Source organism: Curtobacterium sp. MCPF17_003 (assembly GCF_003224385.1).
Taxonomy (GTDB): domain Bacteria; phylum Actinomycetota; class Actinomycetes; order Actinomycetales; family Microbacteriaceae; genus Curtobacterium; species Curtobacterium flaccumfaciens.
Genome location: NZ_QKLC01000018.1, coordinates 1 through 56,013 on the forward strand (window position 1 = coordinate 1; position 56,013 = coordinate 56,013).

Consider the following 56,013-nt stretch of genomic DNA (forward strand, 5'->3'; position numbering starts at 1 on the left):
GGGTGGGCCTCCGAAGCGGGTGCGAACGGTCCGGGAACCGTCGACGAGCAGGACCGTGGGGGTCTGCAGGACGCTGAAGCGGCTCGCCAGTCCGGGGTGCTCGGCGAGGTCGATCTCCAGCCGGGTGACGCCGTCGTGCCGGGCGGCGAGGGAGTCCAGGTGCCGGGCCGTCGCGGGGCAGCGGGCGCAGGTCGGAGTGGAGAACTGGACGAGGGTGGCACGCGTGCCGAAGGCTGTCGGCGGGGCGAGGTCGGCGACCGTCCCGGCGTCGCCCGGTGCCGTCGTGGTCCGTGCGCGGCCGGTCTTCGCGCGCAGGAGCAGACCGAGCGCCGTGGCGAGTGCGAGGACTCCCACGAGCACGGCGACGGCCAGGATGTCGGTCATGCCGTGACGGTACGTGGTTCGGCAGCGTTCCGGGCCAACGTGACCGAACGTGACGGGGGCAGGTGTCGGGCCGTGGTTCGTGGCCGTGGGCCGTGGGCCGTGGGCCGTGGTTCGTGGGCCGTGGTTCGTGGGCCGTGGGCCGTGGGCCGTGGGCCGTGGGCCGTGGGCCTCGGGCCTCGGGTCTTGGGTCTTGGTCTTTGGTCTTGGGTCTCCGGTCTTGGTTCGGGTCACATCCACTGTCGGTGGACCGACCTCTGCCTCGCTTGAATAGGCATACTTTTCAAGGCAACGGGCCACGGCTTGGCGGCGCGGTACCCGTCCCGCGTGGATGTCGGCGTGCGTCCCGCACGCCGGCGAACGGAACGCGCCGCGCTCAGACGCGTCGGAGCAGCCGGGCGACGGCGCCCTGCAACAGCAACAGCAGCGCCCAGAGCAGGCCGATGCTCGGGAACACCACCGACAAGACCAGCGCGGCCGACAGCAGTCCGGCGGCGATGAGCCCCCGCGCCGAGTCGCCCAGCGGGGTGGCGAGCAACTCGGGGTTCCGTCGGAGCACGAGTTCGATGGTGGTGAGCGCCAGGCTCGTCACGACCATGCTGCCGAGGTAGAGCGCGTGGGCCACACGGTCGTCGTTCTCGCCGCTGTTGAGCAGGTTGGCGGCGAACGGCAGGAACACGATGCTGATGAGCCAGACGAAGTTCAGCTGCATGATCCGCGGGTTGTAGGACCGGACGTGCTCGAACACCTGGTGGTGGAGGATCCAGAAGCGCGAGATCAACCAGAAGGTGATGAGGAACTCGAGTAGCGCGGGCCAGTGCTGGCGGAGCAGGTCGCCGGCGCTCTCGCCCGAGGTCATCTCGCTGGCGATGTCGACCAGCGGCAGGATCAACAGCGTGATGGCGATCGCGACGGTGGCGTCGGAGAAGTTCACCAGGCGGTCGAGTCCGCGGTCCGTGCGGGCGTGCTCGGTGCGTGCGTGCTCCGTCATGGGGTGAGTGTAGGGAGTGCACGGGCCGCCGCCCTAGCATCGGGGCGTGAGCTTCGACGTGACACCCGGGCGGTACCGGCACTTCAAGGGCAACGACTACGAGGTGCTCCTCGTCGCCCGTGACGTGGAGACCGAGGAGCCGGTGGTCGTGTACCAGGCGCTCTACGGCGATCGCGGACACTGGGTGCGTTCACTCGCCGACTTCACTGCACACGTCACCCGCGACGGGTACGACGGGCCGCGGTTCGTGCCGGTCGGCAGCTGACAGCCCGAGCAACCGGTGTCGGCGCTCGCCCCTAGGCTTTCAGCGCACCGGAGACCAAGGGGGAGCGCATGCAGATCGGCGTCGACGGGCACGTGCTGCTCAGCCCGAGTGACCTGAGCACGTGGTCGACCTGCGAGTGGGCGTTCCTCCGCCGGCTCGACGCCAAGCTCGGTCGCGGGGAAGCCCTGCCGGACGTGCACGACGACATGCTCGAGCGCACCGCCCGACTGGGGGACCAGCACGAGCTCGACTACCTCGACATCCTCAAGCAGACCCGCGACGTCGTCGAGTTCGACCGCCCCGCCCCGCCGGACTACGCACGCGCCGCCGCCGAAGCACGCCAGGCCTTCGCCGACGGCGCCGACGTGCTGTACCAGCCGACGTTCCACGCAGCTCCGACGGCCGACGCCCCCGGGTTCATCGGCTTCGCGGACTTCATCATCCGCAACGACCGGGGCGAGTACGAGGTCTACGACACCAAGCTCGCCCGCCACGCCAAGATCAGCGCCCTGCTGCAGCTCGCCGCGTACGCCGAGCAGATGCAGGCGCACGGCATCCCGACCGGTCAGCAGGTGCACCTGGTGCTCGGCGACCGGACGACGACCACGCACGACCTCGCCGACATCGCGCCGGTGTACCGCACGCAGCGCGCCGAACTGCAGCGGGTCATCGCCGAGCGCATGGCCGCCGACGAGTCACTGCAGTGGGGTGACCCGCGCTACTCCTCGTGTGGCCGATGCGACGTCTGCTCAACCCAGGTCGCCGAACACCGCGACCTCGTCCTCGTCGCGGGCATGCGCCTGGACCAGCGCGCGAAGCTGATCAAGCACGAGGTGCGGACGATCGACGACCTGGCGGTCCGCACCCGGGCAGTGCCGGGCTTGTCCCGCGCGACGCAGGATCGGCTGGTGCGTCAGGCGAGCCTCCAGATCGAGACGGAAGGCGCCCGACGGAAGGGCGCCGACGGGCCGGACCAACCCGTCAAGCCGCGCTTCGAGGTCCTCGACGCCCGCGCGCTCGACGCGATCCCGGCACCCGACCCGGGCGACGTGTTCTTCGACTTCGAGGGCGACCCGCTGCACACCGAGGACGGCGTGCACTGGGGCCTCGACTACCTGTTCGGCCTGGTCGACGACCGCGCCGAGTTCACCGCGTTCTGGGCACACACGATCCGCGACGAACGCACCGCGCTCGAAGGCTTCCTCGCCTTCATCGATGAGCGCCGCCAGCGGTACCCCGGCATGCACATCTACCACTACGCGGCCTACGAGCGGACGCACCTGCTGTCGCTCGCCGCCCGGCACGGCGTGGGTGAGGACGCCGTCGACGATCTGCTGCGAGCCGGCGTCCTGGTCGACCTGTACCCGATCGTCCGCAAGGCCCTGGTCGTCGGCAGCCACAGCTACTCGATCAAGAAGCTCGAACCGCTGTACATGGGGTCGGACCTGCGCGAGAGCGACGTCACGAACGCCGCGGACAGCATCACCGCCTACGTCGACGCGATCGAGGAACTCCGGAACGGCGACGCCGCCGAGGGGCAGCGGATGCTCGACCAGGTCGCCGACTACAACGCCTACGACTGCCGCTCGACCCTGCGCCTGCGCGACTGGCTGCGTTCGCTGCGCACCGACGACCCCGACGCCGCCGACCCGGCGCTCGAGCTCGAGGTCCCACCGATCCCCGTCGAGCGCGAGCCCAATCCGGTGTACGTCGCCCTGGCTGCGCAGCTGGAGGACGTCGACGCCCTCGACCGGACGCCCGACCAGACCGCGTTGGCGCTCGCCGCAGCCGCGATCGACTACCACCGCCGCGAGGCCAAGACCTTCTGGCAGGACCACTTCGACCGCCTGCGGAACCCGGTCGACGACTGGGCCGACACGCGTGACGTCCTGGTCGTGGAGCGGGCGTCCGTCGAACGCGACTGGGACACGCTGCCGCGTGCCCGCTCGCAGTCGCGGGAACTCCGGTTGTCGGGGACCCTCGCGCCCGGCTCGCGGCTCCGGCCTGGAGGCACGCCCCACCTGGTCTACGACGACCCACTTCCGCCATCGGTCGCCTCGCCGGGCCCCGGGTCGAAGGGTGCGTCGTCGCGCGCCGTGATCGTGGACGTCCGGGACAACGGCGATGCCGTCGAGGTCCTCGTGAAAGAGGGACTTCCTGTCGGTGGCGAGCCGCACCACGAGTTCCCCGTGGCCCTCGCCCCATCGGCACCGCCCCGCGCGAAGCCCCAGCCGGAGGCGATCGCGTGGTGGGGTCAGGCCGTACTCGACGAGTTGCCGGCGATGCTGCCCGACCCTGCGCTCGACCTGCTGCGCCGGGTGCCCCCTCGTGGCCAGATCGTCCCGGTGCAGGGCGACGACACGGTGTCGGCCGTCGTGTCGACCCTGCTCGGTCTCGACCGGTCGTACCTGGCGATCCAGGGCCCTCCCGGCACGGGCAAGACCTACGTCGGCTCGAACGTCGTCGCCCGGCTCGTCCGCGAGTACGGCTGGCGCGTCGGGGTCGTCGGGCAGTCCCACGCGACGTCGGAGAACTTCCTGACCTCGGTCGTGAACGCCGGCGTCCCCGCGGACCGGGTCGTGAAGGTGCCGAAGTCCGGCGCGACCGAGGACGAGCTCGACGCCGCAGCCTGGACCCCCGTGAAGAACGGTGCCGCGGTCGCCGCGTTCCTGTCCTCGTGCGAGGCCTCGGGCACGGGCGGTGTCGTCGGGGGCACGGCGTGGACGTTCGCGAACGAGTCGACGATCGAACGCCGTTCCCTCGACCTGCTCGTGGTGGACGAGGCCGGACAGTTCTCCCTCGCCCCGACAATCGCCTCGTCGGTCGCCGCGACCCGGCTCCTGCTGCTCGGCGACCCCCAGCAGCTGCCCCAGGTGTCGCAGGGTTCGCACCCGGAGCCCGTCGACGAGTCCGCGCTCGGCTGGCTCGCCGACGGACAACACGTCCTGCCGCCCGAGTTCGGGTACTTCCTCGCCCGCACTCGCCGCATGGAGCCCGCGCTGACCGAATCCGTCTCGGCCCTGTCCTACGACGGGCAGCTGGCCTCGATGGTCTCCGGCAGGTACCTCGACGGCATCGACGCCGGGGTGCACCCCGTGCCCGTCGTGCACACGGGCAACACGACGTCCTCTGCTGAAGAGGCCGCCCGGGTCGTCGCGCTCGTCGGTGAGGTCATCGGCCGCACATGGACGGACGGTTCCGACACTCGAGCGCTGACGGACGAGGACGTCATCGTCGTTGCGCCGTACAACGCGCAGGGGGCGCTGATCCGGCAGGAGCTCGATCGCGCTGGCTACACCGGCACCCAGGTCGGCACGGTCGACCTGTTCCAGGGCCGAGAGGCCGTCGTGTCGATCGTGTCCCTGGCGGCGTCGAGTGCGGCGGACATTCCGCGCGGCCTCGACTTCCTGCTCATGCCGAATCGGTTGAACGTGGCGATCTCGCGGGCGAAGTGGGCAGCGTACCTCGTGCACTCGCCGGCGCTGACCACGGGGCTGCCCCCGTCGATCGCGGGCCTGTCCCTGTTGTCCCGCTTCATCGAGCTCGTCGAGACGCGGGGCTGAGGGCGGTCCGCTCCGCTGAGCGGTCTTTACGGCTCAGCGGAGCAGGCGCTTTCGCATCTTTTCGGCCAGTCACGCCGGAGCGGTTGCAGCGCTCTCGGCCTCGAACTTGTGTCGCAGCGTCAACAGCTCCGCAACTGCTTCGAAGAACGGCCGAGTGAGACCGCCTTGTACGCTTCGAATGTTAGTACCGTCGGGCGACTCACTCTCCGCAATCAATCCGAGCGTGACTTGATGGCCATTCTGTGGGCCGACCTTGAAGACCGCACCTGTGAACGATCGGCTTTTCATCCTCAACTGGTTGGTGGTGGTTTTTGTGAAGCCCCAAGCCTTCATGGTGGTTGCCCAAGAATCAGTGGTCGGAGCATCGAGAGGGGGCATTTCATCGAACTTCCCGTCCGATCGCTCACTTCCGTTCAGGCACGATCGGAGAACGCTCTGCTCATGAGAGATGCGCGAATAATCCGAGCTGTCCGCAAACAGCTCATTACTCGCCGCTCTGGCTCGCAACAACCAGCACGCATCCTGAAGATCTAATTCATAGAGTGAGACCCTCCACGACCCGTTCTGGCCACCCAGATTCAGACTTCTCGCCGCGGCATCGAGAATCCGATCAAGCATCAATTCGTCGCGCATGGTGTCGAAAAGGTTTTTCCGCGTTCCCCTCTCTCGATGTCGTTTTGCCCATGAAATAAGAGCACATACGACTGCCAGGCCGCCGATCGCGATACCGACCCAAAGGGTTTCCTTCAACGCCGTGAGGATTGCGGCTAGGAGGCTCAGGATTGTTGCGGCATCAAGAAGCCCAGTGGGGCTGAGGCGCTTCATGCTAATTCAGGTTCATCGGCGCCAAGAGCCTGCGCATAGTTAATCAGTTGACCGGCACTGAGACGCGCCGCATGTTCAACATCCGACGCAGCCATTTCGGAGAATCCACCAACCACCTTCGTGCCCTGCAGGTCGAAGATGGGGTAGGGCGTAGCCGCTACAGCCTCTAGTACCGCCGTTTCCGCGGTGGCCAATGCATCCGCCAAGACGGCGATTTCTGCGCAAGCATCGGCAGGCATTGCGTCAAGGAGAAGCAAGAGATCGATTCTTGACGGTGCATCATCAGTATCTGACGCGGAGATCGGAGCGGTCGCCTGCCCCATCGGCCAACGAGCGATGATCTGAGCCACGAGCTGTTCTGATCGCATATCGATCGCCTGTGGCGTCCAGGAAGTTTGCGAGGGGAACTGTCGATTCAGCGGAAGGTTTGAATCGTGGAGGATTTCTGCCTTCTCCGCCGGTCCGCGCCGGGCCAAATGTTCGTTGCTGCCGGTTATGGTCAGGTTTCCGATGACATGTGTACGGGATTCCGCGAGTTCAACGGAGACTCGGTTTGCGTCGAGCATTTCGAGCCAGTTATCTGAGAGCTCTTGGGGAAGGATGTGCTCCACCTCCAAGTCGTCCCGCCGGACATGCTCGTTGGGCGCGATTTGGTCGTTGAGCTCGCCGAGGATGTATACGATCTGCCGTGGCTGTAGCGTCCGGTAAATCGGAGTTGCTGGACCGCGCTCGCGCAGCTCAGCATCCCGCGGCCAGTACTTACCGCTGCTGCCAAGTTCTTTCAGGACCGCACCGACGAGGTCCTCGGAAGACGAGGTGGCATAGGGCAAGGAGGACAGGATCCTGTTGAGATTGTTGCTTGGGATACCCGCCACGCCTCGCCGAACGAGATAAGCCAGAACGAGGCGCAGCACTTCGGCGCCCTCTCCGGCGGAAATGCGCTTGGCGGAAACCCGAGCGAGAACCTCTAGAGCCATGGGCAAATAGGTCTGACTGCCCCAGTCTTGTAGCTCTCGCAGGACTCGTTTGAGCGACTCTTGCAACCCCGCCGATGCGGTTGCCGACGGTGAAGTGGCGACGATGAAGTTGTCTACCTCGTCGAGAAGCCTATTCAGCTCCAATCTCGTCGCAGCTGGCATTGCGAGTTCATTCTTGCGTGCACTCGCCGCGAGGTGGGCTTGGAACGGTCCGTAAAGATCTCTCTGCGTGGCTTTATTGTTCGTGCGCACTAGCTGAGCCCATAGGTACTGGGCGAGAGTGCTCTCGCCCAGTCGGTCTTCCATTGGCTTCCAGGTTTGCTCGTACACCGAGCCGGCATCAGCGGCGTCAAACTGCATGAAGCTGTGATTTCGAATCAGATCGATCGCACTGAGGCGCATACCTGAATGATTGATGGTGTTGAAGATCTGATTGATGTTGTCGTCATCCGAGGTATTGATCTCGACCAGGAGAAGGCGCAGCAGAACAGCCTTCTCCATCCGATCAAAGTCGAACGCATCTTCGTCGATTCGCAAATCGAGCTGGTGCCTGAACCATTCGTATGCCTGGCCGATCTGACCAGCCGGCTCTTGGGCATACACCGTGCGTTCAAAGTCGCTTTGATCGTTCGCGCCAGGAATGAGGCGATGAGGGTCATCCTGATTGTACTGGTTTGCAAGATATTGATTTGTATAGGTGTTCGGATCCCACGTCGGCTGCTTCGTTGCTCGTACGTCGCGTAGAACCGCAATTAAAACGAGAAGGGTCGTGAGGCGCTGTTGACCGTCGATCACCCAGTATCGAGAAACGGTCGAAGCTGGGCCAGGTGCGGGATGAAGTACGATGCTTCCTAGAAAATGGCCTTCATCTTTGGTGAGGCGACCTGATGCCACATCGTTCGAATCGTATTGCTCGACTATGTCGTCCCAGAGTTCCTTCCACTGGGGAGCCTTCCACTTGTAGTGGCGCTGGAACTGCGGAACAACGAAGACCTTCGTGCCTACTAGCAGGCGAGCGAGGTCAGTTTGATTGGTTTGCATGTCACCCCTTCCTCTTGAGCCTATCGTGAGGATCTCTCCGAGGCCACGGTCAGGTGAGCGCAGGCTCCACCCACTTCGTGGGGTAGAGAGCTGTAGGCGCTAGCGCGGTTCGGAAGCTGTGGACGCGCAGTGGATTGGCTCGGTGCGGGGTCGCCGCAGGTTGTCTCAATCGGTCGAGTTTGTGTGCGACCTCCATCGTGGTCGCGTGCATCTGGGCGCTGGAGGACCTGACCTCGACGACGGCAGTGTTGGGCAGCGACGGGCCGGACCGCACGGGGCACTGTGGGTGTCCGTGGGCATCCTCGCGCCGACCTGCTCGGCGTGCCTGGTCGAGGGTCGCCTGCGCGCTGCGCGCTGCGCTCGGCTGATCGGCTCGAGACGGCCGCGGTGGTTGACGCTGTGTTCGCTGCCCTGATCGCGACCGTCGCCGTGGCCTGGATCTCCTCGAGCACCGCCTTCACCGCGGGGCTTGCCCAGCTGCCGGTGGTGATCTCCTCGACGATCGCGCGGTCGACCGCGCCGAATTGCTTCCGGAGGATACCGGTCGCATCGAGCAGACCGATGACGGCAGCGGCGGACGGTGTTGGCTCAGCCCAGCCGGCGAGCACGTCGGCGAAGCCGGAGCGGAGCGCCGCCTCGGGACGGCCGTGCTGCTCCGGGTAGTTCGTCATCGGGAAGGTGCCGAGGGTCCGCCCCCTGCTCGACCGTGATGACGCCCCGATCGGCCAAGCTCGCGATCACCGCTTCGTGCAGGGGGCGCTTGCCGAGCCGCTGCACCCACCACTTCGCCTTGCGCGGGGTGCCCGACGCGGCGACGGTGCCGGCGGCTCGTCGAGGACCGCGTCGCCGGTAGTCGACCACGGCGACGAGACCGGATCGCAACGAGGCCGTTCCGCGGAGCGCGAGGTCGGCGAGGACCGCGCCGCGGAGGTCCAGGTTGAGCGTCTGGACGTCGGTGGACGGTCGTCCGTCCGACTCGATCAGGAGGAGGGCGAATGCCTGGGGGACCGTGGCGGTCGACCTGCCCGGCATGCTTGATTGGTATGACTATTCAAGCGTCCACCGAGTGGTGTCGGCGGCGGTGGCGTGCCGTGCCTGACGCGGAGCGGGTCAGTCGTCGCTGGTCGGGACGCCGCCCTGCATCTGCGCCCGCATCTCGGCGAGGACATCGGCGTGCAGGAAGTTCGCTTCGGCTGCACTGGTGGGGTCGACCACGATGCCGAACTCCTCGGGGAGCGCGGACACGAGCTCGGACATCGGCACCGGACGCCCCTCGGCCTCGGGCAGCCCAGCGGCGAGTTCGCCCGGGTCGGTGAAGACGGGCACGAACGGCTTGTCCCGGATCATGACGTGAACGACGCTGCCGGCCTCCGGAGCGCCCGCCGGCTTCCAGGGCACCCACGCCGCGCTGCGCAGGAAGCCCGCGGGCGAGGCTGCCATCCTGCGTCGCAGTTCGGCAGCAGCGGTCGGCGGGGCCTTGTCGACGCCTCGGCCGAAGGCTGATCCGTTCGTCTCATCGGTACTCACGCCAGCCATGCTGTCACGGTCGGCGGACACGGCGGGGCGAAGCCGCGCCTCCAGGCCGATGCCCGGTGCACGCGGACATGCGCCGGGCGTCGGAGGTGACGGTCTTAGTACGCGGCCGACTGTCCGCCGTCGATCGGGACGACCGTCGCGTTGACGTAGGACGCGTCGTCGGACAGCAGGAAGGCGACGACGGCGGCGATCTCGGGGGCCTCGCCGTAGCGCTTCGTCGGGTTGACCTGGATGAACTCCTCGGCGGCCTTGCGCGGGTTCTCCGCGTCGAGCTGCTTCATCGAGTTCTCGACCATGGGCGTCCAGATGGCTCCGGGGGCGATGGCGTTGATGCGGATGCCGTAGCGGCCGTACTCGACGGCCGAGTTGCGGGTGAGGCCGACGACGCCGTGCTTGGCTGCCGCGTACCCGGACTGGTTGCCGATGCCGCGGATGCCGCCGACGCTCGCCGTGTTCACGACCATGCCGGAGCCCTGCTCGCGCATGACCTTGAGCACCTTCTCGAGCCCGAGGAACACGCCGCGCAGGTTGATCGACACGACGCGGTCGAACTCGGCGGCGGTGAACGACTCGGTGGGGTTCTGCTTGCCCTCGATGCCGGCGTTGTTGAAGAAGCCGTCGATGCGGCCGAAGCGCTCGGTCGTGGCGGTGACGTAGGCGTCGACCTGGGCCTCGTCGGACACGTCGGCGACGGTGGTCAGGACCTGCGCGTCCGGGGTGGCCTCGAGCACGGCGGTCTTCGTCGCCTCGAGTCCCTGCTCGGAGACGTCGACGAGGGAGAGTGCAGCGTCCTCGGCGGCCAGGCGGACGGCGGTCGCGCGGCCGAGGCCGGAGCCGCCGCCGGTGATGAGGACGACGCGGTCGGCGAAGCGGGTGGTGACGGTGCTGGTTTCGGGCATGGGGGAGGCCTCCTGAGGTCTTCGACGGTGAAGGGCTCGGGGTCCGCGGTGGGGCAGCGAGTCCGATCGATGCATCTGCATCAAGATTTCTAGACTACACCTGTCGTTTAACGACGCGGTCAGCAGGTGTCCAGCACCCGCACCATCGCGCTGCCTGCCTCAGCTCGTGACGATCGAGGTCGTCGTCGCCATGGTCGCCGCCATGATCACGACCATCGTCGCGGCCTCGATCTCCTCGAGTACCGCCTTCACCGCCGGGCTCGCCCAGGAGCCCGAGGTGATCTCCTTGACCAGGTCCTTGTCGACGGCGCCGAACTGCTTGCGCAGGGTGTTCGTCGCGTCGAGCAGGCCGATGACCGCGGCGGAGAACGGCGTGGGTCCTGCGCGGCCGGCCAGCACGTCCGCGATGCCGGATCGCAGCAGCGCCTCCGGGGCTCCGTCCCGCTCCGGGTGCTTCGTGGTGGGGAAGAGGCCGAGCACCTTCCCCTGCTCGACGCTGATGACGCCGCGCTCGACGAGTCCGGCGAACACGTCGTCGCGCAGCTGGCGCTTGCCGAGTCGGCTCACCCACCACTTCGCCTTGCGCGGCGCACCGGCCGCCGCGATGGAGCCGACCACACCGTCGAGCACGGGGTTGCCCGTTACGGCGCCGTTCACGACTGCGACGAGTCCGTCCTGCAGCGAGACGGCACCGCGCAGCGCGAGGTCGGCGAGGACCGCCCCCGCGAGACCCGTGTCGAGCGTCGAACCGTCGAGAGCGTGGCGTCCGTCGGGCTCGACCTGCAGGAGCGCGAACGCCTGTGGGACCGTGAGTTGCTCAGCCATGCCCGCAGCCTGCCACGCGGGGCGGAGGTGCGCCGACCCTCCGAGCCGACACCCAGCGGCGCCGGACCGCCCGACGTCAGCAGGCGTCCAGCACCCGCACCATCGCGTCCCGCTCCGCCGGAGCCACCCACAGGTGGTACTTCGCCTTCACCGTGACCTGGTGCTCGATGTAGGTGCAGCGGAACGCCTTGTTCGCGGGGAGCCAGGTCGCCGCGTCGCCGGAGCCCTTCTGCGAGTTGGACCGGCCGTCGACGGCGAACAGGTTCACCGGGTCGTTCGCCAGCGCCTGCCGCTCGGTCTCGGTGAGCTGCTGCGCCCCGGTCCGCCAGGCGTTCTCGAGCGCGACGACGTGGTCGATCTGCACGAGGGTCGAGGTCGTGTTGCCGCGCACGAAGTCCACCGTCGCACCGGTGTACGGCGAGACGAGGGTGCCGGTGAGCACCTTGCAGCGGCCCTCGCGGGTGATGTCGGCGAGGTCGCGGGCGAGGACGTCGTTCCGGGTGTCGCACCCGTTGCGGTCGACGTCGAGCCAGGCGCTGCCGAAGTCGCCGGTGCGGTCGTAGCCGGTGCCGGCGGCCTTGCCCTTGACGGGCAGGTCGGCGAGCTGGGTGCGTGCGCGGACCGCGTCGGCGTCGGTTCCGCGGCTGACGGTCGGACTGGAGGCGGGGGTCGCCCCCGACGACGCCTGCTGCGGTCCGATGGTGGTCGTCTCCCCGGCCGTGGGACCGCCCGCCGCGGTCGTTCCCCCCTTGGTCGTGCCCGCCGCGTCGGCGTCCGGTCCGAGGACGCCGGACGCATCGAGCGCGTACCCGCCGACGGCGAGGGCCAGGACGACGAGGACGGAGGTCAGGGTGATGCGGCTGCGGCGTCGGTGGGACGTCATGCGGTGGGACTCCAGGTGGTGCAGGGCGGAACGGTGGTGCGGGTGCAGGTGCGGGCGGTGCGGATCAGGTCAGCAGGGAGCGGATGTCGTCGGCGGTCAGGTCGTCGGCGAACAGGGCGTCGTCGTCGATCATCGTGGCGAAGAGCTCGGCCTTGCGCGCGGCGAGGGCGAGGACCTTCTCCTCGATGGTGTCCTCGGCGATGAACCGTTGGACGCTGACCGACCGGGTCTGCCCGATGCGGTGCGTGCGGTCGACGGCCTGGGACTCGGCGGCGGGGTTCCACCACGGGTCGAGCACGAACACGGTGTCCGCCTCGGTCAGGGTGAGCCCGAACCCGCCGGCCTTCAACGAGATGAGGAACGCCGGGGCGGTGCCCTGCCGGAAGCGCTCGATGACTTCCGGGCGCTTGCGGGTGGATCCGTCGAGGTACTCGTAGCCGATGCCGCGGGCGTCGAGGGCGTCGGACACCATCCGCAGGAACGAGGTGAACTGGCTGAACACCAGAGCGCGACGGCCCTCTGCGGCGAGCTGTTCGAGTTCGTCGAGCAGCAGGTCGAGCTTGGCCGAGGGGATCTGAGGTGCGGAAGCGTCCGAGTCGCTCGCCGGCGTCGACACCAGCGCCGGCGACAGCGCGAGCATCCGCAGCAGCGTCAGCGACCGGAACACGATCATCCGGTTCTTCGACAGGTCGTCGATCAGGTCGAGGACCTTCAGGCGCTCCCGGTTCAGGGTGCGCTCGTACAGCTCCCGGTGCGCGGGGTCGAGCGTGACCCGGACGACCTGTTCCTGCTTCGGCGGCAGGTCGGCCGCGACGGCTTCCTTGGTGCGGCGGAGCATGAGCGGCCGGAGCCGTCGGCGCAGCCGCCCGGTGAGCTCCTGCCGGGCCTCGCCCCGGAGCTCGGGCGAAGCGAGGGGCTTCACGTAGTCGTCGCCGAACCGGGTCCAGGTGGACAGCAGCCCGGGCGCGACGATGTGGAACAGTGCCCACAGGTCGGTCAGGCCGTTCTCGAGCGGGGTCCCGGTGATCGCGAACTTCACCGGTGCCTGCAGCTCCGAGGCCACACGGTGGGTCTGGGACTGCGGGTTCTTCACGAACTGGGCCTCGTCGAGCACCAGCGCCGACCACGGCAGGTCGGTCCAGGCGCGGGCGTCGAGCCGCAGCAGCGCGTACGAGGTGACGACGACGTCCGACGCAGCTGCGGTCCGGGCGACGAGCCGCGGGTCCTTCAGCGACGTCGAGGTCACCGTCGCGACCCGCAGCGACGGCACGAACTTGGCGGCCTCGGAGGCCCAGTTGCCGACGACCGAGGTCGGTGCGACGACCAGGAACGGGGGCGCGTCGGGCTCCGCGGCGCGACGGGCGGCGACCATCGCGAGCACCTGCAGGGTCTTGCCGAGGCCCATGTCGTCGGCGAGCACCCCGCCGATGCCGTGTGTCACCAGGAACGACAGCCACGCGTACCCGGCGTGCTGGTACGGCCGTAGGTCGGCGTGCACGGTGTCCGGCACGGGGACGTCACCCGGGGGAGTCGCCCCGAGCAGCCCCGAGGCGATCGCCTGCCACCGCTCGTCGTGCGAGGTCTCGTCGGCCAGCAGGTCGAACTCCGACCACAGCCCGGCGTGCAGCGGTGTGACGGCGATCGGCTGGTCGGGCTCCCACTCGTCCAGGTCGCGGGCCTCGTCGATGAGCTCCTTGAGCCGATCGAACGCGGGGTCGGCCAGCGACAGGTACGAGTTGTCGACGAGCTTGAGCCGTCGCCGCCGACCCGCGAGCGCGGTGAGCAGCGGCGTGAAGGGGATCTGCTTGCCGTTGACGCTGACGATGATGCCGAGGTCGAACCAGTCGTGCTTGTCCGACGGCATCGTCGTGACACGGATGTGCGGCCGCCCGCTCAACCGCTCGTAGTCGAGCCGCTCGCCCTGCACGACGGTGCGGACGCCGAGCGACGGCAGCTCGGGCAGGAACTCGTTCGCGAACACCGCGACGTCGGCCCCGTCGATGGTGCCGTCCTGGAACCAGTCCAGTCCGCCACCGGGTCCGGCAGAGCGGACGGGAGGCCCAGCCTGCGTCGCGTCGTCGGCCGGCGTCGTCGCCGTGGTCGCCTCGCCGGTGCCGGCCGGATCGTCGGCGGCGCGGAGCCCGGACAGGTCGGGGAGCGGGCCGTGCAGGGACACCGGGTCCTTCCGGCCGTCGACGTGCCAGCGCCAGTGCAGGTGCACGCGGTCGTCGGTGCGCGGGGCCCGGGCCGGCTCGAAGGTCGCGGCGAGCACGAGCTCCGGCGGGGTGCGCTCGGGTAGCTCCACCGAGCCGTCGGAGCTGACCAGGCCGAGGGCACCACGCAGCCGGGGTGACCAGTCGGCCAGGAACTCGTCGACCTCGGCGGTCGGCACGGTGATCCGGGTGCCCTCGACGAGCATGCGGCGCTGGTCCTCGGGCACCGGTGCCGGGGTCGGGGCGACGGCCACCGTGAACTCGGGGCTCTCGCGGAACACGTACACGCCGTGGTCGCCGATCATCCGCGCTGCTCCGGGCACCACGGGCCGGCCGTCGAGCACGGCACTCGCGCCGATCACCACGGCGTCGTCGTGTCGGGCGACGTCGAGCAGCACCTGGGCCTGCGTGCCGAGCACCGCACCGCCCTCGCGCTTGCCAGTGACGAAGGCGATGTCGAGCGCCGCGGCCTGCTGCAGGAGCGGCCAGAGCAGGGGACTCCGGAAGTCGTCGAGGTGCAGCCAGTCGCTCTCACCCGGCAGGCCCGCGAGCTGCCCGGCACGGTGCAGGGCGGCGAGCTGCAGGAACCAGGCGTGCTGCTCGGCCCCGACGCCGAGCCGGTTCTGCGAGTAGGGGAGCGTGCCCCAGGTCAGCTGCCCGCGCACCCAGTTGCCGGCGTCGCTGCGGGTCACCGGCCGGACCCCGAGCCGCACGCTGCGGGACGGCGACGGGAGGGCGCGGCCGGCGGCACGGGCTCTCGAGGCGAGCTTGGCGGGGACCGCGTCACGCAACTCGAACTGCAGTCCCATCCGGGTGCCCTGCGGGGTCGGCGCCCGTTCGTCGTCACCGGCGAGGCGGGCGAGGTCGTGCCTCCAGTCCGAGGGCGGCGGAGCCGGCGTCTCCGGGCGTGGGCCGGCGTTCGCGGCGAGGGCGCGGGCGTTGATGGTGAGGAGCGCGGCCGCGACGTGCTTGCAGTCGCCGCCGAGCGGGCAACTGCAGGTGCTGCGGACCGGGCGGACGAAGTCGCCGCGTGCCGGGGTGGTGTCGACGCGGAGTTCGTACGGGTCGTCGGCGGTGCCGGACACGACCGCGGTGACCGTGCCGTCGTCGTCGTGCCAGGTGGCGTCGTCCACCAGGCCGGCGCGGACGACGTCGCGTGCGCGGCCGAAGGTCTGCGGCCCGACGAAGCGGATGACGTCGACGGCGTCGATCATCGGGGCAGCAGGCACGGGACCATCGTGCCAGCCACCACCGACGATCCGCGCCGCCACTCTGTGCGCCGCACATGCGACAGGACTACCGTCCAACTCGGAGCGCGACGACAGCGGTCCACGGAATCGATTGGAACCTCATGCCGGACCGACTGCGGTGGGTACGCGACTCAGCCGACCACTGGAACGGGTTGCTCGACTCCGAGGTCGTGTGCGACATCACCCGCACTGATTCGTACACCGTCGATTCCCCGGACCACTCGTTGACCGGCGGGCACTCATCCTTCGAGAGCGCGGCCGCTCAGGTGCACGGTTGGGTGCGCTGGACCGGCCGTTAGGCCGCAGAGCGCAACCTGGTTGTAGGACCACCCGCTGCTCCCTAGCGTGAGAGGGCAGGCCGGGGACCACCCGGAGGTGACCACACCGCTCTGCTCCAGGAGAGAGAGGTGTTCCCATGACCGACACGACCGAGTCGCAGTCGCCTGCCCACCTGCCTGCTCCACCACGTTCGCTCGTCGCCGTGGCCGGCCAAGACACCGACGAAGCCATCAGCTCGCTCGCTGGCATGTACGCGGGCAAGTCCTGGTACTCCCGAGCCCTCGACCAGGACTACTGGTTCAAGTACGTCGGCGTCGGTGACGAACGGCTGAGCATCCGCCGTTCCCAGATGCACGGGTACCTGCGGGGAGACGTCGCCACCGAGGGCGAGGTCGTCGTGCAGTGGCTCGAGCGCGGCGAGGCCCGCGTCGACGTCGGCCGCGACGAGGTCCGCATGCAGCCGGGCATCCCCACCATGTTCCCCGTCGAGCGCCGGTTCGAGATGGAGTACCAGGACTGGGACCAGCGCCTGGTGCACCTGCGCCGCGACCTGGTGCTCGACGTCGCCGCCGAGGACCACCTGGTCGACGGCACCATGGCGTTCGACACCACCGCGGCGCCGGACCCCGCCGCCGTCGGACTCTGGCGCACCGCCGTGTCGGGGGCGCTCCGGGCCCTCCGCGAGGAGGGCGAGGGGTCCCTCGCCTGGCACGAGGCGCAGCGCGACGTCGCCCGTGCGCTGTTCCGGATCTACCCGCTGCAGGCCGAACGGTTCCCCACCGGCTACGGCACCCGCAGCGACGGACGCCTCCGGGCCGCGGTCGAGTTCATCCAGGCGCACGCGCACGAGCCCCTGACCGTCGCCGACATCGCGCAGGCCGCGGGGCTGAGCATCCGCGGGATCCAGGAGTCGTTCCAGCGGGCGTTCGAGCGCTCGCCGATGACGTACCTGCGCGAGGTCCGGCTCGGACGGGTGCACGAGGAACTTCGGATCCTCGACCCGCAGGCGACCTCGGTGGCGGACGTCGCGCGGCGCTGGGGCTTTGCGCACATGGGGCGGTTCGCGTCGGTGTACGCGAACCGGTTCGGGGAGTACCCGCGGGAGACGTTGCGGCGCTGAGCTCTGCTCCTCCCGGCAGCGTGAGCACCCCTCGAAATGGGGGTCCCCCGGCTTGGGGTAGAACTGACAGTCTGCTCGGGGGGTGCGAGGGGCGTACCCCCTGAGGGGAGCTCCATGAGCAGTCCATCCGGTCCGACCGAGGACGACGGTCATCCCGTCTTCCTCGGGGAGACGAGCAGACGATCCGTCCTGCTCTTCGCTGCCGCGGCAGCAGTCACTGCGGCGACGCTCAGTGGCACGTCTCGGGCGTTCGGCGTCGAGCCGTCGAACCTGACGTACCCGTCGTACCCCGAGTCGACCTCGACGCGGGATCGTGCGTTCTCGGCCAGGGCGGCCGAAGAATTCGCGAACGGCAAGATCCCGGTCAGCGAGCTGACCTACGTGGCGGAGTCGACGAACGCCCTGGGCAAGCAGTACCTGCTGGCGAGCGCCGCCACGGCCTACTCCGCCCTGGGCAAGGCGTACCAGGCCGCGCTCAACAAGCCGATGACGATGGCCGAGGGGTACCGGGACTACGCGCGCCAGGAGTACCTCTACCAGGGGTACATCCAGCAGAAGCCTGGGTTCAACCAGGCGGCGTACCCCGGGACCTCGATCCACGGGTTGGGTCGGGCCGTGGACTTCAGCGGAGGTGTCAACAGCTACGGCACGCCCGAGAAGGCGTGGATGAACGCCAACGGCCCGACCTTCGGCTGGCAGCCGGTCGGCGACGGTTTCGACTCCCGTGAACCGTGGCACTTCGAGTACGACGGCTCCTACCAGCCGGAAGAACCAGCACCGCCCGTCAACGAACGACAGGAAGACACAGACATGAAGCTCATCACCAACAACGGACGCACCTGGCTCGTCGGCGAGTTCACGGCGGTCGAGATCGACACCGACTTCCTCAACGAGCTGAAGTCGGCCTACAACGTCCCGGGTTCGCTCGGCAACCTCCGCGCTGCACTCGCGGCGCAGTACGGCGAACCGGTCGCCATCCAGGCCGCCGGCAACGTCGAGGGCATCATCGCGGTCGCGAAGAAGAACCGCGCGGGCCTGGTCAGCGAGCTCAAGCGCTGACCACGGACCACTGCACGGACGAGGGGCCTGCCGGCGATCTGGCAGGCCCCTCGTCTGCGTGTGCTCGCTGGTACTCCGGGCACGTGCTCGTGCAGCGGTGTCGGATCGGTCCAGCGGCCTCAGTAGTCCCCATCGCTGACGTGAGCTCCCGAGCTCTGGCAATTCCCGCGATGGGGAGCGAGAGTCGTCACCGAATCGCAACGTGCCGACACCCGGTTGTTCACGAGCGAGCACGCGTCAGGTCCTCCCGGGCGTCGGGTGCTCAGTCGCGCAGGGGCTTACCGCCGGTCACCTCGCCCGTCGCCAACTTGCTGTGCCGCCGTGAGTACCCGAAGTACACTCCGAGCCCGATCGCGAACCAGATCGCGAACCGCACCCAGGTCTCCCACTGCAGGAACGTGACGAGCCACAGCGACGCGATGACGCCGATGATCGGGATGACGGGCATGAACGGCAGCCGGAACTGGCGGTCCAGGTCGGGCTGCCGGTAGCGCAGCACCACCACGGCCGAGCACACCACGACGAACGCGAGCAGGATGCCGATGTTCGTGAGCTCGGCGACGACACCGATGGGCAGCACCCCGGCCAGGATCGCCGACGCGATGCCGAGGATCCAGGTCACGCGGGTCGGCACGTGCCGCTTCGGGTCGGTCTTCGCGAACCACTTCGGCATCAGGCCGTCGCGACTCATCGAGAACCAGACGCGTGAGGCACCGAGCATGAACGTCACCAGCACCGTGACGATGCCGACGATGGCACCGATCGCGATGACGTTGGCGACACCGCCGAGGCCGACGGACGCGAACGCCGACGAGAAGCCCGACGCCGGGTCGATGTCGGTGTACTTCTGCATCCCGGTGAGCACGAGGGTCGCCAGGACGTACAGCACCATCGAGATGCCGAGGGACAGCAGGATCGCCTTCGGCATGTGCTTGCGGGCGTCGGTGGACTCCTCGGCCGCGGTGGACATGGCGTCGTATCCGAACACGGCGAAGAACACGGTCGCGGCACCGGTCATCACGCCGCCGAAGCCGAACGGGAAGTACGGGGAGTAGTTCGCACTGTTGATGTGGAACACGCCGAGCACGACGATGAGCACGACGAGCGCCACCTTGATGCCGACGGCGACGAACTCGAACCGGGCGGCGCTGCGGATGCCGCGCGTCAGCACGAACGCGGTGAGCAGGCACAACGCGATCGCGAAGACGTCGATCACGTGCCCGTCACCGGTGCCCGGGGCGCCGAGCATCCACGCGGGCAGGTCGATGCCGAACTGGCCGACCAGGAACCCCACGTAGCCGGAGATGCCGATCGCGACCACCGCCACGATCGCTGTGTACTCGAGCAGCAGGTCCCAGCCGATGAACCACCCGACGATCTCGCCGAGCACCGCGTAGCCGTACGTGTACGCGCTGCCGGCCTTCGGGATGAGCCCCGCGAACTCGGCGTACGACAGGGCAGCGGCGGCGCTCGCGACCCCGGCGACCAGGAAGCTGATCAGCACCGCGGGCCCGGCGACGCCGTTCGCGACGGTGCCGGCGAGGGTGAAGATGCCGGCGCCGATGATGCCGCCGATGCCGATCGCGGTGAGCTGCCACAGACCGAGGTGCCGTTTCAGGCCGTCCTCGCCCCCGGCCTCGTCATCGATCGTGTCGATGGGCTTCCGTCGGAACAGGGTGCGTGTCGTCGTCGTCACCCGCCCATGGTGCACCCGGAGGCGGTCGCGCGCACGTGCGGGCTGTGGGTGTTCGGGCGGCTGGCCGAGCGCGTGCGCGGCGGGGTTTCGCGGTGGGCGACACTTCTCGCGCCGCCGATCCCGTGAACTGTCGCTGGGCGCGAAAGGTCGGGCGCACGAAAGCAGCCCCGCGCACGCACGCGCCCGCACCGCAGGCGCCGGGCGTAGACCTGGAGCATGCGCCACCCGAAGAGGACCGAGCCCGGCCCCGGCCAGGAGTCCGTCTGGGACTACCCCCGCCCACCCGCCGTCGAGCGGGTCACCGCCCGCGTCGTCGTCCGTCTCGGCGGCACGGTCGTCGCCGACACGACCGACGCCCTCCGCGTGCTCGAGACCTCGCACCCGCCGGTCTACTACCTGCCGACGGCCGACCTGGCCGAGGGCGCGCTCGTGAAGGCGTCCGGTTCGAGCATGTGCGAGTTCAAGGGCCTGGCGCGCTACTTCGACGTCGTCGGCGGCGACGGGACGGTCGCGAGCCGTGCCGCCTGGAACTACCCGACGCCCGTGCCCGGCTACGAGTCGCTGCGGGAGCGCGTGGCGATCTACCCGTCGGCGATGGACTCGTGCGAGGTCGGCGGCGAACGGGTCCAGGCGCAGGACGGCGACTTCTACGGTGGCTGGATCACGTCGGACATCGTCGGACCGTTCAAGGGAGCCCCCGGCACGCTCGGTTGGTGACCCGGCGTCAGCGGTTGGCGTACGGCGACCAGAACGGCGGCGGGAACGCGCCCCCGGTGACGATCACGAGCACCTGCCAGACGAGCATGACGAGCCCGGCGGTCCCGATCACGATGCCGATCCACGACCACACCTGCACCGCTCGACGCCGACCGGCGATCCGGATCGCCCGCCAGCCACTCAGCACGCACACCAGCCCGAACACGGCACCGAGCAGCACGTGGCGCACGGTCGACTGCGCGGGCACGATGATGCCGAGGTAGAACGCGACCGGTCCGAGCAACACCGCGAAGGTCGCCGGAGCTGCCGGCGGTTCGTGGTCCCGAGCGACTGCTCCCATGGACCGCATGATAGCGAGTGAACCTCGCTTCGTGCACGTCCACGTCGCGCAGCGCGGGCACCGGATCGAGGGAGCGGGCACCATGGGGGCATGCGTTCTGTCTTCCGCGTCCTGCTCGGCCTGGTCCTCGTCGTCGCGGGCACGAGTCACCTCACCTTCGCGCGCAAGGAGTTCACGGCGCAGGTGCCCGACTTCGTTCCACTGGACGACGACACGACGGTGCTCGCGTCGGGAGTCGCGGAGATCACGCTCGGCTCGGCCCTGGTGCTCGCTCCGAAGCCGACCCGCCGCTTCGTCGGCTCGGTCGCGGCCGTGTTCTTCACGGTCATCTTCCCCGGCAACCTGTCGCAGTGGGTGAACCGTCGCGACGCCTTCGGTCTGGACAGTGACGAGAAGCGCTTCGTCCGCCTGTTCGGTCAGCCCGTCCTCATCGCGCTCGCCCTCTGGTCGACGCGCGGCCGGCGCTCCTGATGGGCGCGCCCGCGCGGCAGAGCGGCCCGGCAGCCGGGGCGGGTCCCGATCCGCTCGGGTCCGGTCCAGCACGTTTCGGTCGGGAGGCCCGCCACCCCCTGACAGGCCGCAGCCGCGTCGCGGACGTGGTCGCCTCCACCGCCCTGCTCGTGGTGCTCACGGTCGGCGCGTTGGCAGCGGGATGGGCGATCAGACTGATGTCGCTCGCGTTCGTGTCGTGCGCGGCCCCGGGCAACACCTGCAACGAGACGCTGGGTGACTCGGTCGTCGTCGTGGGGCCGATCGTCGTGGCGGCGGTACTGGTCGCGACGCTCGCGGTCTGCGTGCTGCGGCTCGTGCGCCGTCGGCTGACCTGGCCGGTGGTGCTCGTCGGCATGGCGGCGATCGTGGCGGTGTTCTTCGCCTCGCTGTTGCTCGTCGACAGCTCGGTCACACACGGCATCTAGGCGCTTCTTCCTCCACAGGTGGGCAGGGTCGCGTGTCTCTCCACAGAAGCCGACGTGCGCCTCGGTGGCGGTGTTCGAACCGACACGCTGGAGCCATGCCTGACACCGAGATGCTCGACCGCCTGATCCGTGAACCCGTCCGCACCGACGACGACGTCGTCCGACTCGTCGAAGCCGTCGTCGAACGACCGCTGCGCCGGCAGTGCTGGGTGCTCTTCCTCGACGACCGGGGGATGTCGATCCCGTTCCTGCTGCCGATCGCCGACCTGCCGTACTCCCCGGACGAGCACGTGGACGACTTCGCGGCCCTGATCGCGGACATCGTGGCGCAGCTCGGGGCCGTCGACGTCGTGCTCGTGTGGGAGCGTCCTGACGCCGACCGGCTCTACCCGGTGGACTGGGAGTGGGTCGACGCCTGCGCGTGCGCCCTCGACGAGCAGTCGGTCCGGCTCCGCGCACAGGTCGTCGTGCACTCCGGGGGAGCCGCGATCGTCGAGTTCGACGAGGACACGAAGGCGGTGGCCTCGTGAGCGGTCAGCCCTGGGGAGCGGTGTCCGGCACGTCCTGGCCGGTGAGCTCCTCGACGATCGCCTTCGCCTGTGGCCACGACTTCGCGTAGTGGTCCGGGTCCGAGTTGATCTGCACCGCGTGCGCCATCTGCGTCGGGCTCATCGTCTTCCAGCCGGGCACCTTCACCAGCTTCGCGTAGAACATCGACGCGGCCGTGTACGGGTCCATCCGCTGCTCGTACGTGCCCCAGGCGCCGTTGTCGCGCTGCTGGAACAGGCCTCGGCTGTCCGGGCCGGCTGCGTCGCCGTGGTCGAGGTTCACCAGGCTCGACTCCCCGATGGCGGTCATGACCCCGACGGCCTGCGTGTGCGGACCGATGCCGAGTGCCTGGGCGGCTTCGATCACGTGTGCGGCGTTGACCAGGCGGTCCTGGCAGAAGCCGCCGACGGGTCCGGCCGGCACCACCATCCCGCCGATCGTCTTCGAGGCGACGGCCGGGCACGCGGGAGTCGGGGTGGCGGCGCTCGACTTCGCGATGCCGGCGAGCGAGTTGACCGCGATCACGACGAGGAGGACCACGCCGATGCCGACCGCCACGATCCCGGCGCCGAACACCGAGGCGAGGGTGATGCCGACACGGCGCATGACGGACCTCTCGACGGGCTGGGCGGGCGGAGCAGGAAGGGCAGCACGAGCGTACGGGCGCCTCCTGGGAAGCGTGCGGCGGCCCGCCGTGATCGCACGCTCCGCGGTTCGCGGTCGGGGTTCGTTGCTCGCCGCGGGGCAGGTGCATCGCCGGCAACGAGAGACGGTTCTGGTTCACGAAGCGGGGGCTTCGCGAACCAGAACCGTCAGGATTCGTGCGTGGGTGCTCAGCTGTCGTGCGGCGGGCGCTGCACCTTCGTCGGCTCCGTCACGAGTCCGGTCGGGGCCTTCTCGGCCTGCTTCCGTCCGTGGGTGAACCAGGTCAGGACCCAGAGCAGCACGCCCAGGGCCAGCAGCGCGCCGGCGATCTGGTACTGCTGCGGGTCGCGACCGGACGAGAACGGCATGACGAGCCACAGGCACGTGACGATGCCGATGACCGGGATGATGACGCCGGCGCGGAAGTGCTTGTGGTCGACCTTGTCGCGGCGCAGCACGAGCACGGTCACGTTGACGACGGCGAACACCGTCAGCAGCAACAGCGAGGTGGTGCCACCGAGGACGACGACGATGGGGGAGTCCGGGTCGAGCGAGACCCACCCGATCAGCAGCAGCGAGATGAGCGTGGTGAAGACGATCGCGGTCGACGGGGTGCGCCGGGCGGGGGAGATGCGGGACAGGAAGCCCGGCAGCACGCCCTGCTTGCTCATGCCGTAGAGCAGGCGCGACGCCATCATCATGTTGATCAGGGCCGTGTTGGCGACGGCGAACATCGAGATGAAGGGCAGCAGGTCGGCGATCGGGAAGTCCGGCGCGGCGGTCTGCACGACGGTGACGAGCGGGGTCTCGTTGCCGGCCAGTTCACCGATCGGCACCACGGCCACGGCGCAGATCGACACGAGCACGTAGATCACGGCGGTGATGCCGAGGCCCGTGAGCATGATCTTCGGGAAGATGCGCGAGGGGTCCTTGGTCTCCTCGGCCATGTTGACCGAGTCCTCGAAGCCGACCATCGCGAAGAACGCCAGCGACGTCGCGGTGCTGATCGACAGCAGCAGGGACTTGTCCTCCGGCGTCTCGAACATCACGACCCGCGAGAAGTCCGCGTTGCCGCCCGCGATCGCCCAGAACCCGATCAGGATCACCATGACGAGACCGGACAGCTCGACGAGCGTCAGCACGACGTTCGTCTTGACGCTCTCGCTCACCCCGCGGAAGTTGATGAACATCACCGCGAGCATGAAGCCCATCGCGATGAGCATCACCACGCCGTTCGGCAGCTCGATGCCGAACCCGGCGCCGAGGTTCGCCGCGAACGCCCGCGATGCCGTCGACGCCGACGTGATCCCGGAACACATCACGATGAACGTCACGATGAAGGTGACGAAGTGGATGCCGAACGCCTTGTGCACGTAGAGGGCGGCACCGGCGGTCTGCGGGTACTTCGTCACGAGTTCGAGGTATGAGAACGCCGTCAGCAGCGCGACCGCGAACGCGATGAGGAAGGGGAGCCACGCTGCCCCGCCGACCTCGGCCGCGACCTGGCCGGTGAGCGCGTAGACACCCGTGCCGAGGATGTCGCCGACGATGAAGAGCAGCAGGAGCTTGGGACCGATGACCCGGCGGAGCTCGTGCTGCTCCTGCTGTGGGCGGTCGTTCTTGGTGGTGGCCATGCGTCACCCTTGCGCGCGAGATGCCTTTCTGTCCAGTCCCACAGGGAGGTTTCTCGCGATCGCAACACTGTCGCTCGGCGACGGATACGCTCCGGCCATGGACCAGCAGTCGAACACCACCGAGGAGCCCATCGAGTTCGCGGACTTCAACGCGAAGCTCCTGGTGCTCGACGTCCTCTGCTACGACCTCGACGTCCTCGACCCCTACGACCCGGACGCCGAGGACGAGACCGACGAGGATCTCGACGTCGACGGGCAGGACGACCGGGCGCGCGAGTACTACGACGACCTCGACCTGCTGCCGTCGCACCTGTCGCTCGTCACCGAGATCACGGTGGACTCCGACCTCGAGGTGCTGCGGGACGTCCACCCCGGCTGGGACGGCTCGGACGACCGCTTCGACCCGCAGAACTGGGACGACGTGCTCGACCTGCCGGAGCTCCGTACCGTGTACGCCGCCGCACCACTGCCCGCCCACGTCGCCGAGCGGCTCGCGGCCAAGGGCGTCGAGGTCCGCTCCGCCTGAGCGGGACTCGACCGGGACGGACCGACGGCTAGTGGTCCAGCGTCCGCAGCTGTTCGGTGAACTGCTTCGCGCCGCCCTGCGCCGGGTGCCGCACGGCGATCGCCTCGATTCCGGCCACGGCGAGCGCTCCCTGAGCCTTCCGACCGACGGCGACCACCCGGACCCGGTCGACGCCGCCGAGGGCCTCCAGCAGCGCGAGCGCGACGGGCGCGCCCGAGCGGACCTCGGCGGGACGCGGCGTCCGGTTCGTCAGCCGGTCCGGCGCCACGAAGGGGTGGTGCGGGAAGATCGCCCACGCGACCGGGAGCGGACCGCGCCAGCCCTCCAGCGCGGCGTGCACGACGCGCGACGAGGCCTCCCACGGTGCCGTCGGCTCCGGTGGCGCCGAGTACCCCGGCCCCAGTTCGCGCATGCTCGTGAACGGCACACCCGTGTTCGTCATGCCGCGCCACCCCGGGGCCTCGGCCACGAGCAACGTGTCCGCCCCGGCCCCGGCCTGCTCCAGGTACCGCGTCAGGTTCGCGCGCCGCAGCCGTCCCGCGGTCGATCCGACGTCGTACAGCGCCTCGGCGTCCGACTCGACGGGCACGGCGTCGAGCGCCGCCCAGAACGCGGCGAACCGCCCGCCTGTCCCGCTCACGATCGCCCGAGCACCCGGCGGTAGACGTCCTCGAGCCCCGCGGCCGATCGCTCCCAGCTCAGCCGCTCCGCGTGCTCCCGCCCCGCAGCGGCGAGCCCGGCGGCGTACCCCGCATCCGTCAGGATCCGTTCGATCTCGTCCGCCCAGTCCTGCGGGTCGCGGGACTCGAGCACGACGCCCGTCTCCCCGTCGACCACGGCCTCACGCAGGCCCCCGGCAGCGGCGGCCACGACCGGCACCCCGGAAGCGGAGCCCTCGAGCGCGACGAGCCCGTAGGTCTCGGAGTGGGACGGCACGAGCACGGCTGCCGCGCCGCGGAACAGGAACGCCAGGTCCGCACGCGACTGCGGCCCGATGAAGGTGACGTGGTCGGCGATACCCCGCGCGTCGGCGAGCCGACGCAGTTCGTCCACGTAGTCGCCCGCCTCACTCGAGACGTCGCCCGCGATGACCAACGTGGGGCGGGCCTCCAGGCTGATGTCGGCGATCGCCTCGATCGCCAGGTCCAGGCCCTTCAGCGGCTGCACGCGCGCCGCCGCGACGACGTAGGGGGTGGCGGCGCGGCGCGCACCGACCGCGGCGGGACGGAAGACGGACCCGTCGACCCCCGGCGGCACGATCCAGATGCGGGCGTCGTCCCCACCGAGCCGGGTGCGCACGGTCGAGGCCTCGGCTTCGGACACCACGACGACGGCGTCCGACTCGCGGGCCAGCAGTTCCTCGCCGGCGATGCGGCCCGCCGACTCGGGGCGTTCGCCCTCGGACAGCGGTGTGGCCGGGTCCGCGGCGATGGAGTGGAACGACTGCACGTGGGGGATGCCGCGCTCGCGGGCGACGGGCAGTGCGGCCGCGCCGGAGAACCAGTGGTGCGAGTGCAGGACGTCGAACGGCCCGAGCTGCTCGAGCTCGTGACGGAACGGCTCGATGAACGCATCGTGCTCGCCCTTGGGCACCGGCTCCGCCGGCCCCGCGGACAGGAACCGCAGGCACACGCCCGGCACGAGCGACACCGAGTCCGGCTGCGTCGGAGCGGACCGGCGCGTGATGATGTCCACGTGGTGGCCCAGGTCGGCCAGCGCCTCGGCCTGGTGCCGGACGACGACGTTCATGCCGCCGACCTCGCCCGAACCGGGTTCGTCTCCGGGGGAGGTGTGCAGCGACACCAGCCCGATGTGCAGGGGTTCGGTCGTCGCGCTCACCGCTCAACCCTAGCCGCGCGGCCTCCGCTGCGACGGGCGCGCGGGTGCCACCACGACGGGCCGGCGGCCCGCCTCGTCCAGCGGGTCGGTGGGGAGGGCAGGTTCACCTCCCAGGATCTGCACGCGGTCGTCGCCGTGTCGCTCCCAGAACGCTGCCGTCCACGCGCACAGGGCCCCGTCGAGCAGGTCCTCGCGGTGCTTGTGCGTCGGACCGTGCAGCACCGACGGGTCGGCGAGCCGCTGCGTCAGCGGGTTGGAGTCGAGCAGCAGCGGCGGGTCGAGCCGGGTCTCACGCAGCCGCCGGACCAGCTCGTCGAAGGCCTCGGCGCGACGGGCACGTGCCTCGGCGGCGGGGATCCGGAGGTCGAGCCGCTTGTACCGGGGTCGTTCCACGTCGTAGCCGAGCTCCTCCACCCCGACCAGCGTCGTGTACGGGTAACACTCGAACACCGCCGGACCGGTGCGTCGTCGCATCGACTCCGTGTCGGAGACGTACCCGACGCCCAGCGCGGTCAGCCGGTCGAGCAGCGCTGAGCCGGCGCTCGCCGCCGATGCCTGGTTGGTCGGGTTCGCCGCGACCTTCCATCGGCCGTAGCGCTGCCCGACCTGCCGCTCGGACTCGCGGATGCCCGTCGGGTTCGTCACGACGAGCGAGGCGTCCACGGCGATCAGGGATCGTGGCCCGAGGTGTTCGGCGATCCAGTCCGTGACGGCGTCGACCCCGCGGGCCCAGCCGGCGTCGGTGATGGTGCCGTCGTGGTCCATCGCGACCAGCCCGGTCTCGTTCGCGGCCTTGCGTTCGGAGCCGAGCCCCCACGCGAGGTCGATGCCGAGGTACGCGTTCACCCGCCCATCCTGCCGACCCCTGGCCGCAAGACACCGGTGTTCGCGCGCTGAACACCGGCGTGCGCGTGTTCGACCGGGTAACACCGGTGTTCAGCGGGAGCGCCGAGGCGCACACCCGGCTGCGGGCAGGCACCCGACACGCGTGTACGGTCCGCTGCATGGCGAGCGAAGCGACGACGGTGCGGGTGCCCGGCCCCGACGGTGACCGCGAGGTCCGGATCAGCAGCCCCTCGCGGGTGCTCTGGCCCGAGGCGGGCATCACGAAGCTCGACCTGGCGGAGTACCTCGTGACGGTGGGCGATGCCTTCGTCCGGGCGAACGGCGACCGGCCGATCTCGCTGCAGCGGTTTCCGGGCGGTGTCGACGGCGAGCAGTTCTTCTCGAAGAACCCGCCGAAGGGTGCGCCCGACTACGTCCGCTCCGTGACGGTGACCTACCCGAGTGCCCGGTCGCACCCGCAGCTCGTCATCGACGAGCCTGCCGTGGCGGTGTGGGCCGCCCAGATGAACACGGTGGTGTTCCACCCGTGGGCTTCTCGTGCCGAGGACAGCGACCACCCGGACCAGCTCCGCATCGACCTCGACCCGCAGCCCGGCACCGACTTCGGCGACACGGTGCCGGTGGCCGAGGAGCTGCGGAAGGTCCTCGACGAGGTCGGCCTGACCACCTGGATCAAGACGAGCGGCAACCGCGGCCTGCACGTGTTCGCGCCGATCCGCCCCGAGCACGAGTTCCTCGAGGTGCGGCACGCGGTGATCGCCGCGGCACGCGAGCTCGAACGCCGGATGCCCGACCAGGTCACGACGGCGTGGTGGAAGGAGGAGCGGGGGCAGCGGATCTTCGTCGACTTCAACCAGGCGAACCGCGACCGCACGATGGCCGGCGCCTACAGCCCCCGGGCCCTGGCGCACGCCTCGGTGTCCACGCCGATCACGTGGGACGAACTGCGAACCGCCGACCCGACCGCCTTCACGATCCGCACGGTGCCAGAGCGGCTGCGGACCACCGGCGACCCGTGGGAGTCGATGGGGGAGCAGCCGGGCAGCATCGGACCGCTGCTCGAGTGGTGGGAACGGGACCTGGCGAACGGCGAGGGTGAGCTGCCGTTCCCGCCGGACTTCCCGAAGATGCCCGGGGAGCCGCCGCGTGTGCAGCCCTCACGGGCGAAGAAGCCCAGCTGAGGCCGAGCGGCCGAGCAGCCGGGCAGCCGGGCAGCCGAGCCTCAGGCTGCGGAGGAGACGTCCCGCTGACGGTCCGGGTCCTCGACGCGCGTGGTGTGCGTCGGCAGCCCGATGCTGGCGGTGTGCAGGCGGTTGAGCCGCGACCAGGTGCCGCGGTGCACGTCGGTGATGCCGTCGACGATCACGAGCCGAGTCCGACCGTGACGAGTGCGAGTGCCGTGGCGGTCACGCCGGCGATGGCGCTGATGACCGCGCTGAGCTGCAGGACGCGCTGGCGCCGTGCCTCTCGGACTTCTGTGAAGGGGCTCCGCCGAGGGTGGCGGACAAGCGTGCTGGTGCTCATGTCGACCGCTTTCGATCCGGGCATCCGGGCTGGAGGCCTCGTGCTGCTGACATCATCCTGGCACGGCTTCACTAGTTCGGCTAACTACTTTTCCGGAACCAGGACAGAACAGCGACAAACGGACACCGGGTCGCGTTCCACCGTCAGGACAGCACGTCGTTCAGGTCGTACGCACTCGGTACCTCGAGCTGCTCGAACCCGCACGACGTCGCGTCACGGTCGGGCCGCCACCGCTCGAACTGCACGGTGTGCCGGAACCGGTCGCCCTCCATCTGGTCGTACCGGACCTCGAGTACCAACTCCGGCGCCAGCCGGACGAACGACGTGTCGCGACCCGACGAGAACCGTGACCGTTCCCCGTCACCGGTGACGGGCCTCCCGTCCGCATCGCGGAGCACGACGGGCTCGAGCTCGTCGATCAACGCGGCCCGGCGCTTGTCGGAGAAGGCGGAGACGCCGCCGACCTGGCGGAGCTCGCCGTCCGCGTCGTACAGGCCGACCAGCAGCGACCCGACGCCGGAACCGCTCTTGTGCACGCGGTAGCCGATCGCGACGACGTCGGCGGTGCGGTGGTGCTTGACCTTGAGCATGGAGCGCTTGTTCGGCTCGTACGGCCGCGCGCGGGGCTTCGCGACGACGCCGTCGAGTCCCGCGCCCTCGAAGGTGGTGAGCCACTCGCGGGCCTGCTCCACGTCGAGCGTGGTGCGGGTGACGAAGAGCGGGTCGGTCATCGCGTCGCCGAGTTGTTCCAGGCGCTCGCGACGCTCGTCGAAGGGCAGGTCGAGGAGCTCCTGCCCGTCGACGGCCAGCAGGTCGAACGCGACGAACTGCGCCGGGGTCTCGACGCTGAGCTTGGCGATCCGCGAGGCCGCCGGGTGGATGCGCTGCGACAGCGCCTCCCAGTCGAGGCGCTCGGCACCGGGCTCGCCGGACCGCAGGATCACCTCGCCGTCCAGGACGACCGGGTGGTCGCGGCCGCCGAACTGCGCGCGGAACGCCTCGACGAGCTCGGGGAAGTACCGGGTGAGCGGCTTGGCGCCGCGGCTGCCGATCTCCACGGCGTCGCCGTCGATGGTCACGATGCCGCGGAAGCCGTCCCACTTCGGTTCGTACCGCAGCCCGCCCTTCGTGCTGTCCGGGTCGGGGACGGTGGCGACGGCCTTGGCGAGCATCGGTGCGATCTCCATGGGTCCTGTCTACTCGCGCGGATGCGCGGCCGGGAGGCCCGGCTCACCCCGGGCAGGTCGGGCTCGCGTCGGTAGGGTGGCCGGCGTGACGACCGTGCCCCCGCCGGCAGCGCCGGCCCCGGAACCGATCAGCCCCGTGCAGGCCGCCGCGCTCCGCGACGGCGTCCTGCCGCCCGTCGAGCAGGTCCGGCCGGGGATCTGGACCCTCGCGGTGCCGTTCCGGTTCGGGGTGCCCGACGCGACCCTCGTGTACGTCGTCGAGGGGTCGGACGGCTCGCTCGCGGTGATCGACCCCGGGTGGTCGGCCGACGGCGGACTCGCCGAGCTGCGGGACGGGCTCGCCACGATCGGACGCACCCTGGACGACGTGTCGCTCGTCGCCGTCACACACCTGCACGCCGACCACCTGGGTGCCGCGGCGGCCATCCGCCGGGCGACGGGTGCGCGCGTGGCGATGCACGGCCTCGAGGTCAGCGCGCTCGAACGGGAACGCGCCGACGCCGAGCGGAACGACGCGGACATCGCGACGTGGGGGCTGCCCGAGCACCTGCGGGCCGGGGTCGTTGAGGCGTGGGGCAGCGGACGCCGCATCGGGATGGGCCGGATCGAGGCGCCGTACGCCGACGTGCTGCTCGAGGACGGCGACCTGCTGCCGATCCCCGGTCGGACGATCCGGACGCTCTGGACCCCGGGGCACACGGCCGGGCACGTGTGCTTCCTCGACGAGGCCGACGGGCTGCTGTTCTCCGGCGACCACGTGCTGCCGCGGATCAACTCCGGCATCGGGCTCGGCGGCCGGACCGGCACGAACCCGCTCGGGGACTACCTGGCGTCGCTCGCGCGGCTCGACCCGTACGCCGACCTCGAGGTCTGCCCGGGGCACGAGTACCGGTTCCGCGACGTCGTCACCCGCGCCGAGACCCTGGCCCGGCACCGGGAGGAACGGTCACGCCACGTCGCCGCGGCCCTCGATGCGCTGGACCGTCCGACGCTGTTCGAGGTCGCGGCCCGGGTGCCCTTCAGCGGCGGGATCGAGTCGATGACCGGGTTCCTGCTCGCGAGCGCGCTGACGCAGACGGCCTTCCACGCGGAGCTGCTCGGGCGGGCCGGCCAGATCCGGCCCGCCTGACCTCAGCCGAGGGTGGTCGCGAGGCGCTCGATCGTCGTCTTCGCGTCGGCGAACTCCGCGGCGGCGTGCTCGGCGAGCGGTGCGAGGTCCGGCAGCCGGTCGGCCAGGGTCGCACTGACGGTGATCGGGTACAGCTTCATGCCGAGCGCGGTGCCGAGCACGATGTGCAGGACGGGGGAGCCGTGGTCCCAGCCCTCGGTCGGGGTTCCGGCGTCGTAGGTCGCGCCGCGGCTCACCACGGTGACGACGGGTCGTCCGGCCAGGGGCTGTACGCCGCCGGTCAGGATGCCGGGCACGTGGATGCGGTCGATCCAGGCCTTCAGGGTCGACGGCACGGTGTAGTTGTACAGCGGCGCACCCACCACGACGACGTCGGCGGCCAGCAGCTCGTCGATGACCTCCTGGCGCAGGGCCTCGGCCTCGGGCGCGACGGTCTCCTCGGCGGTGCGGTCGGCGGCGGCCCAGTGCAGCGCCGAGCTCTCCAGGTGGGGGAGCTGGTCGACGTGCAGGTCACGCCAGACGACCGTGTACTCCGGGCCGCGGGCGCGCCAGGCGTCGGCGAAGGCCGCGGTCAGTGCGCGCGAGCGGGAGTGGGTGAGGTCGGCCGAGGAGTCGATGTGCAGCAGCGTGGGCATGTCGCCAACGCTACCGACGCGGGGCCGCCGCGGGACGGAGAACGGCCCCGCCGCTTCCGTCACCGAGGATCCGGTGGCGGCGGGACGGGGCCGTGACGGGCCTCCCGTCCGCCACGCGGGCACGTGGCGGACGGGAGACGACGCGGGTCAGCGCTGGGCGTGACGTCGGCGCACCGTGCGGGCGCCGATGAGGCCGATGCCGGCGAGGACGAGTCCGAGGGCCCAGGGGAGGGCGCCCGTCGACTCGGTGCCGGTGTAGGCGAGCCGGCCGGAACCGGTGTGGTGGGCGACCGCCGCGGGCACGACCGGTGTGGTCGACCCGACGACCGGCGCGACGGGCGCGACGGTGGGCTGCACGTCGACCGCGAACACGGTGCTCGGCACGGCGGCACCGGAGACGGTGAGGGTGTGCGTCGAGGCGTGCGGGAACGTGACGGACACGAGCCCGACCTCGGCCAGGTCGGAGTACGGCCCGATGACGTCGGTCGCGACGTCCGAGGTGACGGTCGGGGTGAAGAACGTCGGCTCACCCGTCTCCTCGTCGAACTCCGGGTAGAGCTCGTTGCCGAAGCGGTCCACCTGCGTGCCCGAGACCAGGAGCGTGCCGCCCTGCTCGACGGTCACCTTGCCGCCCTTGACGGGCTCGTCGTCCGTGAGCAGGTCGCCCTCGTAGACGTCGCCGTTCGGCTTGATGATCCATGCGGTGGTCGACGTGCCGTCGAGGAGCGCGTCCTCGTTGAGCGTGATGACCTCGATGCCGACGGGGGCACCGGCCTCGACGTCGATGCTGACGTACTGCTCGCTCGTGACGGTGCCGCTGGGGGTCGTCGTCGTCGCGGTGACCAGGACCTCGAAGTACTCGTCGGCGTCGGTCAGGGTGCCCGAGAGCACACCGGTCTCCGCGTCGAAGTCGATCCCCTTCGGCAGGGTGGACTGCTCGTCGCCCTCGTCGTCGAACGACGAGGCCGACAGCTCCGGTGCCGGGGTGCTCAGCGCACGGAACGTGTACGAGAACGCCTCGCCCGCCGTCGCCTCGATGGTCGGGTCGCTGTCCTCGTCGGAGAGCGGCTGGCCGGCCTCGTCGACGAACACCGGTGCCACGGCGGTCTCGGTGGTCGTCGTCGCGACCTCGCCCACGACCGCGCCCTCGAGCGTGACGGTGATCTGCTGCCCCGCCAGGGCCGGCTCGATCGTGTAGGTGGCCGCCTCGGACAGCGTGGCGCCGGCCTCGTCGGTCCACAGGTAGGAGATCTTGCTGCCGGAGGTGAACCCGGCCTGCTTCGCGACGAGTTCCGAACCGACCGTCAGGTCACCGGAGATGGTCACCGACTGGTCGGCGGCGGCGCGCACGGACGGCTCGGTCGCCGCGGGCTTCGCCGGCGTGGTCGCCGCCGGGGCGGCGGGGGTGCCGACCGGAGCCGTGGAGCCGGTGCCGGGGGTGCCGGCGTCGGTCGGCTCGGTGTCCGGGCCGGTCACGCCGGTGTCGTCGCCCGCGGGGGCGTCGTCACCAGTGGTGTCGCCGGCGGGCGGCGTGCTGCCGTCCGCCTCGGAGCCGGTCGCGGGCGTGCCCGTGCCGTCCGTGGCGGTGTCGCCCGGCGTGGTGCCATCGGCGGCGGCCGTCGCAGGAGCGCTGACGGCCGGGTTCGACTCGGCAGCGGTCGCTGCGGTCGCGGTCATGACGCCCAGACCGGTCGTGAGACCGATCAGCGCGACGGTGGTGCCGACGGCGCAGGCGCGTCGGACGGTGGAGGTGCTACGGCGCACTTCGTCCCCCAGGGTTCAAGTCCGGTCGGGTGCCGGAACGTAAGAATCCGCCGAGAATCCTCGGCATGATCGGATCGTAGGGGTTATCCGCGCACGTGCGCGACGTGCTTGATCAGAATGTGACCCGGGTTGGGGGTTCCCGCACGATTCGCGGACGGGAGGCGCGGTGCGGACCCGCACCGCGCCTCCCGTCCGCATCGGACCGCGTGTCAGGCGCGTCGACGGCGCAGACGGTGCACCAGCAGGCCGCCGCCGGCGGCGAGCAGGCCGAGCGCCCACGCCAGGGGACCGGACTCGTCGGCGCCGGTGTAGGCGAGCGTGCCGGACGCCGGACGGGTCGTCGAGGTCCCGGCGGCATCGGCGTGTGCTCGGACATCGACCCGGAACGAGGTCGTGACACCTCCGTTGGACACGGTCAGCGTGTGGATCGACGCGTGCGGGAAGTCGACCTGGTTGGACTCCGCTTCCGCGACCCAGGTGATCCGGTCAGTGGCCACGTCGCTCGTCACGACGGGGTGCGGGCTGCCCGGGGTCGTCGTGCGGTTGCCGTTGGCGTCGACGGCGACGGCCTTCACGAACAGCGGGATGCCCTGGTCCGCCGGCACGCTGTCGACCGACTTCGTCTGCACCGACCCCGCGGCGTCGATCGTGTACTCGGTGACCGATCCGTCGGGTGCGATCTCCCACTCCGTGCCCTCAGCGCCGTGGTAGACCGACGCCAGGACTCCGACCGGGGCGCCGGGCTCGACCGTCAAGGTGACGTGCGCCGTCGCGGTCTCGGAACCACTGCGTGCGATCACCTCGAAGTCGTACTGCGTCGCGGGGCGCGGCGTGCCGGACAGGACGCCCGTGGCGGGGTCGATCGAGAACTCGGAGCGGAAGAAGTCCCCGTCACCGATGACGTCGCCGCCGTCAGAGCCGGCGAGCGAGTACTCGACCGGGCCGGTCGCGCCCTCCACCGAGAAGCGGTGGCTGAACGGCGTGCCCGACGTCGCCGTGAGGTCGAGCGGGGCATCGGCCGAGCTCGTCTCCGTGAAGGCGAGCGGCGCGTCCGTGACGTCGATGCGGATCGTCAGCAAGAGCCCCTCGGAGCGCAGGGTGAGCTGTCGCGGACCGGTGCCGTCGAAGGTCGCCTTCCAGGTGTTGGAATCGTCGTCGTAGCGCAGGACGTCGTCGGGGTCGTCACTGGTCAGGGTCGACTCCGACGGCATCTCGGTGCCGTTGAGCGGGGTCCCGATCCGGTCCGTGACGACGGCGCTGACCCAGAGCGACCCACCGCGTCCGACCGGGACCGCATCGATCAGACCGCCGCCGCCGACCGGGGCGATGCCGCCGTCCGGGCCGCCCGCGACCGACCAGGAAGGATTGCGACCCTCGGCGTTCGAGTACACCTGGGCGCCGATGTGCGTGGCCGCGCCCGGCTGGATCTCGACGCGGACGTACTGCGTCGCGCTCTGGTACTGGTCGGTGGCGGCGACGTCGATGTCGAACGAGTCCGCCGGGTTGGTGAGGGTGCCGCTGAGGACGCCCGTCTTCTCGTCCCAGTGCAGACCGGGCGGCGTGGTGTGCGGGTTGAACAGGTACTCGAGCGGGCCGTCGCCGCCGTTCGCGACGAACGTGTGCGAGAACGGTTCGCCGGCGGTCGCGTGCAGGACGATCCGGTCCTCGGGGCTCGACGACTCGGACCAGGTGACAGGAACCGAGGGCGCCGTGGTCGACTCCGTTCCGGCCGGTGCCGCGGCCGCCGATGTCGGCGTCGGCGTGGGCGTGGGGATCGGGTCGACCGGCCCTGCGGGATCCGGGCTCGGCGTCGGAGCCGGGTCCGCTGCCGGAGTGCCGGGGACGGCGGCCCCGTCCGGAGCGTCGGGAGCGGGGGAGGCGACCGGCGCTGCCGGGTCGGTCGTGCCTCCTGGCTGTGCCGTCGGTGTCACCCCGGTGGTGCTGGACGTGGCGGTGTCGGCGGTGTCGGCGACGGCCGCGGTGGCGCCGATGCCGAACGCGGACGACGCGGCGACGATCGCGACGGCTGCGCCGACCGCGGCGCTGCGTCGGAACGTGGATGTGCAGGAGTGCTTCATGGGGATCCCCCTCGGATACCGGGACGGGACGCCGGATCAGCGTCCTCTACTCAGGGAATGTCCCGTGCGGAGCAGACCTGACGATCCTTCGGTCACGGATTGGTCACGACCTGCACCGGGACCGACGCGACCGCCGAGGCGGACGCGCACCGGGCCTCCGGACAGGCCGTCCCGTCGCTGTCCACGGATGACGCGCTGTCAGTCCCCGACCACGGCGGCCGCGCGAAGTGCCCCGCTCCCATCCGGGGTGCCACAGGATCACGCAAGAACGGACCGGAGGCGCGGGGCAGTCCTGCCCCGCGCCTCCGGTCCGTCAGGCGGTCGCCGTGGCGTGCCTCAGCCGAGTCGGCGACGCAGGCGCCAGACGAGCAGGCCGGCGCCCGTTGCCAGCAGGCCGAGGGCCCACGCGAGCGGGCCGGACTCGTCGGCACCGGTGTACGCGAGGGTGCCCGACGCAGTCGGCGTGTGGGTGGTCGTGACCGTGGTCGTCGCCGTCGGCTGCACCTCGAAGCGGATGGTGCTCGTCACGTCGCCGGACGCCACGGTGATCGTGTGCGGCGACGCGTGCTCGAAGGTCACCCACGTGGCCGCAGCCTCGGGGTCGTACTCGATGCGGTCGCTGGCGACGTCGCTCGTGAAGGTGAGGTCGGTGTGGTCACCGACCGGCTGCCCGTCGGCGTCCACGGCCAGGGCGCGGATCTGCACCCGGTCACCCTGTCGGGCCGGGATCGCGTCGACCCGCTGCGCGTCGCCGTCCGCCGGGTAGTAGGTGATCACGTCGCCCTCGACACCCCACCGGTCGCCGGACGTCTCGTCCGCGGGGAGCACCCCGATGGTGATGCCGGCGACGGGAGCGGGGGCCTCGGAGACGCGGACCGTGAACGAGGTCGAGACGCCGCCCTCGGACACCGTCAGCGTGCGGGTGCCCGGCTCCGAGAACGTCACCGTGTTCGCCGACCAGTCCGGGTCCCAGACCACGCCGTCGGACGCGGTGGTGCTCGTGACGGTCGAGCGCGGGTACTCGTCGCCCGGGGTGGTGCGGTTGCCCAGCGCGTCGACGGCCAGGCCCGCCAGGGTCATCGAGGAGCCGACCGTGGCGGGGACCTCCGACACCACGGTGTCACCGGTGCCACCCGGCGCGTACTCCCGGATCGTCCCGTCGGCGTCGACCTGCCAGCTGACGTCGGAGTCCGAGCTGTCGACGCCGAACGTGACACCCACCGGGGCGCCGGGCTCGATGTCGACCTGGACGTACTGCACGGCGGTCTGGTGCAGGTCGGTCGCGGTGACCTCGAACAGTGCGGGCCCGTCGATCGTGCTCAGCGGGTTGGCGCTCAGGACGCCGGTCTGCTCGTTCCAGGACCAGCCGTTGAGGTCGTTGTTCGGGAAGAAGTTCAGCGGGTTGAACAGGTACTCCAGCGGGCCGTCGCCGCCCTGGGCGGTGAAGGTGTGCGAGAACGGCTGGCCGGCGGTCGCGGTGAGGACGATCGGCGCGTCCTTGCTCGACGGCTCCGCCCAGGTGACGGGCGTCGATGCCTCGGGGCCGGGCTGTTCGGCGGCGGGGGTCGTCGTCGTGGTGTCCGCGGCGGGCGGCGCGGTCGCGGCCGGGGTGGGTGTCGGGGTGTTGTCCGGCGCCGCCGTCTCGTCGGTCGGTGCGGGTGCGGGTGCTGGTACAGGTGCCGGGTCGGCGGTCTCGCCATCCGGTGCGGGCTGCGCCGTGTCGGGAGCGGTATCGGTGCCGGTGTCGTCCGCCGTGGTGTCGAGTGCGGTGGTCGCGGTGGTCGCGGTGGTCGCGTTCTGCGGAGCCGACGTCGCGGTGGTGCTCGGTGCAGCGGTCTCGTCGGTCGCTGCGGAGGCGGCGCTCGCCCCGATGCCGAACGCCGACGAAGCCGTGACGATCGCGATCGCCGCTCCGATCGCCGCGCTGCGGCGGAAGGTGTACTTGCAGGACTGGTTCATGGGATCCCCCTCGGATGCCGGGACGGGACGCCGGATCAGCGCCCCTCACTCAGAGGATGTCGCCCGCTTGACCAGTTCTGACGATCGCTCGATCACGAAATCATCACGATGGCAACGGAGGTACGCAGCCGTCGTGCCGACCCGCGCCGCGCCTCCAGACCGCCGTGTCACGCTCCGACGACGGACGCGGCACGTTCGAGCGCGGCGCGGAGTGCGCGCACGGCTGGCGACGATGCGCCCGCGGCGCGGACCACCGTGAAGATCGTGCGCCGCGGTCGCTCGGGAAGCTCGAGCAGTCGGCAGGTCGTCGTCCGACCGGTCCACATCAGGTCGGGCATCAGGCTGACGGCGTTGCCCGACTCGACCAGGCGGATCTGCGTCTGCAGGTCGGCGGTCTCGTACCGGACGTCGGGCTCGAAACCCCAGCGTCGGCAGACCTGCTCGGCGAAGTGCCGCGACGCCGTGCCGCGGGGCTCCATCACCCAGGGCATGGTGCGGGCGTCCTCGAGCGACGACACCGGACGCAGAGCCGTGTAGCGCGGGGGCAGGGCGAGCCGGACCGCGTCCGTCGTCAGGTCGGATCGGTCGAGCCCGGGCAGGTGCGGAGCGGCATGGGCCGGGTACTGCTCGGCGATGACCATGTCGAAGTCGCGAGCCCACGTCTCGTTCAGCGCGGTCTCCGGTTCCCGCTGCACCATCTCGACCCGGACGTCGGGGTGTTCCGTGGCCATCTCGTGCAGGGCGCTCGGCATCAGGGCGAGGGCCGCCGACTGGAACACGGCGACCCGCACGCGGCCCTGCACGGACGACAGGGTCTCCTCCACCTGGGACTGCGCGTGCTCGAGGACGTCGAGCACCTGGCTCGCCGCGGCCACCAGCACCTCGGCCTGCGGGGTGAGCTGGAGCCGTCGCCCGGCCTTGCGGAGGAGCTGCACGCCGGCCTCCCGCTCCAGGGCACTCAGCTGCTGCGAGACCGCCGACGGGGTGAAGTTCACCGCCTCGGCGACGGCTGCGATCGTGCCGCGGATGGACAGCTCACGGAGGAGCACGAGACGGCGGACGTCGAGCATGGTCCGACGCTAGCCGGGTCACGACCGGAACGGTAGCGCAACTGAACGGTATCCATCAGGAACGCTCACTTCCGCTACCGCATCCCGGACCTCCACACTGAACCCATGACGACGCTGCACGAGGACTCCGCCATCGACCACGACGCCCTGGCGGACCAGTCCGTCGCGCTCGTCCGACAGTGGCTCGCCGAGGCCGAGTCGTACCCGGTCGACGGCTCCGCGAAGCAGCTCGCCGGCGTGCTCGCCGACCCCGCCGGACTCGATTTCGCCGTCGGGTTCGTCGACGGGGTCGTGCGACCGGAAGACCTCACCGTCGCCGCCCGCAAGCTCCGCCAGATCGCCCCGGACGCCCCCGGGTTCCTGCCAGCCGCGCTCCGCGGACTCGTCCGACTCGGCGGCGGCATGGCCCCGGTGCTGCCGAACGTCGTCGTCCCCATCGCCCGACGCGTCCTCCGCAACATGGTCGGCCACCTCATCGTCGACGCCACCGACTCCAAGCTCGGCCCGGCCATCGCCGGCATCAAGCGCGACGGCGTCCGCCTCAACGTCAACCTGCTCGGTGAGGCCGTGCTGGGCGAGCGCGAAGCCGCCCGCCGTCTCGAGGGCACGCACAAGCTCCTGTCCCGCGACGACGTCGACTACGTCTCCATCAAGGTGTCCTCGACGGTGCACCCGCACTCGCCGTGGGCGTTCAATCATGCGGTGGACGACATCGTCGAACAGCTCCGACCGCTCTTCCAGCGCGCCGCAGCCGCCACCCCGGCCAAGTTCATCAACCTCGACATGGAGGAGTACAAGGACCTCGACCTCACCATCGCGGTCTTCACGAAGCTCCTCGACGAGCCCGAGTTCCTCGGCCTCGAAGCCGGCATCGTGCTGCAGGCGTACCTGCCCGACGCGCTCGCCGCGATGCAGGAGCTGCAGGAGTGGTCCGCCGCTCGCCGCGCCCGTGGTGGCGCGGGCATCAAGGTCCGTCTGGTCAAGGGCGCGAACCTGCCGATGGAGCAGGTCGAGGCCTCGGTGCACGGCTGGCCGCTCGCCACCTGGCACACCAAGCAGGACTCGGACACCAACTACAAGCGCGTGCTCGACTGGGCGCTCACCCCGGACCGCGTCGCGAACGTGCGGGTCGGCGTCGCGGGGCACAACCTGTTCGACGTCGCCCACGCCTGGCTGCTCGCCGGCGAACGCGGGGTGCGGGACGGCATCGAGTTCGAGATGCTGCTCGGCATGGCGCAGGGGCAGGCGTCGGCCGTGAAGAACACGGTCGGTTCGCTCCTGCTCTACACGCCGGTCGTCCACCCGGGTGAGTTCGACGTCGCGATCGCCTACCTGATCCGCCGTCTGGAGGAGGGCGCGTCGCAGGACAACTTCATGTCCGCGGTCTTCTCGCTGGTGTCCTCGCCGCCGCTGTTCGCCCGCGAAGAGGAACGCTTCCGCGCGTCCCTGGTGCCGCTCGCGACGCCCGAGGGGCTCGAAGCGCCGGCATCACACCGTGTCGCCGACCGCTACGCCGCCGTCGGCCGCCCCGGCCCCGGCCACTTCGAGAACACCCCGGACAGCGACCCCTCCGTCGGCGCCGTCCGGGCCTGGGGCGACGCGATCACCGCACGGGTCGCCTCGTCGACGCTCGGCGTCCGCGCCGTCCAGGAGGCCCGGGTCGACTCCGCCACGGCGCTCGACACCGCGCTCGGTCGCGCCAAGGCCGCCGGTGCGGTCTGGGGGACCTGGTCCGGTGGTGCACGTGGCGCCGTGCTGCACGCCGTCGGCGACGCACTCGAGGCGAACCGTGCCGCCCTCATCGAGGTCATGGCGTCGGAGACCGGCAAGACCATCGACCAGGCCGACCCCGAGGTGTCCGAGGCGATCGACTTCGCGCACTTCTACGGCACCCTGGCATCCGCGCTCGACGACGTCGACGGTGCGACCTTCACGCCCGCGGCGCTGACCCTGGTCGCACCGCCGTGGAACTTCCCGGTCGCGATCCCCGCCGGATCGACCCTCGCGGCGCTGGCGGCCGGGTCCGCCGTGGTGCTGAAGCCCGCACCGCCCGCCGAGCGCTCCGGGGCCGTACTCGCCTCGATCATCGAGACCGCGCTCGACGCCCACGGGGCCCCGGCCGACGTGCTCGCGTTCCTGCAGGTGTCGGAGAACGACCTCGGCCAGCAGCTCATCGCGTCGCCGATGATCGACCAGGTCATCCTCACCGGTGCCTACGAGACGGCCGAGCTCTTCCGCTCGTTCCGCCCCGACCTGCCGCTGCTCGCCGAGACCTCGGGCAAGAACGCCGTGATCGTCACGCCGTCGTCCGACCTCGACCTCGCCGTGAAGGACGTCGTCGCGTCCGCGTTCGGGCACGCCGGCCAGAAGTGCTCGGCCGCGTCCCTCGTCGTCATGGTCGGCTCGGTCGCGAAGTCCAAGCGCTTCCGGAACCAGCTGCTCGACGCGGTGTCCTCGCTCACCGTCGGCTACCCGACCGACGCGGCGACCCAGATGGGCCCGGTCATCGAGCCGGCCTCGGGCAAGCTGCTCGACGGCCTGACGAAGCTCGGCGCGGGGGAGTCCTGGGCCGTCCAGCCCAAGCAGCTCGACGAGACCGGCAAGCTCTGGAGCCCCGGGGTCCGACAGGGCGTCCGCCGTGGTTCGGAGTTCCACCGCACCGAGTACTTCGGCCCGATCCTCGGCATGATGACCGCCGACTCGCTCGACGAGGCGATCGACATCGTGAACGAGGTCGACTACGGCCTGACCTCGGGTCTGCACTCGCTCGACCCCGCCGAGATCGGCACGTGGCTGTCGCGGATCCAGGCGGGCAACCTCTACGTCAACCGCGGCATCACGGGCGCCATCGTCCGGCGTCAGCCGTTCGGCGGGTGGAAGAAGTCGGCCGTGGGTGCCGGCACGAAGGCCGGTGGGCTGAACTACCTGCTCGGGCTCGGTTCGTGGACGCCCGCTGCGGCAACCGCGTCGGCTGCTCCGTCCGCCCCGGTCCGGGCATTCGCACGGGCCACCGGCGTGACCTCGGAGGTGCTCGACCGTGCGCTGGCGTCTGACGAGCAGGCCTGGTCGACGCTGTTCGGCACGGCGACCGACGTGTCGGCGCTCTCCGCCGAGCGGAACATCGCCCGGTACCTGCCGTTCCCGTCGGTGCAGGTGCGGCTGGCCGCGGTTGCCGGCTCGGACACGGACCCCGACGCCTCGGTGGTCGAGCTCGTCCGCGTCGTCGCCGCTGCGCTCCGGGCCGGCACGACGATCGAGGTCTCCACGGCCGCGACGCTGCCGTCGTCCGTCGCCTCGGCGATCCGTTCGCTGCCGATCGTCCGCTCGCTGTCGCAGACGGTCTCCGACGAGGCCTTCGCGAGCTCGGTCGCCTCGGGTCCGTCGACGCGGGTGCGGCTCATCGGTGGCGACACCTCGGCGCTGTACTCGGCCGTCGGTGGTCGTCCGGACGTCGCTGTCCACGGCGGCCCCGTGACCGAGGCCGGGCGGCTCGAGATCCTGCCGTTCGTCCGCGAGCAGGCGGTGTCGATCACGGCGCACCGCTTCGGCACGCCGAACCACCTGACCGACGACCTGATCTGACCCCGGACCGCGGCGCTGGCGTTCGGGTCCAGCGCCGCTTGCACGACCGCAGTGCCCCCGAACCGTGCGATCGCGGGGTTCGGGGGCACTTCGGTTGCGCGGAGGGTCCCGGTCAGTCGGCGACGGCGGGCTGCGGCGCGACCATCGAACCGGTCACGAGCTCGCGGAGTTCGGCGGGCAGCGGGATCGGACGGCGGGCGCCTTCGCGGTCGATGATGACGTGCACGAACTCACCGGTGGCGAGCAGGGCGCCGTCGGACTGGCGGAACAGGCCGAACTCCCACGACAGGCTCGTGGTGCCGAGGTGCTTCGAACGCATCCCGACCTCGATGACGTCCGGCCAGACGGCGGACTCGACGAACCGGCAGCTCGACGACACCAGCACGGCGATCCACTCCGACGAGAACGGGTCGAGCCCGGCGGCCTCGCGGAACCAGTACGTCGACGCGTTGTCCATCGCCGAGTAGTAGATCGTGTTGTTGACGTGCCCGAACATGTCGTTGTCGTTCCACCGGGTGGGGTAGGAGCGGCGGAACGGGTACTCGTCGATGGTCATCGGTCTCCGATCGGTGGTGCGGGTGTGGCGTGCACCGCGTCGGGCCGCAGGACGTACTCGAACGCCGCACGGGCCCGGTCGGGATCAGGGGTCTCACCGGAGATGAACTCGGCGTAGGTGAACGACTCGGAGATCCGGACGAGCAGCCGTGCGAGCTCCTCAGCCGACAACGGTGCCGGATCGAACGTACCGGACGACTCCTGCTGCTCGATGAGTGCGGTCACCCGGGCGACGAACCGGCTCTGCACGTCGCTGTCCGAGGTGGTGAGCAGACGCATCGCCCGAGCGGGTTCGCGGGTCAGGAACGCCCGGAAGTACGGGGCGTCGATGAGGTCGGCGGTGAACCGGTCGAGCACGACGACGAGCCGGGCTGCTCCGGTCGCCCCGATCTCGTCGGCGGCGTGGGTGGCCCCGTCGAGCGTCGGGATCGCGAGGGACCACAGGATCTCGGACAGCAACCGGTCACGGTTGCCGACCCAGCGGAACAGCGACGTGCGGTCGACGCCGAGTGCGGCAGCCAACGCCCCCATGTCGATCCGTGAGCCGGCGATGAAGGTGTGACGGGCCTCCCGGAAGGCGCGCAGCGCTGAATCCGATGTGTACACGCGATCCTCTCTTGCAACGTTTTCGAGAATGATGCATCGTGGTTCCCATGTCAACGACGATGCCCGCGACGCCCCTGCTCGAATCGGACTTCTACGGCTTCCAGCAGCAGCTCACGGTCGAGGAGCGCGCGTCGCTCGGGCAGCTCCGGCAGTACCTCGAGCGCGAGGTCGCGCCCATCGCCGACGAGTACTGGTCGCGCGCCGAGTTCCCGATGCAGGTGATCGCGCCGCTGGCCGAGCTCGGCATGTACGGGCCGGGCGTCCCGCTCGTGCGGCAGTTCGAGAACTCAGCCGTGTACCGCGGCTGGGCGGCCCTCGAACTCGGACGCGTGGACGCGAGCGTCGCCACCTTCATCGGCGTGCAGTCCGGCCTGGCGATGAACTCGATCGCGGTCGCCGGCAGCGACGAGCAGCAGCGCGAGTGGCTGCCGCGGATGGCCGCCGGTGAGATCGTCGGGGCGTTCGGGCTCACCGAGCCGTACTCGGGCAGTGACTCGGCGAAGGGTCTGCGCACCACCGCCCGGCGCGAGGGCGACGAGTGGGTGCTCGACGGCGAGAAGCGCTGGATCGGCAACGCCACCTTCGCGGACGTCGTCGTGATCTGGGCGAAGGACGTCGCCGACGGTCAGGTCAAGGGCTTCCTCGTCACCACCGACACCGCGGGCTTCACCGCGACCAAGATCGAGGACAAGATCGCACTGCGCGGCGTGCAGAACGCCGACATCGTCATGCAGGACGTCCGCGTGCCCGAGTCGCGTCGGCTGCAGAACGCGACGTCGTTCCGCTCGACCGCCGAGGTGCTCCGACTGACCCGTACCGAGGTCGCCTGGCAGGCCGTCGGCATCGCGGTCGGGGCGTACGAGGCCGCGCTGGCCTACGCCCGCGAGCGGATCCAGTTCGGCAAGCCGATCGCTGCGCACCAGCTCGTGCAGGACCTGCTCGTCAAGTCGCTGTCGAACATCACGGCCTCGATCGCTCTGTGCACGCAGGCCTCGGCCATGCAGGACGCCGGGGTCGGTGGCGACGAGCACTCGGCGATGGCCAAGGCGTTCGCGACCGCGAAGATGCGGGAGACCGTCGCCTGGTGCCGCGAGGTGCAGGGCGGCAACGGCATCGTGCTCGACAAGGGGGTGGCCCGGTTCTTCGCGGATGCCGAGGCGATCTACTCGTACGAGGGCACGCGCGAGGTCAACACCCTGATCGTCGGGCGGGCGATCACCGGGCAGGCCGCGTTCGTCTAGCGGGCCGCCCGGTTCGCCGAGCGGGTGCGCTACCCGAGCAGCGCCGGCCGCTCCCACTCCTGGTCGAGCACGTGCTGCCCGAGGAACGCGAACACCGTCTCGTACCAGACCACGGCGTGCTGCGGAGCGAGCACCCAGTGGTTCTCGTCCGGGAAGTACAGGAACCGGTGCGGCATCGAGCCGTCCGGTGCCGCGTGGTGCTCCGCGAGCTCCGACCAGAGCCGCAGCCCCTCGCCGATGGGCACCCGGTAGTCCTTGTCGCCGTGGATCACGAGCATCGGTGACGTGATGTCGGCCACGAACCGGTGCGGATCGTTCGCCGCGATCCCGTCGGCGTCGAAGATCGAGGACCAGTACTGCGACATGTCCGTCGTGCCGTTGAACTGGTCGAGCGCCCACAGGCTGGCGTGGGTGACGATCGCGCGGAACCGGTCGGTGTGCCCGGCGACCCAGTTCGCCATGTACCCGCCGAACGACCCGCCCATCGCGGCGGTGCGGGTCGCGTCGATGTCCGTCCGCGTCTCGACCACGTCGGTGATCGCCATCAGGTCGGTGTACGGCGCCTGCCCCCAGGCGTTCCAGCCGCGGTTCACGAAGTCGAGTCCGTAACCGGTGGAGAGTGCGGGGTCCGGCAGCAGCACGGCGTAGCCCCGCGCGGCGAGCAGCATCGGGTTCCAGCGCCAGGACCACTGGTTCCACGAGTTGAGCGGTCCGCCGTGGATCCACAGGACGAGCGGGTGCGGCCCGTCGCCCTCGGGCACGACGAGCCAGCCGCGCACGCGGGCGCCGTCGGCTGCGGTCGTCTCGACCTCTTCCAGGTGGGCGGGCACGTCCGGCAGGGGCGCCGGCGTCGCCAACGGGGTCACCGTGCCGTCCGTCGCGATCCGCACCGGGTGCAGCGGGGCCGCCCAGGAGGCCCGGAGCGCCACGACCACGCCCGTCGCCGCCGCCACACGCAGGCTCGAGTACGCCCAGTCGTCGTGCGTGAGCTGCTCGACGGCTCCGCCGTCGAGGGGGATGCGGAAGACCGGTGCGCGGCCGTCCTGGTCGGCGACCGCCAGGAGCGCGCGGTCGCCGTGTTCGAACACCAGCTCGTTCGGCCAGCGGTCCCAGTCGGTCGCGACGCGGCGAGCTTCGGAGCCGTCGATGCCGGCGACCCAGACCTCCTGCTGGTTCGCGCCGGCCGGGGTGGAGCGGACGGTGCGGACCCAGGCGATCGTTCGACCGTCGTGGCTGAGCGTCGGCATCTCGTGGTCGACGTCGACGTCGTCGAAGAGCACCGTGCGGTGGCCGCTGGACAGGTCGATGGTGACGAGCGTCGAGCGGTCCCCACGGGCCTCCCGGACGCCCACGGATGCCAACAGGACCGAGCCGTCGGGCGTGAGCGCCCCGCTGACGTGGTCGAGCGAGCGGCCCGGTGCCGGCGTGCGGTCGACGGGCTGGACGGGGTCGGCGCCGGCGACGGCGGCGTCGCTGTCGGTGTCGCTGTCGGCCGTGTCGAGGGTCAGAACGTGCGTCTGTGCCGGGCCGAGGTCGTGGTCCCAGTACCGCACCGGGTAGGTCTCGTGCAGGATCGCCCGGACCTGCTTGTCCTTCCGGGTCTTGCGGAGCTCCGCGTCGGCCTCGAGCACGGTCGCCGGGTCGGACCCGGCCCTCGGCAGCAGGTCGGCGGTCAACGCGACGACGTCCGACGACGCCGCGGTGGCCAGGACCCCACCGACGCCCCCGGCCAGGCGGGTGAGCGGACGCGCCTCGCCACCGGTCGCGGGCAGCACCCAGAGCTGGGCTGCCTCGAGGTCGGTGGCGTCGGCGTCGGGCCGGGCGGAGACGAAGAGCAGGTCGCCGGCGCGGGTGAAGGCGGTGCCGCCCTCGCCCTTGGCAGAGCGTGTGAGGCGGACCGGGCGCGCGGCGGTGTCGGCAGTCGGCGTCGCGGGCACCTGCCAGATCGATCGGCGGTACCCGGTGCCGTCCGGGTCGAGTGCGCTGACGGTCAGCGCGACGCGGGCGCCGTCGGGGCTGATGTCGATGCCGTCGACGCGGGGGAGCGCCATGTACTGGTCGAGGTCGGAGAACGGGGTGCTCATGCGTGCACGCTCGCCAGGTCCTCGGCCCAGAAGGCGGCGACCTGCTCGGCGACCGCGGTGCCCTGGGCGTGGCCGGCCTCGGCCGACGGCGCCTGCGTGGCGAGCGAGAGCGAGTTCGTGCCGAACGCCTGCTGCGACGCGCTGTCCGCCACGACGACCTCGACCGATGAACCACCGGCGCGCAGCGCCTCGACGGCGACGTCGAGCCAGGGCCCGCACGGCGACGGGCCCTCGGGGCCGCAGGCGATGACGAGCACCCGCTCGTACCCGGCGGCGGCGTCGGCGTTGGTGCCCGAACGGACGCCACCGTCGACGTACGGGCGGCCGTCGATGGCGACCGGTGTCCAGACGAAGGGCACCGAGCAGCTGGCTGCGACCGCACGGGGGAGCGGCACGCCGTCGGCCGCGGTCAGCAGGCGGAAGGTGCCGTCGGTGGCGTCGACCGCGGTGACGGCGAGCGGCTTCTCCGGCCACTCGGTGGACGGGAGCGTCTCGCCGAAGGTCGCCGTGCGCTCGTCGTCGCTCTGCCCGCCGACGACCTGCTGGGCGGCCTGACCGAGTCGAGCGCGGGCGTCCTGCTCGCCGGTCGCGCCCTGCAGTGCTGCGCCGATGTGCTGCTGCACGGCTTCGACGTCGATGGGCGCCGGCTCTTCGTAGGTGGTCGGCGCCGGGGTGTGCTGCTGGTCGTAGGCCTGCTGGACGGCACCGTTCCGGACGAACGCGCCGACGACGCTGCCGGCGCTGGTGCCGACCACGAGGTCGGCGGCGTCGAGGTCGACCCCGGCTTCCTGCAGGGCGACGAGGACACCGACTTCCCACGCGATGCCGGCGACACCTCCGCCACCGAGGACGAGGGCTCTGGATCCGGGAACGGGCGTGCTGACGTCGGTCATGGGTCCTGCTTACCAGCTGCGTGCGACGGGCCGGTGGAGGCCGTTGGATCCTGTGGAGAACCCGCCTGTGGACAACTCCGTCCGCGTCGGTGGCGTGACCTAGCGTCGTGGTCATGGGGCAACAGCGTTCAGGACGGGTCGGCACGGTTGTGTGGCCGATCGTGGTGGCCGCTGCGCCCACCGCGGCGTTCCAGCTGCCGAACCTGTTCGTCACGCCGGCGGTCCGACTGTCGCTCGTCGCGTTCGGGCTCGTCGTGCTCGTCGGCGCCGTGACGGTGCAGGTGGTCCGGACCCGGCGCAGCGACGCCGCACGGTCGGTGGCCGAGGACAACGCCACCGCGGCAGAGCTCGAGCAGTCGACGGCGGTCCGGTACGCGTTCGGCCAGATCGCCACCCGGCTCGTCCGGTTCACCGAGCTGCCCCGGTCCGATCGCCACGGCGAACTCTCGGTCGTCGCCGACCGCGTCGCCGTGGCCCTGGCGTTCTACCTGCTGCCGAAGGTGCCCGACGTCCGCGCGAACGTGTACCAGCTGTCCACCGACCTGCGGGCGCTCGAGCCGATCGGTCACGGTGGCGCCGGCGACACCGCCGGGGTCTTCCGCGCGGGCACGCCCTACGGCGACCGCAACCTCGAGTGGGTGCTGGTCGGGGGATCACCCCGGATCGTCGGTGACCGCTCCGCCGATGTGGACGTCGACCAGGACCTGCCGGGCTTCGAACCGCGGTACACCTCGTACGTCTCGGTGGTGATCCGGTCCGACCAGTACTCGTTCGGCATGCTCACCGTCGACTCCCCGGTCCCCGACGCCTTCACCGAACTCGACGCCAAGAACATTGCGATGATGGCGTCGTTCATGGCCGTCGCGTTCTCGTTGACCTACTCGTTCCCCGAGCGCGACCGCAATCCAAGGAAAGGCCCGTGATGCTCACACGCTCTGTCGGACGCTCGACGTACGATGCCCCCATGACGACCGTGAACCCTGCTCCGCCGTCGTTCGGGCGTGCCCGGATCTCCTCGCCGAACTGGAACGACACCACCACCGACGCCGACTACGAAGACCTCGACGTCATCGCCGCCAACATCGAACGCGAGCGCGTTGCAGCCCGGCTCCGGGTCACCGCAGCCATCGCCGCGCGTCTGGGTCGCTGACCCCTCCCGCATCGTCCACGACGAACGGCCCCCACGCGTGCGCGGGGGCCGTTCGTCGTCTGCGGAGGCCGAGCCGGATCCGCTGTCGCGGCTACCGCGCCTCGGGCACGTCGATGAGCACCTTGCCGACCGTGTCCTGCTCGACCGCGTCGTGCGCCTGGGCGGTCTGCTCGAGCGCGAACCGGGTGAGCGGGAGACCGGCGTCCTCGCCGACCGGCAGCACGCCGTCGTGCAGCGCCTCGGTGAGGTCCTCGGCCGCCGCGGACAGTGCCTCGTCGCCGATCGTGTAGAGCAGCAGGAACTGGTAGCGGGCGTTCACGCTCATGTTCGGGCGGATCGGCAGGGTCGCCTCGTCACCGCCGTTGTTCGCGTAGATCGACACGACGCCGTGGTTCGCCAGCACGTCGGCGACCAGCGCGGCGTTCTGTGGGATCGACACCTCGACGACGATGTCGACACCGTCCGGCGCGATCGACCGGATGCGCTCGGCGGCGTCCTCTTCGCGGTAGTTCACGACGTGGTGGGCGCCGGCCGCAGTCGCCAGTGCCGCCTTCGCGTCCGAGCTGATCGTCGTGATGACCGTCGCTCCGGCCCAGCGGGCGAGCTGGATCGCGGCGTGCCCCACGGCACCGGCGCCGCCGGCGACGAGCACGGTGAAGCCGTCGAGGGCTCCGGGGCCCAGGCGTGCGGGGCCGTCCTCGTGCGTGGTGAGGGCCCGGTGCGCCGTCATCGCGGGGACGCCGAGCGAGGCGCCGACGTCGAACGAGACGCCATCGGGCAGCGGGACCACGCGCGACTCGGGCACGACCGTGTACTCCTGCGCGGTGCCGGTCGGCCGTGACGCCGCCGCCATGAACAGCCAGACGCGGTCGCCGACGGTGAGCCGTTCGACTCCGGGACCGACGGCGTCGACGACGCCTGCGCCGTCCTGGTTCGGCGTGATCTCGGGGAACGGCAACCCGTCCCCGTAGGTGCCGCCGGCGCGGGCCTTCCAGTCGGTCGGGTTGACGCCGGAGACGACGACGCGGACGCGGACCTCACCGGCACCGGGCTCCGGGATCTCCCGCTCGACGAGTTCGAGGACGCTACTGGCACCGGGCTTCGTGTAGACGATCGATCGCATGTCCCCAGGCAACCACTCGTCGCCGTCGGGGATTCCGAGTGCGGGGTGCTCAGCGCGCCTCGTACCCCTCGCGCGCCTCGGCGACGTCGGGCATGTGCGAGGTGGCCCAGTCCTCCAGCGGCACGAGCACCGTGCGCAGCGACCGCCCGAGCTCGGTCAGTTTGTACTCCACGTGCGGCGGGATCTCGGGGAACACCGTCCGCGTCACCATGCCGTCACGTTCGAGCGCCCGCAGCGTCTGGGTGAGCATCTTCTGCGAGACCCCCTGCACCCGGGCCGCCACCGCCGAGTACCGTGCGGGACCGTCGGCGAGGGCGCCGATCGTCAGCACGCTCCACCGGTCGCCGATCCGGTCGAGCAGCTGCCGACTGGGGCAGTCCGCCGCGTAGGGGCTGTACTCGAGTGCTGACATGGTGTCCTCCGCAACGCACCGCTAGGTGCCTACTTACTCAAAGAGAGTAACTCTTGTACGGTGACTGTCAACGTCACCGACGCGTGACGTCCACGAAGGGAACACCATGACCAACATCGTCGTCTTCGGAGGCACCGGCTACGCCGGCTCCGCCATCACCCACGAGGCACTCTCCCGCGGCATCACCGTCACCGCGGTCGCCCGCGACACGAGCAAGCTCGAGCCGGCCGAGGGCCTGACCCTGGCGCAGGGTGACGCGTTCGACGCCGACTTCGTGTCGGAGGTCACGAAGGGTGCCGACGTCGTCATCGTCTCGCTCCACGCCGTGCAGGCGGACGGCAGCGAGCTGAAGGACAAGTTCCAGCACTTCGTCGACGCCGCCGCCGCAGCGGGTGCGCGTCTCGGCATCGTCGGCGGTGCCGGTTCGATGCGCGTGTCCGAGGACGGCCCCCGCCTCTTCGACACCGACGGCTTCCCGGACGCCTTCAAGGGCGAGGCGAAGAGCCACGCGCAGATCCTCGACGCCCTGCGCGCCTCGGACACCCAGGTCGACTGGTTCTACGTGAGCCCCGCCGCGGCATTCGGCGGCTACAACCCGGGCGAGCGTCGCGGCACCTACCGCGCCTCGGACGAGGTCCTGCTCGCCGACGCCGAGGGCAACTCGGACATCTCCGGCGCCGACTACGCGATCGCGTTCGTCGACGAGATCGTCACCCCGGCGCACCACCAGACGCGTTTCGGCGTCGCCTACTGAGGCACTGCCCCTCGCGGGACACCGGTGTTCACACAACGCACCGCGGGATCCCGCGGCGTCGAGCGTGAACACCGGTGTTTTGCGCACTGCCCGACGCGACCAACGGGCGGACGGGAGGCGCGGAGCGGGGCCGCCACGGGCCTCCAGGCCGGCGGGTGGTCACCGCCAGGGCCCCCGCTAGTGGGCGACGATCGCCGGCACCGGCAGGTGGTGGCGCATCCGCACCGCCAGGTGCAGGCCGCCCCGGCGGGCGAGCACGAGCGCGATCACCGCGGCGGCAGCTGCCGGCGCCCCACCGGCGACCATCATCCCCACGTGCGCACCGAAGTGGTCGACGACCTGTCCCATCAGGGGCCCGCCGATCGCCTGCCCACCGAGCAGCACCAGGACGTAGAGCGACATCACCCGGCCGCGGATCGCCACGTTCGACGACAGCTGCACGAGCGAGTTCGACGCGGTCTGGAACAGCAGCTGCGACATCCCCACCGCCACGAGCGCGACGGTGAACGGTGCGATCGCCGGGATCGACCCCGAGACGACGAGCAGCACGCCGGTCCAGAACACCCCGCCGACGATGGTGCGGAGCCGGACGACGGCCCGGCGGGTGGACAGCAGCGCGCCGACCAGGGCGCCGATCGCCACCGCGGAGTTGAAGACCCCGTAGCCGCCGGCACCGACGTCGTACACCTGTGACGCGAAGGCGGACAGCAGCACGGGCATCGTCAGTGCGAACACCGAGAAGAACGCGACGAGGATCACCGGCACGATGATCGTCGGCTTGTGCACGGCGTAGCGGAGGCCCTCCACGAGCTGCCCCTTGCCACGCGGAGCCGGGGGCGTGCGGTGGAGTTCGGAGACCTTGAGGAACCCGAGCGTCACGACGACGGCGACGCAGGCGATCGCGTTCACGCCGAACGACCACCCGGCGCCGACCGCGACGAGCAGGGCCCCGGACAGCGCCGGACCGATCATGCCGCCCAGCTGGAACACCGACGAGTTCACGCTGATGGCGTTCCGCAGGTGCTTGTGCCCGACGATCTCGGTGACGAACACCTGCCGTGCCGGGTTGTCGATCACGGTGACCATGCCGACCAGGAACGCGATCACCCAGATGTGCCACGCCTCGACGACGCCGGCCAGCGTCAGGACGGCGAGCAGCGCGGACAGCACCGCGAAGGCTCCCTGCGTGATCATCATGAGCGCGCGCTTCGAGAACCGGTCGACCAGGACGCCGCCGAGCAGCCCGAACAGCAGCATCGGCGCGAACTGGCACGCGACCGTGATGCCGACCTGCGCGACCGACCCGGTCAGCTGCAGCACGAGCCAGTCCTGGGCGATGCGCTGCATCCAGCCAGCGGTCATCGCCACCAGGTTCGTCGCCGTGAACAGCCGGAAGTTCGGCACGGACAGGGCGATGAGCGTGTGGCGCCACGGGGGTCGCGTGGCCTGGATCGGGAGCGGTTCGGTGGGCGGGGGGAGGGTCGTCGGTGACGCGCTCACGGTGCGGGGTTCTCCGGACGTCGGTGTGGATCTGGTACCCCAACGAAACTACGTGGCGCCGGCCCATTCGATACCCGTATGGTGGCTATCACTCCATTGCGATGTCGAATGACCCCGCGAACGGCCGCGCGAACGAACGAGGTACCCGTGCTCGATCCGGTCCTGTTGCAGACGTTCCTGGCCGTGGCGGAGACCGGCAGCTTCACGCAGGCCGGCACCCGGCTCGGCATCAGCCAGCCGACGGTGTCGCAGCACGTCCGGCGTCTGGAGACCGCGGTGGCGCGCACCCTGGTCGCCCGGGACACCCGCGGCGTCGCCCTGACCGACAACGGGGACGCGATGGCCGGGTTCGCGCGGACGATCCTCGCGGCCCACGCCACCGCCGACGCCTACTTCTCCGGCGCGGCCACCCGCGGACGGCTGCGGTTCGGGGCGGCGGACGACCTCGCCATCACCCAGCTGCCGCGGATCCTGCGGGACTTCCGACGACTGCACCCGCAGGTGAACCTCGAGCTCACGGTGAACCAGTCGTCACCGCTGCTCCGCCGGGTGCACGCCGGACAGCTCGACCTGGTGTTCATCAAGCAGACGGCGGGGGAGTCCGCCGAGGGCACCCGGGTCGCCACCGACCAGATGGTGTGGATGGCACAGGACGGCATCGCCCTGGAACCCGGCGAACCCGTCCCGCTCATCGCGTACCAGGCGCCGAGCATCAGCCGGCAGATGGCGATCGACGCCCTCGAGGCCGCCGGCCGCACCTGGCGGATCACCTGCAACACCCGCGACGTCAACGGGGTGCTCGCCGCGGTGCGCGCGGGCATCGGCGTCGCGGTGTTCCCGCACTCGCTGATCCCGGCGGACCTGGTGAAGGTGTCGCAGCGGCTCGGGCTGCCGGACCTGCCGGCGGTGGACTACGTCCTCATCGCGAACCCGACGGTGCAGCGGGAGCCGATCGACGCGCTGACGAACGCGATCCTGTCCCGCGGGGTCGTCCGCGCCGTCTGAGCTCGTGCATCGGCGGCGAGACGCCGGCGTATTCGGGCTGGTGGGCGCGGCGAGACGCCGGCGTGTTCGGGCTGGTGGTGCGGCGAGACGCCGGCGTGTTGTCTCGACGCCGCCGAGCCGTCAAGACGCCGCGACTTTCGAGGGCGTCTCGACGTCGACGCGGCGTCCTGCCGAGACGACGGCGTCTGAGCGCTCGCGGCGCTCGCTGCTCTACGGGGCGAGCGTCGGGGTCGTGCCGGTGTCGGTGACGTCCGGCAGCGTCACCCCCGCGAGCGGCAGCAGCGCCGCCGCGACCGCCCACAGCAGCACGACCGTGCCGACACCACCGAGCACGGCGCCGAGCAGCGCGACCGGCCGCTGCCACGTGGCCGTCCGGTCGCGCAGCGTCACGATCGAGAGCACCAGCGCGAGCAGTCCGAGCACCACGCCGACACCGTGCACGGTCGCGGGCGCGGTGAACCACCAGGCCGCCAGACCGATCGTCGCGATCCCGGCGACGGCACCGAGCACCGCACCGGCGGTCGCGCCGAGCGCACGACGTGGCTCCGGCACGGCGGCTGCGGCCACGGGCTGGTCGAGCAGTTCGGTCGGGAGGCCCGCCTCGCCCCCGCCAGCACCCTGCGGCACCGGGGTGGGTGCGACCACGGCCGTGGTCGTCGGGGCGTCCGGGGTCGCGACGGCGGGGCTGCCGGGAGCGGCAGCAGCCGGCGCCGCGTGCAGGACGGCGTCGAACGACCGTGCGGGTGCGGGAGCGGGAGCGGGAGCGGCCGACCGTGCGGCGGCCTGCTGGTGGGCGAAGCGTCGGGGTGTCCGGTAGCCGATCGGGCCGATGGGCTCGGGTTCGGTGCCCTCGACGACCACGTGCTCGAGGCCGGGCACCGAGAACCGGGGCTGTCCGGCGACGGGCACCGCGGGCGCGGCGGGCGGCGGTGCCGGGAAGGCCTCCGGTGACGGGGTGGCGTCCGCCGAGGCGGGTGCGGCGGCGACCGGGGAGACCGGCACCACGAGCCCGGATGCGGGGACGACCGACGACGGCGGCACCGCCGGGGTCTCGAACGGCACGGTGTGCACGTTCGGCGACGTCGGGGCCGGGGGCAGCAGCTCCTGCTGCGGCGGGAAGTCGGGCACCGGGGCGTCGGCCTCGACCAGGGCGGCGATCGACGCGGGCTCGGCGGCTGGTGCGTGCGCGGGTGCGTGCGCGGCGGGCACGTTCCCGGCCGGGGTGACCGTGGTCGGTGGGACCGGCGCCGCGTGGGCGGCGCGTGACGAGGCGGGGGTGGGGCGGGCCTCCCGGTCGGAGGCGTTCACGTGACCGACGGCGGCGACCCGCTCGGGCGCGACCTCGTCGACGGGCGGCGCGGTCACCCAGGCCGGTACGGGCCGACGGGGCCGGTCCGATTCGGGCATGCGATGCGCTGCCACTGCGGCGCTCCTTCCGTCGACTGATCCATGCTCAGTTGTAGCGGCAACCGCTGGGTGGATCGCAGCCCCAGTTCGGGGTCGCCGGTACGGTCGGGTGATGACCGGAATCGAACACCGTCCCCTGGGCCCCTCGGGGCTCGTCGTCTCCACCGTCGGCCTCGGCTGCAACAACTTCGGGCGGCGGGGAACCGCGTCCGAGTCGCAGGAGGGCACCGACGCCGTCGTCGCCGCGGCCCTGGACGCCGGGGTGACGCTCTTCGACACCGCCGACATCTACGGCGGCGTGCCGGGCATGTCCGAGGAGATGCTCGGACGCTCGATCCGCGGCCGCCGCGACGAGATCGTCCTCGCCACGAAGTTCGGCATGGACATGCAGGGCGCGGACGGCCCGGACTGGGGCGTCCGCGGGTCCCGCCGGTACGTGCGGCTCGCGGTCGAGTCGTCGCTCCGGCGTCTCGGTACGGACTGGATCGACCTGTACCAGATGCACCGGCCCGACGACGTGACACCGATCGAGGAGACCC

The 56,013-nt window shown here is 70.8% G+C and carries 52 protein-coding genes (1 of these 52 only partly in view); 18 read left to right on the forward strand and 34 right to left on the reverse strand.

Annotated elements, in window-relative coordinates:
• Nucleotides 1–384: thioredoxin family protein (locus DEJ30_RS15090; RefSeq protein ID WP_110862522.1), on the reverse strand; the 384-nt coding region annotated here is incomplete at its 3' end.
• A gap of 373 nt (nt 385–757) precedes the next feature.
• The gene (locus tag DEJ30_RS15095; protein ID WP_110862523.1) at nt 758–1,372 is read right to left on the reverse strand and encodes a TMEM175 family protein; all 615 of its coding nucleotides are present in this window, start codon (nt 1,370–1,372) and stop codon (nt 758–760) included.
• Nucleotides 1,373–1,418: 46 nt separating this feature from the next.
• Between DEJ30_RS15095 and DEJ30_RS15100 the strand changes: the two genes are divergently transcribed.
• A complete protein-coding gene (locus DEJ30_RS15100) occupies nt 1,419–1,637 on the forward strand; it encodes a DUF1653 domain-containing protein (protein WP_258369982.1) in 219 nt (72 codons plus the stop codon).
• A 68-nt stretch (nt 1,638–1,705) separates the two neighbouring features.
• A complete protein-coding gene (locus DEJ30_RS15105) occupies nt 1,706–5,200 on the forward strand; it encodes a TM0106 family RecB-like putative nuclease (RefSeq protein WP_110862524.1) in 3,495 nt (1,164 codons plus the stop codon).
• A 69-nt stretch (nt 5,201–5,269) separates the two neighbouring features.
• On the opposite strand, the gene DEJ30_RS17950 is transcribed toward DEJ30_RS15105, so the two are convergent.
• The 9 genes from DEJ30_RS17950 to DEJ30_RS15145 form a co-directional block, all read right to left on the reverse strand.
• On the reverse strand, nt 5,270–6,025 hold the full coding sequence (locus DEJ30_RS17950) for a hypothetical protein (RefSeq protein ID WP_146238612.1): 756 nt from the start codon (nt 6,023–6,025) through the stop codon (nt 5,270–5,272).
• A complete protein-coding gene (locus DEJ30_RS15110; RefSeq protein WP_110862525.1) occupies nt 6,022–8,043 on the reverse strand; it encodes a DUF262 domain-containing protein in 2,022 nt (673 codons plus the stop codon). The genes DEJ30_RS17950 and DEJ30_RS15110 overlap by 4 nt, the downstream gene beginning before the upstream one ends.
• Before the next feature lie 20 nt (nt 8,044–8,063).
• A complete protein-coding gene (locus DEJ30_RS18680; RefSeq protein WP_110862526.1) occupies nt 8,064–8,714 on the reverse strand; it encodes a GPP34 family phosphoprotein in 651 nt (216 codons plus the stop codon).
• On the reverse strand, nt 8,632–9,075 hold the full coding sequence (locus tag DEJ30_RS15120; RefSeq protein ID WP_110862527.1) for a GPP34 family phosphoprotein: 444 nt from the start codon (nt 9,073–9,075) through the stop codon (nt 8,632–8,634). The genes DEJ30_RS18680 and DEJ30_RS15120 overlap by 83 nt, the downstream gene beginning before the upstream one ends.
• 78 nt (nt 9,076–9,153) lie before the next feature.
• Nucleotides 9,154–9,579 carry an SseB family protein gene (locus tag DEJ30_RS15125; protein ID WP_146238613.1) on the reverse strand — a complete coding sequence of 142 codons (426 nt, stop codon included), beginning with the start codon at nt 9,577–9,579 and terminating at the stop codon, nt 9,154–9,156.
• Between the two features lie 95 nt (nt 9,580–9,674).
• The gene (locus DEJ30_RS15130) at nt 9,675–10,478 is read right to left on the reverse strand and encodes an SDR family oxidoreductase (RefSeq protein ID WP_110862529.1); all 804 of its coding nucleotides are present in this window, start codon (nt 10,476–10,478) and stop codon (nt 9,675–9,677) included.
• A 159-nt stretch (nt 10,479–10,637) separates the two neighbouring features.
• On the reverse strand, nt 10,638–11,303 hold the full coding sequence (locus DEJ30_RS15135) for a GPP34 family phosphoprotein (protein ID WP_110862530.1): 666 nt from the start codon (nt 11,301–11,303) through the stop codon (nt 10,638–10,640).
• A gap of 76 nt (nt 11,304–11,379) precedes the next feature.
• A complete protein-coding gene (locus DEJ30_RS15140; RefSeq protein WP_220032967.1) occupies nt 11,380–12,186 on the reverse strand; it encodes an HNH endonuclease family protein in 807 nt (268 codons plus the stop codon).
• Between the two features lie 64 nt (nt 12,187–12,250).
• Nucleotides 12,251–15,628 carry a DEAD/DEAH box helicase gene (locus DEJ30_RS15145; protein WP_146238614.1) on the reverse strand — a complete coding sequence of 1,126 codons (3,378 nt, stop codon included), beginning with the start codon at nt 15,626–15,628 and terminating at the stop codon, nt 12,251–12,253.
• A gap of 436 nt (nt 15,629–16,064) precedes the next feature.
• Here DEJ30_RS15145 and DEJ30_RS15155 point away from each other — a divergent pair, with 436 nt between their 5' ends.
• Together DEJ30_RS15155 and DEJ30_RS15160 are read left to right on the forward strand one after the other, a co-directional pair.
• Nucleotides 16,065–17,048 carry a helix-turn-helix domain-containing protein gene (locus DEJ30_RS15155; protein ID WP_110862533.1) on the forward strand — a complete coding sequence of 328 codons (984 nt, stop codon included), beginning with the start codon at nt 16,065–16,067 and terminating at the stop codon, nt 17,046–17,048.
• 114 nt (nt 17,049–17,162) lie between these two features.
• Nucleotides 17,163–18,107 (forward strand): D-alanyl-D-alanine carboxypeptidase family protein, encoded by a 945-nt coding sequence (locus tag DEJ30_RS15160; protein ID WP_181420166.1) that lies wholly within the window; start codon nt 17,163–17,165, stop codon nt 18,105–18,107.
• 262 nt (nt 18,108–18,369) lie between these two features.
• On the opposite strand, the gene DEJ30_RS15165 is transcribed toward DEJ30_RS15160, so the two are convergent.
• Nucleotides 18,370–19,803 (reverse strand): amino acid permease, encoded by a 1,434-nt coding sequence (locus tag DEJ30_RS15165; RefSeq protein WP_110862535.1) that lies wholly within the window; start codon nt 19,801–19,803, stop codon nt 18,370–18,372.
• Nucleotides 19,804–20,019: 216 nt separating this feature from the next.
• On the opposite strand from DEJ30_RS15165, the gene DEJ30_RS15170 reads away from it, so the two are divergent.
• On the forward strand, nt 20,020–20,520 hold the full coding sequence (locus DEJ30_RS15170; protein ID WP_110862536.1) for a DUF427 domain-containing protein: 501 nt from the start codon (nt 20,020–20,022) through the stop codon (nt 20,518–20,520).
• Nucleotides 20,521–20,527: 7 nt separating this feature from the next.
• Here DEJ30_RS15170 and DEJ30_RS15175 read toward each other — a convergent pair whose 3' ends face one another.
• Nucleotides 20,528–20,860, reverse strand: a complete 333-nt coding sequence (locus DEJ30_RS15175; protein ID WP_035808197.1) for a hypothetical protein — start codon at nt 20,858–20,860, stop codon at nt 20,528–20,530.
• 90 nt (nt 20,861–20,950) lie between these two features.
• Between DEJ30_RS15175 and DEJ30_RS15180 the strand changes: the two genes are divergently transcribed.
• The 3 genes from DEJ30_RS15180 to DEJ30_RS15190 all read left to right on the forward strand — a co-directional run bounded on the left by DEJ30_RS15180 (nt 20,951) and on the right by DEJ30_RS15190 (nt 22,307).
• A complete protein-coding gene (locus DEJ30_RS15180) occupies nt 20,951–21,331 on the forward strand; it encodes a hypothetical protein (protein WP_110862537.1) in 381 nt (126 codons plus the stop codon).
• Nucleotides 21,331–21,777, forward strand: coding sequence for a DUF6264 family protein (locus tag DEJ30_RS15185; protein ID WP_111193044.1), 447 nt, complete (start codon nt 21,331–21,333; stop codon nt 21,775–21,777). The genes DEJ30_RS15180 and DEJ30_RS15185 overlap by 1 nt, the downstream gene beginning before the upstream one ends.
• 95 nt (nt 21,778–21,872) lie before the next feature.
• Nucleotides 21,873–22,307 (forward strand): hypothetical protein, encoded by a 435-nt coding sequence (locus DEJ30_RS15190; protein ID WP_110862539.1) that lies wholly within the window; start codon nt 21,873–21,875, stop codon nt 22,305–22,307.
• A 4-nt stretch (nt 22,308–22,311) separates the two neighbouring features.
• On the opposite strand, the gene DEJ30_RS15195 is transcribed toward DEJ30_RS15190, so the two are convergent.
• Nucleotides 22,312–22,932 (reverse strand): hypothetical protein, encoded by a 621-nt coding sequence (locus tag DEJ30_RS15195; protein ID WP_110862540.1) that lies wholly within the window; start codon nt 22,930–22,932, stop codon nt 22,312–22,314.
• Between the two features lie 227 nt (nt 22,933–23,159).
• Entirely contained in the window at nt 23,160–24,605 is a 1,446-nt protein-coding gene (locus DEJ30_RS15200; protein ID WP_110862541.1) for an APC family permease, read from the reverse strand.
• Nucleotides 24,606–24,702: 97 nt separating this feature from the next.
• On the opposite strand from DEJ30_RS15200, the gene DEJ30_RS15205 reads away from it, so the two are divergent.
• Entirely contained in the window at nt 24,703–25,131 is a 429-nt protein-coding gene (locus DEJ30_RS15205) for a DUF6892 domain-containing protein (protein WP_110862542.1), read from the forward strand.
• A gap of 28 nt (nt 25,132–25,159) precedes the next feature.
• Here DEJ30_RS15205 and DEJ30_RS15210 read toward each other — a convergent pair whose 3' ends face one another.
• Genes DEJ30_RS15210 through DEJ30_RS15220 form a run of 3 tightly spaced genes read right to left on the reverse strand, consistent with a single transcriptional unit; the run spans nt 25,160 to nt 27,816 of the window.
• Complete coding sequence (locus DEJ30_RS15210; protein ID WP_110862543.1) at nt 25,160–25,771, reverse strand: uracil-DNA glycosylase; 612 nt, start codon at nt 25,769–25,771, stop codon at nt 25,160–25,162.
• Nucleotides 25,768–26,970: a glycosyltransferase gene (locus DEJ30_RS15215; RefSeq protein WP_110862544.1), complete on the reverse strand. Its 1,203-nt coding sequence runs from the start codon at nt 26,968–26,970 to the stop codon at nt 25,768–25,770. The genes DEJ30_RS15210 and DEJ30_RS15215 overlap by 4 nt, the downstream gene beginning before the upstream one ends.
• A gap of 9 nt (nt 26,971–26,979) precedes the next feature.
• Nucleotides 26,980–27,816: a DUF429 domain-containing protein gene (locus DEJ30_RS15220; RefSeq protein ID WP_110862545.1), complete on the reverse strand. Its 837-nt coding sequence runs from the start codon at nt 27,814–27,816 to the stop codon at nt 26,980–26,982.
• Between the two features lie 158 nt (nt 27,817–27,974).
• Here DEJ30_RS15220 and ligD point away from each other — a divergent pair, with 158 nt between their 5' ends.
• Nucleotides 27,975–28,997, forward strand: a complete 1,023-nt coding sequence (gene ligD, locus DEJ30_RS15225) for a non-homologous end-joining DNA ligase (RefSeq protein ID WP_110862546.1) — start codon at nt 27,975–27,977, stop codon at nt 28,995–28,997.
• A gap of 41 nt (nt 28,998–29,038) precedes the next feature.
• Here the strand turns inward: ligD and DEJ30_RS18310 are convergent, their stop codons facing one another.
• The 3 genes from DEJ30_RS18310 to DEJ30_RS15235 all read right to left on the reverse strand — a co-directional run bounded on the left by DEJ30_RS18310 (nt 29,039) and on the right by DEJ30_RS15235 (nt 30,527).
• Nucleotides 29,039–29,182 carry a hypothetical protein gene (locus tag DEJ30_RS18310; protein ID WP_181420167.1) on the reverse strand — a complete coding sequence of 48 codons (144 nt, stop codon included), beginning with the start codon at nt 29,180–29,182 and terminating at the stop codon, nt 29,039–29,041.
• Nucleotides 29,179–29,340, reverse strand: coding sequence for a hypothetical protein (locus tag DEJ30_RS18315; protein WP_163343780.1), 162 nt, complete (start codon nt 29,338–29,340; stop codon nt 29,179–29,181). The genes DEJ30_RS18310 and DEJ30_RS18315 overlap by 4 nt, the downstream gene beginning before the upstream one ends.
• 143 nt (nt 29,341–29,483) lie before the next feature.
• Nucleotides 29,484–30,527, reverse strand: coding sequence for an ATP-dependent DNA ligase (locus tag DEJ30_RS15235; protein ID WP_110862548.1), 1,044 nt, complete (start codon nt 30,525–30,527; stop codon nt 29,484–29,486).
• An 85-nt stretch (nt 30,528–30,612) separates the two neighbouring features.
• Here DEJ30_RS15235 and DEJ30_RS15240 point away from each other — a divergent pair, with 85 nt between their 5' ends.
• A complete protein-coding gene (locus DEJ30_RS15240) occupies nt 30,613–31,656 on the forward strand; it encodes an MBL fold metallo-hydrolase (RefSeq protein WP_181420168.1) in 1,044 nt (347 codons plus the stop codon).
• A gap of 2 nt (nt 31,657–31,658) precedes the next feature.
• Here DEJ30_RS15240 and DEJ30_RS15245 read toward each other — a convergent pair whose 3' ends face one another.
• The 5 genes from DEJ30_RS15245 to DEJ30_RS15265 all read right to left on the reverse strand — a co-directional run bounded on the left by DEJ30_RS15245 (nt 31,659) and on the right by DEJ30_RS15265 (nt 39,162).
• Entirely contained in the window at nt 31,659–32,291 is a 633-nt protein-coding gene (locus DEJ30_RS15245; RefSeq protein WP_110862549.1) for an FMN-dependent NADH-azoreductase, read from the reverse strand.
• Nucleotides 32,292–32,438: 147 nt separating this feature from the next.
• Nucleotides 32,439–34,055 (reverse strand): putative Ig domain-containing protein, encoded by a 1,617-nt coding sequence (locus tag DEJ30_RS15250; protein ID WP_110862550.1) that lies wholly within the window; start codon nt 34,053–34,055, stop codon nt 32,439–32,441.
• Between the two features lie 209 nt (nt 34,056–34,264).
• Nucleotides 34,265–36,133 (reverse strand): cadherin repeat domain-containing protein, encoded by a 1,869-nt coding sequence (locus DEJ30_RS15255; protein WP_110862551.1) that lies wholly within the window; start codon nt 36,131–36,133, stop codon nt 34,265–34,267.
• 336 nt (nt 36,134–36,469) lie between these two features.
• Complete coding sequence (locus DEJ30_RS15260; protein ID WP_110862552.1) at nt 36,470–38,092, reverse strand: hypothetical protein; 1,623 nt, start codon at nt 38,090–38,092, stop codon at nt 36,470–36,472.
• A gap of 167 nt (nt 38,093–38,259) precedes the next feature.
• The gene (locus tag DEJ30_RS15265; protein ID WP_110862553.1) at nt 38,260–39,162 is read right to left on the reverse strand and encodes a LysR substrate-binding domain-containing protein; all 903 of its coding nucleotides are present in this window, start codon (nt 39,160–39,162) and stop codon (nt 38,260–38,262) included.
• 105 nt (nt 39,163–39,267) lie between these two features.
• On the opposite strand from DEJ30_RS15265, the gene DEJ30_RS15270 reads away from it, so the two are divergent.
• Nucleotides 39,268–42,744 (forward strand): bifunctional proline dehydrogenase/L-glutamate gamma-semialdehyde dehydrogenase, encoded by a 3,477-nt coding sequence (locus tag DEJ30_RS15270; protein ID WP_110862554.1) that lies wholly within the window; start codon nt 39,268–39,270, stop codon nt 42,742–42,744.
• Nucleotides 42,745–42,856: 112 nt separating this feature from the next.
• On the opposite strand, the gene DEJ30_RS15275 is transcribed toward DEJ30_RS15270, so the two are convergent.
• Both DEJ30_RS15275 and DEJ30_RS15280 read right to left on the reverse strand, forming a co-directional pair.
• On the reverse strand, nt 42,857–43,300 hold the full coding sequence (locus DEJ30_RS15275; protein ID WP_110862555.1) for a thioesterase family protein: 444 nt from the start codon (nt 43,298–43,300) through the stop codon (nt 42,857–42,859).
• Nucleotides 43,297–43,905 (reverse strand): QsdR family transcriptional regulator, encoded by a 609-nt coding sequence (locus DEJ30_RS15280; RefSeq protein ID WP_110862556.1) that lies wholly within the window; start codon nt 43,903–43,905, stop codon nt 43,297–43,299. Before DEJ30_RS15280 ends, DEJ30_RS15275 begins: the two co-directional genes overlap by 4 nt.
• A 59-nt stretch (nt 43,906–43,964) precedes the next feature.
• Here DEJ30_RS15280 and DEJ30_RS15285 point away from each other — a divergent pair, with 59 nt between their 5' ends.
• Nucleotides 43,965–45,146 carry an acyl-CoA dehydrogenase family protein gene (locus DEJ30_RS15285; RefSeq protein ID WP_110862574.1) on the forward strand — a complete coding sequence of 394 codons (1,182 nt, stop codon included), beginning with the start codon at nt 43,965–43,967 and terminating at the stop codon, nt 45,144–45,146.
• A 29-nt stretch (nt 45,147–45,175) separates the two neighbouring features.
• On the opposite strand, the gene DEJ30_RS15290 is transcribed toward DEJ30_RS15285, so the two are convergent.
• Nucleotides 45,176–47,230, reverse strand: coding sequence for an alpha/beta fold hydrolase (locus tag DEJ30_RS15290; RefSeq protein ID WP_110862557.1), 2,055 nt, complete (start codon nt 47,228–47,230; stop codon nt 45,176–45,178).
• Nucleotides 47,227–48,123 carry a patatin-like phospholipase family protein gene (locus DEJ30_RS15295; RefSeq protein ID WP_071405384.1) on the reverse strand — a complete coding sequence of 299 codons (897 nt, stop codon included), beginning with the start codon at nt 48,121–48,123 and terminating at the stop codon, nt 47,227–47,229. The genes DEJ30_RS15290 and DEJ30_RS15295 overlap by 4 nt, the downstream gene beginning before the upstream one ends.
• 113 nt (nt 48,124–48,236) lie before the next feature.
• On the opposite strand from DEJ30_RS15295, the gene DEJ30_RS15300 reads away from it, so the two are divergent.
• Nucleotides 48,237–49,046 carry a GAF domain-containing protein gene (locus tag DEJ30_RS15300; protein ID WP_111236062.1) on the forward strand — a complete coding sequence of 270 codons (810 nt, stop codon included), beginning with the start codon at nt 48,237–48,239 and terminating at the stop codon, nt 49,044–49,046.
• 41 nt (nt 49,047–49,087) lie between these two features.
• Nucleotides 49,088–49,273: a hypothetical protein gene (locus tag DEJ30_RS15305; RefSeq protein WP_027465208.1), complete on the forward strand. Its 186-nt coding sequence runs from the start codon at nt 49,088–49,090 to the stop codon at nt 49,271–49,273.
• Between the two features lie 91 nt (nt 49,274–49,364).
• Here the strand turns inward: DEJ30_RS15305 and DEJ30_RS15310 are convergent, their stop codons facing one another.
• Nucleotides 49,365–50,396, reverse strand: coding sequence for an NADPH:quinone reductase (locus DEJ30_RS15310; RefSeq protein WP_110862559.1), 1,032 nt, complete (start codon nt 50,394–50,396; stop codon nt 49,365–49,367).
• Nucleotides 50,397–50,445: 49 nt separating this feature from the next.
• The gene (locus DEJ30_RS15315) at nt 50,446–50,808 is read right to left on the reverse strand and encodes a helix-turn-helix domain-containing protein (RefSeq protein ID WP_110862560.1); all 363 of its coding nucleotides are present in this window, start codon (nt 50,806–50,808) and stop codon (nt 50,446–50,448) included.
• Between the two features lie 106 nt (nt 50,809–50,914).
• On the opposite strand from DEJ30_RS15315, the gene DEJ30_RS15320 reads away from it, so the two are divergent.
• Complete coding sequence (locus DEJ30_RS15320) at nt 50,915–51,562, forward strand: NAD(P)-dependent oxidoreductase (RefSeq protein ID WP_110862561.1); 648 nt, start codon at nt 50,915–50,917, stop codon at nt 51,560–51,562.
• A 177-nt stretch (nt 51,563–51,739) separates the two neighbouring features.
• Here the strand turns inward: DEJ30_RS15320 and DEJ30_RS15325 are convergent, their stop codons facing one another.
• Nucleotides 51,740–53,062, reverse strand: a complete 1,323-nt coding sequence (locus DEJ30_RS15325; RefSeq protein ID WP_110862562.1) for an MFS transporter — start codon at nt 53,060–53,062, stop codon at nt 51,740–51,742.
• A 147-nt stretch (nt 53,063–53,209) separates the two neighbouring features.
• Here DEJ30_RS15325 and DEJ30_RS15330 point away from each other — a divergent pair, with 147 nt between their 5' ends.
• Entirely contained in the window at nt 53,210–54,067 is an 858-nt protein-coding gene (locus tag DEJ30_RS15330) for a LysR substrate-binding domain-containing protein (protein WP_017886578.1), read from the forward strand.
• Nucleotides 54,068–54,277: 210 nt separating this feature from the next.
• Here the strand turns inward: DEJ30_RS15330 and DEJ30_RS15335 are convergent, their stop codons facing one another.
• The gene (locus DEJ30_RS15335) at nt 54,278–55,474 is read right to left on the reverse strand and encodes a hypothetical protein (RefSeq protein ID WP_146238616.1); all 1,197 of its coding nucleotides are present in this window, start codon (nt 55,472–55,474) and stop codon (nt 54,278–54,280) included.
• A 112-nt stretch (nt 55,475–55,586) separates the two neighbouring features.
• On the opposite strand from DEJ30_RS15335, the gene DEJ30_RS15340 reads away from it, so the two are divergent.
• A protein-coding gene (locus DEJ30_RS15340; protein ID WP_110862564.1) for an aldo/keto reductase crosses the window boundary here: on the forward strand, nt 55,587–56,013 show its 5' portion. The gene runs 542 nt beyond the window's last position; the window shows 427 of its 969 coding nt (coding positions 1–427); the start codon lies at nt 55,587–55,589; the stop codon falls past the right edge of the window.

What these genes read in the sequence shown, in the direction of transcription:
- DEJ30_RS15095 (WP_110862523.1), bottom strand. Translation starts at nt 1,372, where the DNA reads ATGACGGAGCACGCACGCACCGAGCACGCCCGCACGGACCGCGGACTC.
- DEJ30_RS15105 (WP_110862524.1), top strand. Translation starts at nt 1,706, where the DNA reads ATGCAGATCGGCGTCGACGGGCACGTGCTGCTCAGCCCGAGTGACCTG.
- DEJ30_RS17950 (WP_146238612.1), bottom strand. Translation starts at nt 6,025, where the DNA reads ATGAAGCGCCTCAGCCCCACTGGGCTTCTTGATGCCGCAACAATCCTG.
- DEJ30_RS15110 (WP_110862525.1), bottom strand. Translation starts at nt 8,043, where the DNA reads ATGCAAACCAATCAAACTGACCTCGCTCGCCTGCTAGTAGGCACGAAG.
- DEJ30_RS18680 (WP_110862526.1), bottom strand. Translation starts at nt 8,714, where the DNA reads ATGACGAACTACCCGGAGCAGCACGGCCGTCCCGAGGCGGCGCTCCGC.
- DEJ30_RS15120 (WP_110862527.1), bottom strand. Translation starts at nt 9,075, where the DNA reads ATGCCGGGCAGGTCGACCGCCACGGTCCCCCAGGCATTCGCCCTCCTC.
- DEJ30_RS15125 (WP_146238613.1), bottom strand. Translation starts at nt 9,579, where the DNA reads ATGGCTGGCGTGAGTACCGATGAGACGAACGGATCAGCCTTCGGCCGA.
- DEJ30_RS15130 (WP_110862529.1), bottom strand. Translation starts at nt 10,478, where the DNA reads ATGCCCGAAACCAGCACCGTCACCACCCGCTTCGCCGACCGCGTCGTC.
- DEJ30_RS15135 (WP_110862530.1), bottom strand. Translation starts at nt 11,303, where the DNA reads ATGGCTGAGCAACTCACGGTCCCACAGGCGTTCGCGCTCCTGCAGGTC.
- DEJ30_RS15140 (WP_220032967.1), bottom strand. Translation starts at nt 12,186, where the DNA reads ATGACGTCCCACCGACGCCGCAGCCGCATCACCCTGACCTCCGTCCTC.
- DEJ30_RS15155 (WP_110862533.1), top strand. Translation starts at nt 16,065, where the DNA reads ATGACCGACACGACCGAGTCGCAGTCGCCTGCCCACCTGCCTGCTCCA.
- DEJ30_RS15160 (WP_181420166.1), top strand. Translation starts at nt 17,163, where the DNA reads ATGAGCAGTCCATCCGGTCCGACCGAGGACGACGGTCATCCCGTCTTC.
- DEJ30_RS15170 (WP_110862536.1), top strand. Translation starts at nt 20,020, where the DNA reads ATGCGCCACCCGAAGAGGACCGAGCCCGGCCCCGGCCAGGAGTCCGTC.
- DEJ30_RS15175 (WP_035808197.1), bottom strand. Translation starts at nt 20,860, where the DNA reads ATGGGAGCAGTCGCTCGGGACCACGAACCGCCGGCAGCTCCGGCGACC.
- DEJ30_RS15180 (WP_110862537.1), top strand. Translation starts at nt 20,951, where the DNA reads ATGCGTTCTGTCTTCCGCGTCCTGCTCGGCCTGGTCCTCGTCGTCGCG.
- DEJ30_RS15185 (WP_111193044.1), top strand. Translation starts at nt 21,331, where the DNA reads ATGGGCGCGCCCGCGCGGCAGAGCGGCCCGGCAGCCGGGGCGGGTCCC.
- DEJ30_RS15190 (WP_110862539.1), top strand. Translation starts at nt 21,873, where the DNA reads ATGCCTGACACCGAGATGCTCGACCGCCTGATCCGTGAACCCGTCCGC.
- DEJ30_RS15195 (WP_110862540.1), bottom strand. Translation starts at nt 22,932, where the DNA reads ATGCGCCGTGTCGGCATCACCCTCGCCTCGGTGTTCGGCGCCGGGATC.
- DEJ30_RS15200 (WP_110862541.1), bottom strand. Translation starts at nt 24,605, where the DNA reads ATGGCCACCACCAAGAACGACCGCCCACAGCAGGAGCAGCACGAGCTC.
- DEJ30_RS15205 (WP_110862542.1), top strand. Translation starts at nt 24,703, where the DNA reads ATGGACCAGCAGTCGAACACCACCGAGGAGCCCATCGAGTTCGCGGAC.
- ligD (WP_110862546.1), top strand. Translation starts at nt 27,975, where the DNA reads ATGGCGAGCGAAGCGACGACGGTGCGGGTGCCCGGCCCCGACGGTGAC.
- DEJ30_RS18315 (WP_163343780.1), bottom strand. Translation starts at nt 29,340, where the DNA reads ATGAGCACCAGCACGCTTGTCCGCCACCCTCGGCGGAGCCCCTTCACA.
- DEJ30_RS15235 (WP_110862548.1), bottom strand. Translation starts at nt 30,527, where the DNA reads ATGGAGATCGCACCGATGCTCGCCAAGGCCGTCGCCACCGTCCCCGAC.
- DEJ30_RS15245 (WP_110862549.1), bottom strand. Translation starts at nt 32,291, where the DNA reads ATGCCCACGCTGCTGCACATCGACTCCTCGGCCGACCTCACCCACTCC.
- DEJ30_RS15255 (WP_110862551.1), bottom strand. Translation starts at nt 36,133, where the DNA reads ATGAAGCACTCCTGCACATCCACGTTCCGACGCAGCGCCGCGGTCGGC.
- DEJ30_RS15260 (WP_110862552.1), bottom strand. Translation starts at nt 38,092, where the DNA reads ATGAACCAGTCCTGCAAGTACACCTTCCGCCGCAGCGCGGCGATCGGA.
- DEJ30_RS15265 (WP_110862553.1), bottom strand. Translation starts at nt 39,162, where the DNA reads ATGCTCGACGTCCGCCGTCTCGTGCTCCTCCGTGAGCTGTCCATCCGC.
- DEJ30_RS15270 (WP_110862554.1), top strand. Translation starts at nt 39,268, where the DNA reads ATGACGACGCTGCACGAGGACTCCGCCATCGACCACGACGCCCTGGCG.
- DEJ30_RS15275 (WP_110862555.1), bottom strand. Translation starts at nt 43,300, where the DNA reads ATGACCATCGACGAGTACCCGTTCCGCCGCTCCTACCCCACCCGGTGG.
- DEJ30_RS15285 (WP_110862574.1), top strand. Translation starts at nt 43,965, where the DNA reads ATGCCCGCGACGCCCCTGCTCGAATCGGACTTCTACGGCTTCCAGCAG.
- DEJ30_RS15290 (WP_110862557.1), bottom strand. Translation starts at nt 47,230, where the DNA reads ATGAGCACCCCGTTCTCCGACCTCGACCAGTACATGGCGCTCCCCCGC.
- DEJ30_RS15295 (WP_071405384.1), bottom strand. Translation starts at nt 48,123, where the DNA reads ATGACCGACGTCAGCACGCCCGTTCCCGGATCCAGAGCCCTCGTCCTC.
- DEJ30_RS15300 (WP_111236062.1), top strand. Translation starts at nt 48,237, where the DNA reads ATGGGGCAACAGCGTTCAGGACGGGTCGGCACGGTTGTGTGGCCGATC.
- DEJ30_RS15305 (WP_027465208.1), top strand. Translation starts at nt 49,088, where the DNA reads ATGACGACCGTGAACCCTGCTCCGCCGTCGTTCGGGCGTGCCCGGATC.
- DEJ30_RS15310 (WP_110862559.1), bottom strand. Translation starts at nt 50,396, where the DNA reads ATGCGATCGATCGTCTACACGAAGCCCGGTGCCAGTAGCGTCCTCGAA.
- DEJ30_RS15315 (WP_110862560.1), bottom strand. Translation starts at nt 50,808, where the DNA reads ATGTCAGCACTCGAGTACAGCCCCTACGCGGCGGACTGCCCCAGTCGG.
- DEJ30_RS15320 (WP_110862561.1), top strand. Translation starts at nt 50,915, where the DNA reads ATGACCAACATCGTCGTCTTCGGAGGCACCGGCTACGCCGGCTCCGCC.
- DEJ30_RS15335 (WP_146238616.1), bottom strand. Translation starts at nt 55,474, where the DNA reads ATGCCCGAATCGGACCGGCCCCGTCGGCCCGTACCGGCCTGGGTGACC.